The following is a 57,671-nucleotide window of genomic DNA, read 5'->3' as shown; positions in this document are numbered from 1 at the left end:
AAACAATAGATGGAGCGTGTCCATTTTTGGCTCTCGTCCAGCCAAAAATTCGCGGAGGGTTTGAATAAACATTTGATACTCCTGCTCCATTTTATATTCATCAATCGAAATTTCCACATAGCTTTCAAGCATTTGCAGGTAGGGACGCAGACGAAATTTTAGAAATGAATCGAATGAAAAAGAAATATTTTCTTGAAAAACCTGCTCAATGGCTTCTTTGACCTTCGGTTCTTCAACTGTTTCTTTTAATAAAACCGTTAAATCTTCCCGGTGACCTTCCTGAATCGAATAAATAATATCAATAATTTGCTGCTGCTCTTCCGGGTCCTCATAATAAAACCGTTCTTTAAGAATTTCCCGATACCAGTCTTCCGTCTTTATTTTTACAATAAAACCAAAAAAGGCTTCCTTTACTTTTTCAAACGTTAAAGCAGATAATCCGCCTTCAAGAATTTTTACTATATATCGATCTTCGTGTAGAAGAATATCATGTTCAGTTAAATAATCTTTTAAATATGTCAGCAAGTGGTTATAAAATCGATTTGCATCCATCTTGCCTTGGAAGATGATTTCCGCCAACCAAATCCCCCCTATGTTCCAATATCTGTTTGTAATATATATGGGGGACTTGGCCAATTTAGAATAAAGAAAAAGGACTGCTAATTATTATATTAGCAATCCTTTTTCCATCACCTTCATTTAATTTCGTCGATTTGGACCGTCTATCTGCACGGGTACACTCAAACTGCGGATTCTTTCCATAATCCGGCGGGCTTTCATTTTTTCTTCTTCTCCACGCTGGCTATAGGTTAAATGATGTTCCAACCCTTGATAATCAAAATTGGACGTAAAAAACGTCGGCAGATTTTCAAGCATCCGGAACTGCAAAATCGGCCCTATTATCTCATCCCTTGTCCAGCTGGATACAGCTTCCGCTCCAATATCATCCATCATTAGAATGGGTTCTTTTTTTAATGCTTCAATTTTTTCATTTAAGGTTGAATCCGCGATGGAGCTTTTCATTTCCCTTAACAGTTCAGGAACATAGACAATCATCGAAGAAATTTTCTTTTTCGCAAGCTCATTCGCAATTGCACCTAATAAATAGGATTTCCCTACCCCAAATTTCCCATAAAGATATAATCCTTTTTGCTTCTTATTCTGTTCGTAATTCATTAAAAAGTCGGCAGCTTTATCAATTGCATTAAGTCTGCCTGAATCTCCCTCATAATCCTCAAAGGTCGCTTCTAATATATCTCTTGGGACATAAAGGCTTTTAATTAGTTGTTCGTTTTTCCTTTTTTCATCAGCAATGACCTTCCGCGGGCACTTTTCATATACCACGTCAATCGAATTGCGCGTTAAGACGAGTGAAGGATGATAACCCTTCATCATATTGATACAGCTGTCAAGACTTTGGCAGCGGCTGCATTCCTTACTTTGGTTCGTATACTCGAAAAGTTTACTTAAACTTTTTTCAATCATCGCATCGTTTATTTGATCCCGATGCGCTGTAAGGAAAGCCTTAATATCCGGATGTTGAAGAAGATCTCTTCGCATCTTTTCATAGCGTTTTTGAAAGTTTTCATTTGAGGCTAACCGCTTCAAGGTATGGTTTATTCTTTCCAATATTCGTCACCCTCTATTTGCGAAATGCCTTTAATTTTTCCTCTATGGCACGTTTTTTTGCTTCTAGTTCCTTGTTAGTCTCTACGGCAGGATCTTTTGCTGCTGTTTCAGATTTATCTTCAAACCAATCTGGGAGTACTTCGGTCCGAATTGGCTTTTGCTTTGAAGATTTTCCCGTTTTCTTTGCTTCACTCCACCCAAGATAGGTGTTATGCTCCTTCTTTGCGAGATCCATCGCTTCTTTCACTGTTTTAACCTGTTTTCTTGCCCAGTGCCCGGCGATTTTTTCGACATACCCTTTTGTGAATTTCATATCCGTTTTTAATAAAACAAATTGAATGAGTACATTCATGACTCCTGGGAGAAGCTTTTGTTTAAACATCATCTCTTCAATAATTTCTAAGTCAGCTTTAGAGGGTTCGACACCGCCTGAGGAGTCTTTAAATACCTTCACTGGTGAAGTAGTTTCCAACGAACGAATTAATTGCTCCTCCTGTGTTTTTGGCTCCCCTACCTGAACGCGGTAAACGGGCGGCTGGGTTCGTTCAATTAAAGACGGAAGCTGATCATAATGAACATATTGATACCAATCACGGGCAGCCTTTCTTAATTCCTCGATGTCAATTTCATTTACCTCATTAATGGCCCCTAAGACGATATTTTTCATTTGAATCGGATCAATATCATAAAGAAATCCAAGATTACTGATAACCTCTTTCACTTTTGGAATGAGCGCCTTTTTAGGTACCAGTGAATCATTTAATCCCGCTTGTAATAAACCAAAATTAAAAGTATTCACATCAATTACTATTGGTTTTTGTTCATTCCTGCCGATAAACTGCTGATCATTGTCAGGCTCCAGTTCACTTTGTATGTTCTGCATATACTGCAGGCTGCCAGGGGTGGCTGAGGCAAAAACATCCTGGAATGCCTTTGTAACTTCAACGAATCCCTCTTCATTCGGCTTTTGCTGGTCACTAAAAAATCGCTTCAGCCGGGCAAAATGATTCTTGCCGATTTTTCGATATAAATAAATATTAAGCATTCCATCTAAAAAGAATTGCTCAGGCGAAAGCGGCGGGTGAAGCTCGTAAATAAATGATCGCTCTTCATCATCCGTTTTTACAAATGTCTTTAATAATCCAATTCCCTCCAGCTTTAATCGTGCCTCATAAATATCCTTTAGATTAAGCTCTAGTAAATTCATTAATAAATGATGGCTTGAAGATTCCGACCACAATCTGTTTTCTTCAAGCTCTGCCCATAGTGTCATATATAAACTAAAGCAGCTTGATCCAATTAATGGCTGATACAATAACGTCAGCACTTTTCGGTCATAGTCATGTAGTAACCCACTGGCCGCAACAATATAACGATCGATTGGAATAAGCTCCTGCCAATGCTGCGCCATATTTTTTTCAGATCCTTCCTTTAAAAATATTTCGTATGAAAAAATGAAGAGCCAAAGTCACTTTAGCTCCCTATGATTTCTCTTTTTTTATTAGTTCTGTTAATTCATTGATAAACACATTAATGTCTTTAAATTGACGGTAGACGGAAGCAAACCGGACATACGCAACTTCATCCACTTTTACAAGCCTGTCCATCACCATTTCGCCAATCATCTCACTTTTAATCTCGGAGATTCCTTGACTTCGCAGTTCCTTTTCAACCCCTTGCGTGATATCCTCTAATTCTTTCAACGCAACAGGGCGCTTCTCACAAGCTTTTATTAAGCCCCTTAAAATTTTATCCCGGCTGAATTCTTCCCGTGTACCTTCCTTTTTTACAACGATTAAAGGAATCTCCTCAATCTTCTCAAAGGTCGTAAACCGATAGCCGCATTCTTCACATTCTCGTCTGCGCCGTGTTGCCCGCCCCTCATCAACTGGCCGGGAATCAAGCACACGTGTACCGTAATTTTGACAAGATGGGCATTTCATTATTAATCAGCTCCAAATCTATGCGACAAAACCCGAACAATTGTCATCTTCTCACATGTATTCTACCTTTATCTTATAAAAAACAACCCTTTAAGACAAGTAGAACTATTAAGCGTTTTTTCCTGTTCCAATGTATGTATGTTGTTGTTTAAGCTTATCGTAATATGAAGCAATTCTCTTTCTTAGTGCAGGGTAGGTCCCGCCAATTGAAAAATGTTCGGTTGAAAGATTAAAATCCACAGCCGTTTCCATTGGTCTGATTGAAACAACCGTAGCAATTAAAAAACAAGGAAACGGTTTGTTTACCTCGACGGCAATTTCGCCCCGTTCTTTTGATACCGTCAAGATTCGGCAATCCGCATCCTGTCTAAATAAGTCCTCAATGGACCCGAATAACTGATTAAAATTGGCTTTATAGTAGTGTGTGTTTAACAGTTCATCTGAGTGCTTATCAGAGGTTTCAATTTGTTTACTAAACCTTAAAAATATATTCCCGAAAAGAGCCATACCTGTCCTCCTTTTAAAATTACTTTCTTCCTAGTGTACAATAAAATGAGAAGAAAATAAAAAGAGGTGTATCATCGGATACGCCTCTTTTTCGCCGTTTCACATTTATAATTTTATAGAACTTTGGCCTGTTTCACTTGAACAGGACCCATACCACGAGGTATTTCAATGTTTTCACGTGTTTCCGCATTTAAAGCTTCTGCAATATAATCGGCAGCAATATTTGGATTCAAATCGCCGCAAGTATACACATCAATGCTTGCATATCCGTGTTCAGGGAAGCTGTGAATGGTTAAATGTGATTCAGAAATAATCACGACACCGCTCACGCCTTGAGGAGCAAATTTATGGAAAGCTACTTCGCGAATTTCAGCACCTGACTTAAGAGCTGCCTCAACAAAAGTTTGTTCAATAAAATCCATATCATTCAATTTTTCAAAGTCGCATCCCCATAATTCTGAGATGACGTGTCTACCCATTGTTTCCATATTCAATTTCCCCCTCTAAGGATTTTTGCTTCATTCTTGAAATCCTGTTATTGACGGTAACAAAGTAATTACCACGGGGGAAAGTTAGTCCAGAGAGGTCCTAACCCTTTAAGTAATTGATCGTTACCTAATTTCAAGAAGTTCACGATGACTAGTATACTTTGTTTATATTTTTTTTGCAACCTATCAAAATAAAATTTTTTCAAGATTCTATTATAACCGGGATCTTACTGCCTTTCTTCCTCTAATACAGTCGAACGTAAAAAAATTGCTGCCAATTGACAGCAATTTTTTTCTGCAAACCTTATCCTACTTTGACCTGTTTGGTGTTCGCCAATTCTTGTGCGACAAATAGGGTTAAATCGACAACGCGTGATGAATAGCCCCACTCATTATCATACCAAGCAAGTACCTTTACTTTTCTTGTGCCCATTACCATGGTAGATAGACCATCAATGATGGCTGAATGTTGGTTGGTGTTAAAATCAACCGAAACAAGCGGCTCCATTGTAAAATCTAAAATTCCTTTTAATGGTCCATCTGCTGCTTCAATAAATGCATGATTAATGTCATCGACTGTAACATCTTGTTTCAAATCGACTACTAAATCAACTAAAGAAACATTTGGCGTTGGGACACGAAGTGCCATTCCATGCAATTTGCCCTTAAGCTGTGGCAGTACTAATGATAATGCTTTTGCAGCACCAGTTGTTGTTGGAATGATAGATTGTCCACATGCTCTAGCCCTGCGTAAATCTTTATGTGGGTTATCGATATTTTTTTGGTCATTTGTATAAGCATGAATCGTTGTCATTAAACCGGATTCAATTCCAAACTTTTCATCCAATACTTTTGCAACAGGTGCAAGGCAGTTTGTTGTACAAGATGCATTGGAAATGATGTCATGCATGTTAAGGTCGAGCATTTCGTCGTTTACTCCAACGACAATCGTAACATCCTCATTTTTACCTGGAGCGGTTAAAATGACCTTTTTAGCTCCTGCGTCCAAATGTAATGCTGCTTTTTCACGGGAATTAAACTTGCCCGTCGCTTCAATTACGATATCTATATTAAGCTCTTCCCAAGGAAGTTCCTCCGGATTTCTGCTACTTAATAATTTCACTCTTTTTCCATTTACGATTAACTCATCATCTAAGGCAATAACTTCCCCTTGAAAAGGTCCGTGATTTGTATCATATTTAATTAGATGAGCTAATGTCTCAGCCGGATAGCTCGCATTAATCGCTACAACTTCAAGCTTATTTTCAAGGATCGCTTTTCTAAAAACCATCCTTCCGATTCTCCCAAAACCGTTAATTGCAATTCTTGCTTTCATTTTACGGCCCCTTCCGCATAAGTGTTATACTGATAACTTGATTTCTTGTAATTAGTATAACATATTAATCGTTAATTGTGATAAATAATCTGCGGATTTTCTTAATGTTTTATTTTTCAGATAACTACGTTTAGCGGTCCCCCTTGATTTGACGCTAAAACTAGCGATTCCAAAAAAAAAAGAGAAGGTTAATCCCTTCTCAAATAGGTTATACACTATAGATTTACTTCCCATTTAGCTAAAACGTCAAGCAGCTGCGTTTTTGTTTCAAATGGCGTGCCATTATTGTTGAGTACTGCATCAGCCAGTGTCACCTTTTCTGCAAGCGGCATTTGTGAGTGGATTCTTGCCTCTGCCTCATCGATTGTAAGATGATTTCTCTCCATTAACCTCTGCAGCTGAACCTCTCGATCCACATAAACAAGAATTGTTTTTTCCACCATATAGGTTAGCTTGCTCTCAAATAATAATGGGATGTCGAGGACGACGATTTGTTCCTGTTTCGAAACAGCAGCTTCCATTTGCTGTCTCATCCGTTTTCGAACTTCAGGGTGTACAATCTCATTTAAGAGTTGTCGCTTTTCTTCATGGTGAAAAATAATTAAACCTAACTTTTGACGATCGATTTCTTTGTTTGAGAGTAAAATATCGCTCCCAAAAGATTCAATAATTTTATTATAGGCCGGTTCTCCTTTTTCCACCGCAAGGCGTGCTTCGATATCTGCATCAATAACGGTTATCCCCATTTCCTTGAACATATTGGATACCGTACTTTTTCCACTGGCAATTCCGCCCGTTAGTCCAATCACTAGTGACATACTCTTTTCCTTTCTAAGTTCATTAAAGTTTCCAAATTCCAATCAAGATTAACATGACTCCCGGTAAAAAAGTAAACTTTTGAATCCATTCATATTTATGAAAGAATGTTCCGATTTTAATTCCAAAAAGAACAAATGAGGGGCTCATGATGGCTACGGCTATTGCTAAATAATAAGGGGAAAAACCGAGCATGGCAGCCCCAATTCCTGCACCAAAAGAATCTAAGGACAAAGCAAATCCCAGTGCTAATGCTTCAATTCCCGTAATGGTACCGGATTGGTCAAAATCAGCAGACATTGGTTTTTTCAAAATATTAATGGCTAAACCGAGAGAGCGAATTTCAAAATTCACGATTGTTTTTTCTTGCTTTTGAACTTCTTTCTCTTTTTCCGGTCGAAAATATTGATAAATTACCCCTGCACCCAGAGCGATAAGAATGAATCCCCCAAGCCCTGCCGTTATGCTTGGTGATAATATTTTTGCCAGACCATGTCCGATTGACACAGCGAGTAATAAAGATAATCCCGCACAGCTAGCAATAATCAAAACCGATTTAATCGGCATGACCATTTTCCTTAATCCATAGGTAAATCCCACGCTAAAGCTGTCGAGACTGAGGGCAAGAGCTAGCAAGAGAAGTGAGAACAATTGAACCATTGATTTAGGGCTCCTTCCTGTCAATCACTACGATAGTATATGGAAGGAGCCTATCCTATGTGTGCCTTTAAACTGGCTTTTACATCGCAATTATATCTTTTGGCAGCTTGGGCAAAAATGTGTTCCGCGACCGCCGACCGTTATTTTTTCAAGCGGTGTACCGCATCTTTTGCAGGATTCGCCTTTTCGTCCATAAGCGTATAATTCAAGCTGAAACATGCCCATTTCGCCTTGCGAATTGATATATGAACGAATCGTACTTCCGCCCTTTTTCACTGCTTCACTTAACGTATTCACAATCTCTTGATGAAGAATTGTGATTTCTTCCTTCGTCAGCGTATTTGCAATCCGTTCCGGATGAATCCCGGCTCGGAAAAGGGCTTCATCTACATATATATTCCCAAGCCCAACGAGAACCTTTTGATCTAAGAGTGCCGGTTTTACTTTCCTTGTGGTCTTTTTTAACATCCCGCTTAAATAATCATTTGTAAAGGTGTCATCAAAAGGCTCAGGTCCAAGATCCAATAATGGAGGTTGGAGAAATTCTTCCCCTTTTCTATATAAATGCATCGTTCCAAATTTACGAACATCACGATACCTTAACTCGGTTTCATCGGTAAAGCGAAAAATTACATGGGTATGTTTATCGAACGGCTCATCTTTCGGATAAAGGCCGTATTTCCCTTCCATCCTTAGATGGGATACAAGTGCATAATGCTCGGTATAAAGAATTAAAAATTTCCCTCTTCTTCCCACATCCAAAATCGTTTCCCCTTTTAGGGCATCAATAAATTGTTCGATTTCTAGAGGTTTTTTAATAATTTTCGGCCAATGGACTATGATATCTTTAATTTCTTTATGAAGCACTAATTTTTTTAACGTTTTTCGCACCGTTTCGACTTCAGGAAGTTCAGGCATTCAAATTCACCTCATTTTACTTGGCATCAAACCAGGTTGCCCCATATGCATAATCCACTTTTAATGGCACCTTCAGTTCAAGTGCATGTTCCATTACTTCTGGTACCAATGTTTTTAACGTTTCAATCTCATCCTGTGGTGCCTCAAAGATTAATTCATCATGGACCTGAAGCAATAGCCTTGTTTTTAAGTTCTGCTCTTTCAATGCTGCAGCCATCTCAATCATGGCTTTTTTAATAATGTCAGCCGCACTTCCCTGAATCGGGGTATTCATCGCCGTTCTTTCCGCAAAGCTGCGAATATTAAAGTTACGGCTGGTGATCTCAGGGATATATCTTCTGCGCTGCAATAATGTTGTGACAAATCCCTTTTGTTTTGCCAATTTAATAATATCATCCATATATTCTTTCACACCCGGATAACTGTCAAGATAGCGTTCAATAAATTTACCGGCTTCTTTCCGTGTGATACCTAATCCCTGTGATAAACCGTAATCGCTGATTCCATAGACAATACCAAAGTTAACAGCCTTTGCTTGGCGTCTCATATTCGCCGTGACCTCATCCGCACTGACATGAAAAACTTCCATGGCCGTTTTCGTATGAATATCCAAGTCTTCCTTAAAGGCTTGAATCAGCTTGGCGTCGCCGGCAATATCCGCAAGGACTCGCAGTTCAATCTGCGAATAATCCGCGGCAAATATAACCCAGTCTTTTTCGGAAGGAACGAAGGCTTGGCGGATTTTTCGCCCTTCTTCCAGTCGAATTGGAATGTTTTGCAGGTTCGGGTCAATGGAACTTAATCTTCCCGTAGCGGTTAATGTTTGTTGAAATCTCGTATGAACCTTACTATTATCAGGATTAATAACCTTAAGTAACCCTTCAATATAGGTTGACTGCAGCTTACCTAATTGCCTGTATAGAAGAATATACTCGATGATTTCATGATCAGGTGCCAGTTTTTCTAAGACATCAGCAGAAGTTGAATATCCCGTCTTCGTTTTCTTGAATGAAGGCAGACCTAGTTTCTCAAATAGGATAATCCCTAATTGTTTAGGCGAATTTATGTTAAACTTCTCACCTGCTAATTCATGGATGACCTTCTCGATATCGATTAAACGGTCGTTAATCTCCTGCCCCATCAACCGAAGCCGCTCGCTGTCCACCTTGATCCCACATGCCTCCATATCTGCCAAAATAAGCGATAACGGCATTTCAAGATCCGTGAATAATTCATACTGCTCATTTTTTCTTAAATCATGTTCCAGCTTTTCCTTTAAAACAGACATGGCCAAGCTTTTTCTCACTAGATGGTCTGCAAGCGCCTTTGTTTCAGGAATTTTCCGTTTGGCACCTTTTCCATAAAACGCTTCATCGGATTGAATATTATGTACATCATTTCTTTTCGCTATCGATGCAAGATCTTCAATGTTTTCGGTCGGATTGATGATGTAAGAAGCAATCAAGGTATCAAATTCGGCCCCTTTTAGATGAATCCCATGCCTTCTCAACGAAACCTCTGAGCGCTTTGCATCATAAACGGTTTTCTTTTTCCCTTCATCTTCGGCCCATTTTTTAAAATCATCCGATTTTATTGCCATTTCCGTCGGAAAATAAAAATTCCCGTTTTCATTCACAAGTGAAAATCCGATAATATCCCCATAGTGGTAATTATCATCCAACATTTCCACATAGAAATAATTATGATCGGCAAATAATTCCGCAGTGATTTCTTCCGGGATGTGAAACTCAATCTCTTCTAAATCGTGCTGAACTTCATCTATTTCAGATTCTCCAAGCTTATCAAGGAGTGAATTAAAACCTAATTCCTTAAATAGTGCCACTAGATTTTCTCTCGTAAACCCTTCATATGAGATTTCATCTAATTTTATTTCAACCGGAGCCTTTCTTTCGATGGTCGCTAACTCTTTGCTCATTACTGCTTGGTTTTTATATTCCTCGAGCTTTTCCTGCAGTTTTTTTCCGCTTACTTGTTCTACTGAATCCAGCAGATTTTCAAGTGTTGAAAATTCCTTGAGTAATTTAATGGCCGTTTTTTCACCGACTCCCGGTACACCTGGGATATTGTCAGACGCATCTCCCATTAAGCCCTTCATATCGATGATTTGCAGAGGGGTAAGACCGTATTTTTCCTGGATATGCTCCGGAGTGTACTCTTCAATATCGGTGATTCCTTTACGGGTAATTCCAACGGTTGTGTTATTCGAAGAGAGCTGCGTTAAATCCTTATCTCCGGAAATCACCTTCACATCATAACCATCTTCTTCAGCAAGTAGAGAAAGCGTGCCGATAATATCATCTGCCTCATAATTATCGAGTTCATACCGTGAAATCCCGTAGGCATCCAACAGTTCGCGGATAAACGGAAATTGCTCGGATAATTCAGGAGGTGTTTTTTGCCTCCCCCCCTTATATTCCCCAAATGTCTTATGGCGGAAGGTAGTTTTTCCGGCATCAAAGGCAACAAGCATATGGGTCGGTTTTTCGTCTTCAATAATTTTCATTAGCATCATGGTAAAACCATACACTGCGTTAGTATGAATTCCTTTATCATTATTCAGCAGCGGCAGCGCAAAAAATGCCCGATAGGCAATGCTGTTTCCATCTATTAATACAAGCTTTTTCTGATCCATCAGGAAGCCTCCTCTTTTACTCTAAAACAATTATGTATATTACTTAATCGAAATGATCATATGTTCCTTTTTCTTATTTTATCATGAGTGGAAAAGGAAAAGAAAATAACGAGGTATCTTGCATAAAAACAAAAAGGTGAAAGCGGGGCAGCTTTCACCTTTCGATGGTTCCCTTGGATCAGGGGGCTTGTACTATTATCATATAACTCCAATGTTAACTAAATATATAGAAACTATTAAGTTTATGTAAATTTATCACGCCTACCCATCCAAGGTTACGATCACTATTTACTAAATTCGATTATAAATTCACTGCCTTCACCCACATTACTTCTTACACTAATCGTTCCATGATGCGCCTCAACTAAATGCTTCACGATGGCTAATCCTAGACCAGTTCCGCCAGAATTTCTGCTTCTGGCTCTGTCTACACGGTAAAAGCGCTCAAATATCCGAGGAATTTCGTCCTTTTCAATTCCAACTCCTGAATCTTTCACATGGATCCGAATACTCTTCTCCTGTTCCAGTAAAATGACCTTAACCTCGCCTTCAGCAGGTGTATAGGTAATTGAGTTAGCAATCAAATTGATAAATACTTGCTTTAATCGATTCACATCACCTTCAATAAATATCTGTTCCTGATTATGATAAAAGTCAATGTTAATCTTCTTTTCTTGAGCTTTTCCATTCAGCATGGTGATGATTTCTTTCAGTAATGGATTTAAATCCACCTGTTGCAGAGCTAATTTGAAGCCTTGCTGCTCGATTTTTGACAGGTCCAATAAATCTTGTATCAGCGTTTGAAGCCTGTCACTTTCTTTTAAAATAATAGAAAGGAATGATTCCAATGTTTCTTGATTGTTCATCGCCCCATCTAAAAGCGTTTCAGTGAATCCTTTGATTGATGTGACAGGTGTTTTTAATTCGTGCGAAACATTGGCAACAAAATCTTTGCGCATTTGCTCCAGTTTTTTTATTTCCGTAATATCATGAAAAGCTAGCAAAATGCCTTTCCAAGCATTATTTTTTCCAATGATAGGTACCCCGTAGACATCAAAGTACTTTCTTTCAATAAATAATGGAAGAAGCATTTGTTTTCTAATCTTTTGCTCAGTTCTAAAAACCTCTGTAACTAGATTGCAGATCTCTTCATATCCAACTACTTCATAAAACTGTTTAAATAAATAATCTGCTGGATTAACATGGAATATTTCACTATAACCTCGATTAATCAAATTAACATAGCCGCGGCTATCAATTAGCATTAACCCTGCCCCAATATTTTCAATTAAAGCAGTCAAACGATCCTGCTGCATTTCCTGGGCTTTCACCATTTCTTCAATGTTTTTTGCCAGAATGTTAATTGATTCATTAAGCATTCCGGTATCGTTAAATCCATCCACAGTAGTTCTTGCCCGATAGTTTCCTTTTGCAAGTTCCATTGCGACTTGTGTTGCAGATTCAATCGGTTTCGTGTATCTTGCCGTAATCAAGTAACCGAGAAAAAGAATAACGAGTAAGGCGATTCCCAGGCAAAATAATAAAATCCACCCAATTTGACCATATTCCTGTTTTAGCTGATAAAAGGAATGAGAATAATACCCTTTCAATAACTGACTAACCAATATTCCTAATCCAGTCAAGACCATAACAATGATAGTAACTAGTGCAATTAGGAGCCTTTTACGAAAATTTGTCATTCTCCTTTTGGCCCCTCCATTTTATACCCCAGCCCGCGAATAGTTTTGATATAGATTGGTTTCTTCGTATCCTCTTCAATTTTTTCTCTTAAATGTGATATATGGACATCGACAATCCTTGTATCTCCGGCAAAATCATAATTCCAGACAGCACTCAATAATTGGTCCCGAGTTAGAACCCTTCCATTATTTTGTGCAAGATGCAACAAAAGTTCAAATTCTTTTAAAGTAAGCTCTAATCGTTCCCCCCGAAAATAAGCTTCATGTTTTTCCGAATAAATTTTTAAATCCCCAATTACGATTTGCTCGACATCTTTTGTATTTTCAGTATATTCGAGCTGCACCTGAGTTCTTCTCAGAATTGCTTTCACTCTTGCAATTACTTCTCTGGGGCTGAATGGCTTAATCATATAGTCATCTGCACCCAATTCAAGTCCCAATATTTTATCAAATTCATCGTCTTTTGCTGTTAACATTAGAATAGGGATCATGATTTTGTTTTGGCGAAGTTGTTTGCAAACATCTATTCCATCTAGTTTGGGTAGCATAAGATCTAAAACGATGATGTCAGGCGACTCCGTTTCAGCCAATCTTTTTCCCTCTTCACCATCCATTGCTGTAAGACAATCAAATCCAGCCTGCTCAAAATTATATTGCAGCAAGGTTACAATTGATTGCTCATCATCTACAACAAGTACTTTATTTTTCATAGAATCCTCCGCTTTTATATATAAATTTGCCCCTATTTTATTTTTTAATCCAAGATCCCAAATTTCATTATAATATAAACGATAAAGAAATACCCTTAATAACCTTTAACTGGTAAAAAAAAAGGAATGTGCTGAGCACATTCCCAGGCTGTTCAATCTTTCGGTAGCCTTTTATTTTCCTTTTTAACAATTCACCGCATAAATTTATTGCGATATTATTAAAGTTCAGTTTGTGCAACAAGTCTGTTGATTTCCGCTCCAGGCACTTCGCTTTCCGCGGGCGTGCGCCGGGGAGCCTCCTCAGCGCTTTAGCGCTTCCGGGGTCTCCCCTGCCCCGTACTCCCACAGGAGTCTTCGTGCCTTCCGCTCCAATCAACAGGTGCATTCAATAAAAATTTCAACTCCATAACTATTTAAAATAAGTGGTGAATTTAATGTTTAAGCAAAAATAGGTTACTTAAAGTGAGTATGAATTTGTTTCTATTGATGAATAGGTCCAGATGACCAACCTCTAGGCTTAATTGCAAATATTATTGATTTTTCGTTTCTTCTTGAAAAAGTTCATACTTATTATAATGAGGTTAATGACCGCTCAACTGATCCGCTTATTCTTTTTAGCAGTGATGTTTATTGAGTAACTTTTTGGAATGCATTCTGATAGACAATGTGGTTGGGGGACGTGCTTTATTTACGGATTCAACCCATTAAAAGGCAAGCGCAAATAAATATAAGTATACAAAGAAGTAGAGGTAGATACTGGCGAATATTTGAGGAATTAAATAATTGATTTGCCCCCTGTTGATTGGAGCGGAGGGCACTCGACTCCTGCGGGATAGAGAGGTCACTGGAGACCCCACAGGCGCAAGCGCCGAGGAGGCTCCAGGACCTCCCCGCGGAAAGCGAGTGACCGGAGCGGAAATCAACAGGCCCTTTTGCAGGGACTATCAATAAAATTGGTATTTAGATTTGACAAAGCAAAAAATTGCCGAGAAAAATACCCTTTCTCGACAACAAAGGAATGTGCTGAGCACATTCCCTTAACTGATCCTATTAAAAGTTTTCTAATGCCTGTCCATCCAAACCCTCGAGCGGATATGGCGGACATACCTTTACTTTTCCTTGGATGACTATTTCGTTTTTTTCGTTGTGCCCCGATACTTGAATCATAACAAAGTGATTGGGTTGATCTACTTCAATTACCTCAAATAAAAAATGAATGGTACCATAATGATAAACCGGTTTCGAAAACTCAAGTTCTTGACTTAAAATATGACTTCCCGGACCCGGCAAATACTTCGAAATAGCAGAAGTGAGGATTCCTGTCAGCATAATGGCCGGGACAATTGGTTTTTTAAATGGAGTCTGTGATGCATAGTCATGTTGAATATAAAGGGGATTGGCATCATCTGTTAATCCTAAATAGAGTAAAAGGTCTTTATCTTCAATTTTTTCCGTTATCGATAATTTTTCTCCTACGGTCATTTCTTTAATTTTTCGGCCCAGTTTTCTCTTTTTTCCTAAAAGCATTCAATCTCCCCCAATATGTAAACGGTTTCAATACAATTCGAAAAAAATTCGGGGCGCACTCCCCCGAATTTCAATTATATTATGCTAAAACTCCCATAACATTGCGGACAGATTCAGCGGATTTGTCTAATGCTGCTTTTTCTTCAGCAGTTAATTCAAGTTCGATTATTTTTTCAATTCCATTTGCACCAAGGATAGTTGGTACGCCAAGGTAAATACCTTCATAACCAAATTCACCTTCAAGGTATGCGATGGAAGGAATTACGCGGCGTTGGTCCTTCAGAATTGTCTCACACATTTCCACTAATGAAGCTGCTGGAGCATAGTATGCGCTGCCGTTCCCAAGAAGGTTAACGATTTCACCGCCGCCTTTTCTTGTACGTTCAACAATTGCTTCTAAACGATCTTTAGGAATTAAGGTTTCAAGAGGAATACCGCCGGCATAGGAATAACGAACAAGTGGAACCATGTCATCCCCGTGTCCTCCTAAAACAAAACCTGTAATATCTTTTACAGAAAGGTTTAATTCTTGAGCAACGAATGTGCGGAAACGAGCAGAATCCAGAACACCTGATTGACCGATTACGCGATTTTTAGGAAAACCTGATTCTTTGAAAACAGTATAAGTCATTGCATCAACAGGGTTTGTTAAAACAACGATTGTACAGTTTGGTGAATATTTTACGATCTCTTGTGTTACACTTTTCATTACCTTTTGGTTTGTTTGCACTAAGTCATCACGGCTCATGCCTGGTTTACGGGCAATACCTGCTGTAATAACGACGATATCAGAATCTGCAGTATCTTCGTAATTAGAAGTACCGGTGATATTTGCATCAAAGCCTTGAACAGGGCTGGCTTCAAGCATATCTAATGCTTTTCCCTTTGTTGGATTTTCCATTTGTGGAATATCAACTAAAACAACATCTCCAAGTTCTTTTTGAGCAAGTAAGAATGCAGTAGTTGCACCAGTGAAACCGCCGCCGATTACAGAAACCTTTTTACGTTTTAATGACATTTGACTCTCCCCTTTTATTTAAAAGTAGTAAATCTAAATGCATAACCAACAGGGGGCTGTTTAAAAAACAGCCCTTAATTGAAGGTAATAAACTTATTCCATATTTTTGATTAGTTCATCGGCAAACTCAGAAGTTTTTACTTCTGTTGCTCCGTCCATTAAACGGGCGAAGTCATATGTTACAACTTTAGAATCAATGGATTTTTCCATTGATTTCGTAATCATGTTTGCTGCTTCATTCCAGCCTAAATGCTCTAACAGAAGAACACCTGATAAGATAACAGATGAAGGATTTACTTTATCAAGACCTGCATACTTTGGTGCAGTTCCGTGAGTTGCTTCGAAGATAGCGTGTCCTGTTACATAGTTAATATTTGCTCCTGGTGCAATACCAATACCGCCGACTTGTGCTGCAAGGGCATCGGAGATATAATCACCATTTAAGTTCATTGTAGCAACAACATCAAATTCTTTAGGGCGGGTAAGGATCTGTTGTAAGAAGATGTCAGCAATTGCATCTTTCACAATAATTTTACCTGCAGCTTCCGCATCAGCCTGTGCTTTATTCGCAGCATCAGTGCCTTGCTCAGCTTTAATGCGGTCATACTGATTCCAAGTGAAGACTTTATCGCCAAACTCGGTTTCAGCAACTTCATAGCCCCAGTTTTTAAATGCACCTTCAGTAAATTTCATGATATTCCCTTTGTGCACAATTGTAAGAGATTTACGTCCCTCTTTAATGGTATAGTTAAGGGCTGCGCGGACAAGACGTTTTGTTCCTTCTTCAGAAATCGGCTTAATTCCGATTCCTGAAGTTTCAGGGAATCTGATTTTCTTAACGCCCATTTCATTTTGAAGGAATTCAAGCACTTTCTTAACTGCATCTGAACCTTTTTCATATTCAATACCAGCATAGATATCTTCAGTATTTTCACGAAAAATAACCATGTCTGTATCTTGAGGACGTTTAACTGGAGAAGGAACCCCTTCAAACCATCTTACTGGACGTAAACATACAAATAAATCTAATTCTTGGCGAAGTGCAACGTTTAATGAACGAATTCCGCCGCCAACAGGCGTTGTTAATGGACCTTTAATAGCAATTAAGTATTCATTGATTACATCAAGAGTTTCTGAAGGCAGCCATTCCCCTGTTTGATTGAATGCTTTCTCTCCTGCTAAAACTTCTTTCCAGACAAGTTTGCGTTCACCCTTATAGGCTTTTTCTACCGCTGCATCTAATACACGATAGGAAGCTGCCCAAATATCAGGACCGGTACCGTCTCCTTCAATAAATGGAATAATTGGATTGTTTGGAACATTTAATACGCCATCTTTTACTGTGATTTTTTCGCCTTGCATAGATGTTCTACCTCCTATTATGTATAACTATCGGGTAAAGACTGCAATTACCCGTTTTCCTGGACTGAATCAAAGGTTAGAGAGTACCCCTAACCTTTTTCATACAATCCTATTACATCAATTTTTGAGCAAAAAGTAAAATAAAATTTATCCTCTTTGTTCAATTGGAATGTATTTTTGCATTCCAGGACCAGTATATTCTGCACGCGGACGGATTAAGCGGTTATTCTCATATTGTTCTAGAATATGAGCAAGCCATCCGGAAACACGGCTGACAGCAAAAATTGGTGTGAATAAATCATGATCAATGCCAAGGCTGTGATATACAGATGCTGAATAGAAGTCAACATTTGGTGGTAGTTTCTTTTCGCCGGTAACAATGCCTTCAATTTTAACAGACATATCATACCAGAATGGTTCGCCGGTAAGTTCTGTTAATTTTTTTGACATTTCCCTTAAGTGCTTTGCACGCGGATCTCCTTGGCGGTAAACTCTGTGACCAAAACCCATGATTTTTTCTTTTTTCTCCAGCTTGCCGCGAATATATGGTTCAACATTTTCAATTGTACCAATATCAGAAAGCATCTTCATAACAGCTTCATTTGCTCCACCGTGAAGCGGACCTTTTAATGCTCCGATTGCAGCTGTAACCCCGGAGTACACATCTGATAATGTAGCCACACAAACACGCGCAGTAAAGGTAGAAGCATTTAATTCATGGTCTGCATGTAATACCAGCGCTTTATCAATCGCTTCAATTGCAATCGGTTGAGGCTCTTTTCCCGTTAACATGTAAAGGAAATTAGCTGCGAAGCTTAAATCGGTTCTTGGAGCAACAGGCTCTAAACCTTTTCGAACCCGCGCGAATGTTGCGACAATCGTTGGCATCTTAGCTTGCAGACGAATCGCTTTTCGGTAATTCGCATCTTCATTCATTACATCGGCTTCATCATCGTATAATCCCAATAGTGAAACGGCTGAGCGGAGCGCTGCCATCGGATGAACCTTTTGAATCGGATACATTTTGAAGTGTTCAATTACTTCCTGTGGAAGTGCTGAATTCTCAGAAAGTTCTTTTTTAAGCTCTTCCAATTGTTCTGTTGTTGGCAGTTGACGATGCCACAGCAAATAAATAACTTCTTCAAAACTGGCATTTTTCGCTAAATCATCAATGTCATAACCAACATATGTTAGCGTGTCATCAATGATTGAGCTGATGGAGGACGTTGTTGCCACAATCCCCTCAAGTCCACGTGTTACTGTCATCGTAAATCTCTCCTTTGCTTTCTAAAATTCCCCATTGCCCATTTGTTTATTATGTCTTTCAAAAAAGTTAGCAAAAGCTATCCCGGATGGAAAATATTAATGTTTGTGCTTTTCTCCTATTTACTATTTACCCATCTCTTTAATTTCCAACAGAGTGAGCGCTTGCTCGGAAAAAGCTAAGACTTCCCTTATAATAATTTGATTATTATAAAAGTATTTTATCATATGTTAGTGAGTTATGTAAAAAAGGATACGCTTACATAAACTATTATACACAATTATCAGAGTTTTGTGAATGAGAAGGACACGAAAAAGTAAAAAAATATTATTTTTACAAAACATCTAAGTAAAAAAATCAACAACTTTCATAACAGTATAAGCTATACCTGCCCCAATAAGCGGTCCAACTGCCACACCTTTAAAAATTGAAACGGATAAAATAGTGCCTAAAACCAATGCAGTCGTAATTTGAGGATCATCCGCAAGTAATGAAACTCCTCCTTTGGCTAATAAGGCAACAGCCATTCCGGAGATAAGGGCAATCCAAGCAAAGGATGATTTAAATGCACCTGTTAAATCCTTAAAACCAATTTCTCCACTTGCAATCGGAGCTAAAACAGCAATTGTAATTATCGTAACACCCCAATTGATTCCTTTTGATTGTAAAATGCTGAACGACTTGGTCCCTAATCCGCTAAACTTAAGTAAAAGCAATACTGCAATTGCAACCATTAAGGAGTTATTTTTAGCAATAAAACCAATGCCGAGTAATAACAATAAAAACAATAATGACTGATTTATCATTTGTTAAGCCTCCCGAAAATTAATATATCAGTATAACTTCATAAAAGAGGTACTTAAAAAACCGAATGGAAAAATATGCAGGTTCCTTCAAAAATGTTAAAATATATCTAATCGTATTAGGTCATTTTGGAAAGGAGGTTAAGGCTTGGATCTAAAATATTTATATAGAACGCTAAGATTCCTTTTAGTAGCGGGAATTGTTGTTCTTGGATTATTATCTTTTTATTATGTATCAAAAGTGACCTATCCATTTCTAATCGGTCTTGTTATTGCCTTTTTGATTAATCCTTTGGTTAATATATTAGAGAAAAAAGCAAAAATGCCGCGGGTACTTGCTGTTTTCGTGGCTCTCATCTTTATTTTTGCTTTATTTGTAGGATTGATTACGTTATTAGTTGCAGAAATTGTTTCTGGGGCAAATTACCTCGCCAAGGTAGTACCGGAACACCTTGATACATTAATTGATTATATTGAAAAAGTCGTTACTGCCCAGATTATTCCGTTCTATAATCAATTAACGAGTGTATTTAATAAGCTTGATGTCGGCCAGCAGGATACCATTATCGGAAATATCCAAAATGTTGGGAAGAATATCGGCACCACTGTCGGTTCTTTCATCCAAAACCTTTTCGGGGTTATTCCAAACATTCTATCATGGTTTCCAACTGCTGCTACCGTTTTAATCTTCTCTTTATTGGCAACCTTCTTTATCAGTAAAGATTGGTATCGATTGTCAGCCCTCTGTGGAAAATTATTACCTGAAAAAGCAAAGTCCAGTGGACGAACTGTTTTTGTTGATTTGAAAAAAGCATTATTTGGGTTTATTAAAGCACAATTGACCCTTATTTCCATCACTACTGTTATTATTTTAATCGGATTGCTTATCCTTCGTGTTGATTATGCAATCACGATTGCACTCGTGACAGGGATTGTCGATGTGCTTCCTTATCTAGGTACAGGGGCTGTTTTTGTTCCATGGATTATTTATGAGGTTATTTCCGGAGATACTGGGCTTGCGATTGGGTTAGGAGTCCTATATGTGATTGTATTGGTTCAAAGACAGATTATGGAGCCAAAAATTCTTTCTTCCAATATTGGTCTTGACCCATTAGCTACTCTTATTTCCTTATTTGTAGGGTTTAAATTAATCGGATTTTTAGGTTTAATTCTCGGTCCGGTTACCCTTGTCATTATTAGTACACTTTACCGCGCAAATGTCTTCCATGATTTATGGTCATTCATCATGGGAAAAAAAGTATAGAAAAACGTCAGCAAAGCTGACGACCGGCTGTCGAAAAACTTTCGATAGCCTTTTATTTCATTTACTTTCTCTAGCAATTCACTGCGTTAATTAATGCAAATCGGGCAATGAAACCACTTTTCTTTTTCCTTTTAACTGTAATACCAGTCAAGTCCATTTAGTTGTGTAAATGTGTAAGCAATAATTCAATACTATTAAAAGAATTTGTATATGCTACCGTGGACGGGATTCTTTCCTTGATTCGGTCGCATAGAACCAGGCTACGCTACCGTGGATGGGATTCTTCTCTTGATTCGGTCGCATAGAACCAGGCTTCGCTACCGTGGATGGGATTCTTCTCTTGATTCGGTCGCATAGAACCCGGCTACGCTACCGTGGACGGGATTCTTTCCTTGATTCGGTCGCATAAAACCAGGCTACGCTTCCGTGGATGGGATTCTTCTCTTGATTCGGTCGCATAGAACCAGGCTACGCTATCGTGGACGGGATTCTTCCCTTGATTCGGTCGCATAGAACCAGGCTACGCTTCCGTGGACGGGATTCTTCCCTTGATTCGGTCGCATAGAACCAGGCTACGCTTCCGTGGACGGGATTCTTCCCTTGATTCGGTCGCATAAAACCAGGCTACGCTTCCGTGGACGGGATTCTTCCCTTGATTCGGTCGCATAGAACACGGAGATTCTTCCCTTGATTCGGTCGCATAGAACACGGCTTTGCTACCGTGGACGGGATTCTTCCCTTGATTCGGTCGCATAGACCCCCGCTAAACCAGCTCGTTCGGGCAATGAAACCACTTTTCTTTTCCCTTTTAACTGTAATACCAGCTCGATTGTACAATGATAGACAAAATGAGAAATTGCCGAGAAAAATAACCTTTCTCGACAATCTGACGTCAGACAAATAGCTGATTTAATGGTTTTGTGAAGCATGTTTATTGAAACACATAGCCTACTTAATTATTTTTATATTTCCTTTGTTAATCCATTTGCGGAATGTATTTTTAATTAAAAATTTAAAGGGTTTTCTGGTTGGAGGGAAAAGCATGAGAAATCCAAGGATATCTGTAATAAACCCTGGTGTAATAAGGAGTGTTCCTCCAATCAATATACATACACCATCTAGAACCGATTCACCGGGAATCTGTCCGTATCGCAGCTGCTCCTGTGCTTTTCGAATGGTCTGTAATCCTTCTTTTTTTGCTAAATAAGCACCAAGGACCCCTGTCAAAAGGATAAAGAGAAGTGTTGGCAATACGCCAATGGTTTTGCCGGAAAAAAGGAGTACCCCAATATCGGCAGCTGGAATGATAATAATCATTAAAAATAAATAACGCATCATACTCTCCCCCAAATGCTTGTTTTGACAATCATACCACTGAAAAAGAAAAAAAGAAGAGCAAAGCCCTTCTTTTTAATTATAAAACACTCGCGTGTCCGTTATAAATAACTCCTCTTGCTGCATCCACTGTGATTTCTTGGCCATCTTTAAAAAGGTTTAAGGCGTTTCCCACACCTACGATTACCGGAATCCCTAAATTTAAGCCTACAACAGCGCCATGGCTAGTTAAGCCGCCCTCTTCAGTAATAAGTGCGGCACATTTTTCAATCGCAGGCATCATATCGCGATCGGAGCCAATTGTAACTAAAATGGATCCAGGTTTTACTTTTTCCTTGGCTTCCTGTGCATTATGTGCAATTACTACTTTACCAAAAGCAGATCTCCGTCCTATACCTTGTGCCTTTGTGATAATATCGCCAACAACATGAATCTTCATTAAGTTCGTCGTACCAGCTTCACCAACAGGAACGCCGGCTGTAATAACCACTAAATCTCCATGTTTGACAATGCCGCTGTTGAGACTCTCTTCTACAGCAATTTCAAGCATTTCATCCGTAGTTTTACAAATTCTGCCCAATTGAGGATAAACCCCCCAAACAAGGGATAAGCGGCGGCAGACAGAATCATTCGCTGTTACGGCAACAATTGGTGCTTTCGGGCGATATTTTGATATCATTCTTGCCGTATGCCCGCTCTCTGTTGGAGTAATGATTGAACTAACATCAAGATTAAGTGCCGTATGGGCAACAGATTGCCCAATCGCATCTGTAAGATTGTGTTCCGTATCCTTGCTGCGAGTTGATAAAATTTCTTTGTGGTCTAGTGCCTGTTCAGCTCTTGAGGCAATATTATGCATGGTCTGTACGGCCTCTACAGGGTACGTACCAGCAGCTGTTTCCCCTGAAAGCATAATAGCATCAGTTCCGTCAAAAATAGCATTCGCAACATCACTAGCTTCTGCACGTGTCGGTCTTGGATTTCGCTGCATGGAATCCAACATTTGCGTTGCGGTAATAACCGGTTTACCCAGTGCATTACATTTTTTAATTAACATTTTTTGTACTAGCGGAACTTCTTCTGCAGGAATTTCGACCCCAAGGTCACCCCGTGCAACCATCAGGCCATCGGAAACCTCTAGGATTTCATCAATATTATCAACGCCTTCTTGGTTTTCAATCTTAGGGATAATTTGAATATGGGCTGCATTATTTTCTTCTAAAAGCTGGCGGATTTCCAAAACATCTTTGGCACGTCGAACAAATGAAGCAGCGATAAAGTCGACTTCTTGCTCAATCCCAAAAAGGATATCCTTTGTATCTTTTTCAGTAATCCCCGGTAAATTAACAGAAACTCCCGGTACATTTACACCCTTTTTATTTTTTAATGTACCACTATTTAAAATTTTTGTATGGATTTCATTTGCAGCTTGATCAATTTTGGTTACTTCAAGACCAATTAAACCGTCATCCAATAAAATTTTCGAACCTACGTGGACATCTTCAATTAACCCGGCATATGTAACAGAAAATTTCTGCGGTGTTCCTTCCACTTCTGTCATGGATACAATTACATTTTCCCCGGACTTAAGCTCAATTGCACCATTTTCCATATTATTCGTACGGATTTCAGGACCCTTGGTATCAAGCAAAATAGCGACTGTATTTTTCGTTTCTTTTGCCGCTTCACGAATATTCTTAATCCGTGCTCCGTGTTCTTCAAAATTTCCATGGGAAAAATTCAATCTTGCTACATTCATTCCCGATTCAATTAATTGTGTTAATTTTTCAACCGACTCGCTTGCGGGACCGATTGTACAAACTATTTTTGTTTTCCGTAACATCCTTTATTTCCTCCTAAATCGAGCAATATTAAATGGACAGTTCTTTTGAAAGGTTATAAAGCTGCAGGTCTAATGTATGTTTCTTCCCTAACGCTTCGATGATGTCGTAATCGACAAGCCGGTTATTTTCGATTCCGACTGCACGTCCACCTTTCCCATCAAGTAGAAGCTCTACAGCTCTTGCTCCTAATCGGCTGGCAAGAACACGATCGGCAGCACTTGGCGAGCCGCCCCGTTGAATATGTCCTAAAACAGAAACCCTGGTATCAAAGCCGGTTGCTTCCTCCAGTTTTTTAGAAAACTCAATGCCGCTGCATACCCCTTCGGCCACGATAATAATACTATGTTTTTTACCGCGCTCCTGACCTTTGCGAAGACGGTCAGCAATTTCATCCATATCAAAATTTTCTTCAGGAATTAAAATAGTTTCTGCTCCACCAGCAAGACCAGCCCAGAGCGCAATATCCCCTGCATTGCGTCCCATTACTTCGATGACAAACGTTCTTTCATGAGACGTAGCTGTGTCACGGATTTTATCCAAGGCATCAATAACGGTATTGAGCGCCGTATCGAATCCAATGGTAAGCTCTGTTCCCGGAATATCATTATCAATGGTTCCCGGCACTCCTACACATGGAAAGCCTTGTTCAGTCAAAGCTTTTGCTCCGCGGTACGAACCATCTCCACCGATCACTACAAGTCCTTCAATTCCATGGGCCTTTAATTGCTCAATTCCTTTAAGCTGACCTTCTTTTGTTTTAAATTCCAAACAGCGGGCAGAATGAAGCATGGTTCCGCCACGATGAATAATATCTCCAACCGAACCTAGTTCAAGCTTTTTTATATTTCCGGAAATCAATCCTGAATAACCACCATAAATACCGTAAACTTCAACATTATGATAAATTGCTTTTCTAACAACTGCTCGAATTGCCGGATTCATACCTGGTGAGTCTCCACCACTCGTAAGTACCCCAATTTTTTTCATGGTAATCACCCCATTATTATTAAACAACCAAATTTATGTACTTCAAAAAAATTAGATAATCAGCCTATGCTATTGACAACTGCTTTTAGTATTCGCATAAAACACTTGAATATTTATAAAATAACATGAAGAAATAGCGATAACAACTGATTCATAACGACAATAAAAATAGACGGAATAGTCCGTGAACTGCAAGCGTTTTAAGTAGAAATGCAATCGTTATCATTGTCTTTTTCAAGAATTTTTATTGAATATTATGTTTCAAAAAAAAACTGATAGAAAAAACGTGCCTAAGAATGGCACGTTTTACTGAACGCCGATATAATCCTTTGCAAGTGAAAACTCACCAATGGTCCTGAATCGTTTATACCGGTCTTCAATCAATTCGTCCTCTGAAAGTTTTAGAAGCTCTTGTAAGGAATCCTTTAATGCGTTTTTGATTTCCTCTGCCTGCTTTTTAACATCCTTATGCGCTCCACCCTTAATTTCAGGGATAATATCATCGATTACCCCCAGTCCTTTTAGGTCTGGAGCAGTGATTTTCATCGTTTCTGCAGCCTGCTTTGCAAGAGCGGAGTCTTTCCATAGAATAGCTGCTGCCCCTTCAGGTGAAATGACCGAGTAGGTAGAGTTTTCCAACATATAAATCCGATTTCCGACACCAAGTGCAAGGGCTCCGCCGCTGCCGCCTTCTCCAATGACAATACAAATTACAGGTACCCGCAGGCCAGCCATTTCAAAAAGGTTTTTCGCAATGGCTTCACTTTGTCCCCGTTCTTCTGCTGCTTTCCCGGGATAGGCACCTTTTGTATCAATAAAACAAATAATCGGGCGTTTAAATTTATCTGCCTGCTTCATTAAACGAAGTGCTTTTCTGTAACCCTCCGGATGTGGCATTCCAAAATTCCTGCGGATATTTTCCTTCGTATCTTTACCCCTTTGATGACCAATGATGGTAACCGGTAATCCGTTAAATTTTGCAATCCCACCAACAATCGCCTCATCATCCGAAAAGGTCCGATCGCCGTGGCATTCAAAAAAGCCTTCAAAGATTTCAGCAATATAATCCAGTGTCGTCGGTCTGTTTGGATGGCGGGCAATTTGCACGCGATCCCACGGCTTAATATTTTCATAAATATCTTTTTCAAGTTTCTCTAAACGTGTTTCCAATTTTTCAATTTCCGAGCTTAGGTCGACATCAGCGGTTTTGGTAAATTCCCTTATTTCGCTGATTTTCTTTCTTAACTCAATAATGGGACGTTCAAATTCTAGTTCCCCTACCATTCAAGCTCACCTCCAGGTTGATGGATTTCAAGAATGTTAGTAATTTGATCTACTAAATCCAAACGAGAAATAATCGCGTCAAGCTGCCCGTGTTTTAGAAGAAATTCCGAGGTTTGAAAATCCTCCGGCAATTCTTCACGGATGGATTGTTCAATTACCCTTCGACCTGCAAAGCCAATCAATGCTTTCGGTTCTGCAAAATTATAATCACCTAATGAAGCAAAGCTTGCGGAAACACCACCTGTAGTTGGATGTGTCATCATTGAAATAATTAATCCGCCATTATCACTAAACCTTTTCAAAGCAACACTAGTTTTTGCCATCTGCATAAGACTTAATGCTCCCTCTTGCATTCTGGCGCCTCCGGATGCTGTAAAAATAATAAAAGGCACGGATAGTTCATCGGCTTTCTCGATTGCAAGTGTTATTTTTTCACCAACAACTGAACCCATACTTCCCATTCGGAAGGAGGCATCCATAATGGCGACAACAATTTTATGACCATTCACCGTTCCAATTCCGGTTACAACTGCTTCATTCAGTTTACTTTTTTCCCGGTCTTTTTCAAGCTTTTCCAGATAATCAGGAAAGTTTAAGGGATTTTTTGAAAGCATATTTTCATTTAGTTCTTCAAAACTACCTTCATCTATAAAACTTTCAATCCGTTCTCGTGAATTCATTTGGAAATGATGGCCGCAATGGATACAAACCTTTAGGTTTTTATTTAGTTCCTTCGTATACATGATTTTTTTACAGGAAGGACACTTGGTCATAATTCCCTCTGGAACATCATTTTTTACCGTTTCAGTTGGAATCGTTGCATATTTTCTCTTCTTCGTATTGTTTTTTGTAAAAAGGTCTTTAAGCAAAAAATAACCTCCCTCGTTGGTAGTTCTAAGGCCAGCCGGCAAGTTCTACATCCTTCTAATCAAAAGTCTTTCTATTCTTCAATTACTTCATACCTTTGTGGGTTCTTAAAAGTGGTCAGACCACCCACCCAACAAAAATCCTCTTTTTCCGGGCGTTGTTTGTCTGTATTCACTATAAATGATTTGGGATTCAAATTTTGTTAGTATTTGTCGCTTAAGAAGACAACTTTCGCAGATTCCGGTAGGCAGTAAGCGTTTTTTGCTCATCTTTTTCCGCTAACGCTTCGAGTAAAAAAAGATAATCATCCTGTTCATATTCAGCTTTACTTAAATGAAGTGAGTTATAATAATCCTTTAAAATTAGCCACATTCTTAAAAATAAATGGTTATCAGCATTTTCAATGATTCGGTAAAAAAACTCATCATCACTCAATCGACTTGCTTTAACCTTTTCAATGAGTTTTAAAATACTTTCTTTACCCATTCGCTGAATGGCTAATCGAAGACAATCCATTTCAATCAGATTTTTCGTTTCAAAAACATCTTGTTTCGCTTTTTCGTCCTGTAAAATAAAGGTGCTAAGAAGCTGTACCAGCTGATTCCCTCGGAAATCTCTGATAAAGGTTCCTTCCCCGCGTCTTGTTTCAATTAACCCTAGCAATTCTAATGCTCGAAGGGCCTCTCGAACGGAAGAGCGCCCGACATTCAGGCGCTCTGACAATTCCCGTTCAGATGGAATTTTATCACCAGACTTAAGTCCATCAGCAGTGATCATTTCTCTTAACTGCTTAACAATTTCCAGATAAACTTTCGTATTTGACACTTACCATATCACTCACTTTTGCCAATTGTAGCAAGTCTCATCGTTTTTTCTTTAATTTCTTCAGGGTCTACTTTTATACGGGCGACTCCTGTTTCCATTGCAGCTTTTGCAACAGCTGCTGCTACAGCTGGTGCAACCCGGACATCAAATGGTCCCGGAATGACATAATCTGCATTTAGCTCAGCTTCAGTGATTAAACCTGCAATTGCCTCAACGGCAGCCACTTTCATTTTTTCGTTGATATGTGTGGCACGAACATCAAGTGCTCCGCGGAAAATTCCAGGGAATGCAAGAACATTATTTACTTGATTTGGGAAATCTGATCTTCCTGTTCCAACAACCCTTGCCCCGGCTTCTTTTGCTACATCAGGCATAATTTCCGGATCTGGGTTAGCCATAGCAAAAATAATCGCATCATCATTCATAGACGCAACCATTTCTTTTGTAAGGGCGCCAGCAACAGAAACCCCAATAAAGACATCTGCGCCTTTAATTACATCTTCAAGACTTCCAGCTAAATTATCACGATTGGTGAATTTCGCCACTTCATTCTTAACCGCATTCATTCCGGCAGGACGACCTTCATAGATGGCCCCCTTTGTATCACACATGATAATATCTCTTACACCATAATGATATAACAATTTAATGATTGCAATCCCGGCAGCACCCGCACCATTAGCAACCACCTTAATTTCAGTCATCTTTTTACCAATTAATTTTAAGGCATTGACTAGTCCAGCAGCCGTAACAATTGCTGTACCGTGCTGGTCATCATGGAAAATTGGAATATTAGCTTCTTTTTTTAATCTTTCCTCTATAACAAAACAATGAGGGGCAGCAATATCTTCCAAATTGACACCGCCAAAGGTTGGCTCCAACAGCTTAACGGTTTCAACGATTTTATCAACATCTGTTGTATTTAGACAGATTGGGAAAGCATCGACTCCGGCAAAGCTTTTAAATAGAACTGCTTTTCCCTCCATAACAGGCAATGCAGCTTCCGGCCCAATATTTCCAAGACCAAGGACAGCAGTCCCATCGGAAACTACTGCAACCATATTCCCCTTCATTGTATAATCGTACACAGTTTCGGGTTTTTCATAAATATCTTTACATGGCTCCGCTACACCAGGTGAATAGGCTAAACTCAAATCCTTAGCATTTCGAACTTGAACTTTTGATTTCGATTCTAATTTCCCCTTATTAATGCGATGCATATGTAATGCTTCTTCACGTAAAGTCAAGCTAAGTCACCCCTTAAATTTTCACCAAAAATTTTTATTATTTTTCTTTACTATGAGTGGTCTGACCACACCCGTCTCATTATCACTATAACATATCTGCGATAGTTGTAAAGAATTATTCTTTCAACACTATGTTATCTGGACCAAGAAAGTCCATCAAAATTCTCAATAGTTTAGAAGTAGGTTCAACATTATATTCACTTGCTAATCGTACCGTTTTTCGGGTGGATTCATAATGTAATACCACACTAGTATCCCCCTTTTCTTCCTTTAAAAAATAATATAACTGCCTTAAAGAATGGTCATCCTGCTTTTCCTTGACAATTTTGATGTATAACACAGAGGCATTTTTTTTATTTTCCTGAAGCCAGTGCTGCATTTCTGCTGCCTGCTGGATAATAAATTGACGTTTTCCTTCCCTTTCCTCTACTTTTCCCTCGATGACGGCAAATTTTCCTTGGTCTAAAATGGCTGAATAGCGTTTATAAACATTAGGGAAAACCACTGCCTCCATTTCACCACTTGAATCACTAATGGTTAGAAAGGACATCGATTCACCTTTTTTTGTTCGGATTTTTTTTGATACGGTAATATAAATTCCCGATATTGTCCTGTTCCTGTTCACAGTTAGCTCAAATAAAGCCTGAGCCCCTTTTTGTTTTAACTCCTTTTCATAAATGGAAACAGGATGGTTGGAAAGGTAAAATCCAAGTGCTTCTTTTTCAAAGGATAGCTTGTCCTCAAGCCTGATGGAATCAACCAGTACATACATTGGTTTCGGGAAATATTCTTCACCGGAAAAAAAGTCAATTTGGCTAGTGTCATCCGGGTTCACCAGCTGGGCATGTTCAATTGCGACATCTAAACTGGCAAGCAGAATGGCACGGTCTTCACCAAATTCATCAAAACTTCCAGAATGGATAAGGATTTCCAGCGTTCTACGGTTGATTGCTTTCGATGAAATACGGCTGCAAAAATCAAATAAATCTTCAAATTTTTTCTTTTTCCTTGCTCCAAAGATTTCCTTTAGAGCAGCTGCTCCGACACCCTTAATTGCCGCTAAGCTATAGCGAATTCCTTCTGGTTCAACCTGAAAGGAATACCCGCTGTAATTAATGGAGGGAGGAAGGACATTGATATCCTTTTGCCTTGATTCCATGATGTATTGCGAAATTTTTGATTCATTTCCAATTGATGCAGTTAATAATCCCGCCATAAAATACAACGGATAATGCGCTTTTAAATATGCAAGCTGATAGGCAATCATGCTATAAGCAACTGCATGGCTTCGATTAAATCCATAATTGGCAAAGCGGACAATTAAATCATATATTTCATTCGCCAAGGTTTGTTCATATCCCTTTTTTTTAGCCCCTTGAACAAAGTGGTTTCGCTCACGGTCAAGTGTCTCCTTTTGTTTTTTCCCAACAGCCCTTCTCAATAAATCGGCCTCTCCTAGAGAGAATCCAGCCATTGTCGAGGCAATCTGCATGATTTGTTCTTGGTAGACAATTACCCCATATGTATTCTCAAGGATATTTTTTAAATCCGGATGGGGATAACTAACTGGCTTCCGTCCGTGCTTACGATCAATAAACAATGGAATGTTTTCCATTGGTCCTGGCCGGTACAAGGCATTAACCGCCACAATATCTTCGAATCGTGAAGGCTTTAGACGGACTAAAACTTTTCGCATCCCTTCAGACTCAAGCTGGAAAATCCCAGTGGTTTCCCCTCTGGCTAACAGTTCAAACGTTGCGGGATCGTTTAGTGAAATGGAACCGATATCTACTTTTTTTCCGGTTTTTCTCTTAATAGAAGTTAATATCGATTCTATCAGCGATAAATTCCTTAACCCAAGAAAGTCCATTTTTAATAGACCAATTTCTTCAAGGTATTCCATTGAGTACTGCGTTAAATACACATTGCCGCTTCCTTGCTGAATAGGGATTAGCTCAACAAGCTGCTTTTCACTGATCACCACTCCCGCCGCATGGGTGGATGTATGCCGAGGCAACCCCTCAAGCTTCAATGCCGTCTCATAGAGCCGCCGATTTAATTGACTTTCGTGAAGAAACTTCCTCAATTCCTCTGATTCGTTATATGCCTCTTTTAGGTTAATTCCTAATCGTGAGGGAATAAGCCTTGATAGATGATCCAATTCCTTTGAATTGAATCCAAATGCTCTGCCGACATCCCGCAATGCTGCTTTTGCAGCCATTGTTCCGAACGTGACAATCTGAGCAACATGCAAGTTCCCATATTTACCTGCAACATATTCAATAACTTCATCGCGGCGCTGGTCTGGAAAATCGATATCAATATCGGGCATTGAGATTCGCTCCGGATTCAAAAACCGTTCAAATAATAACTGATGCTTAAGCGGATCTACATCGGTAATATATAGCACATAGGCAACAAGCGAACCTGCTGCCGATCCTCTTCCCGGACCTGTCAAAATCCCATTTTTACGGGAATATCTCATAAAATCCCAAACAATTAAAAAATAATTGCTAAACTTCATTCGTTTGATGACAGATAATTCGTAAGCAAGCCTTTTCTGATATTCATCGGAAGGGTCTGTAATTCGCTCAGCCAATCCTTTTTTACAAAGCATATCCAGATAGTCTCCTGCTGGCATACCATTTTCTGTTGGGTAGACAGGTAAAAAGGTTTTATTTAACTCAATATTTACCTGACAGCGCTTTTCAATTTCGATTGTATTTTCTAAAGCTTCCGGTGTTTCAGAAAAAGCCTCAACCATTTCTCCGGGTGTTTTTAAATAAAACTGGTCACTCCCCAATTTTTCATGATGCTCATCGTTTAATTTATCACCATTTTTAATGGCCAGCATGCATTCATGTGCAAACGTATCTTCTTTCTCTAAATAATGAACCGTATTTGTTGCAACGATGGGTATATTTAATTTTTTAGAAAGCGATAGAATTCCATTTCTTATCAATCTTTCTTTCTCTAAATGATGATCTTGAATCGAGAGAAAAAAATGATCCTTACCGAAAATCGCCCTTAACTTACCGGCTGCAGTTCCCGCCAGCTCTTCTTTCCCTTCTAATAGATATTGTTCAACTTCCCCCTCGATTCCCGGGGTGATAGCAATTAACCCTTTTGAATAATGTTTTAACCACTTAAAAGGAATGCCGTTCGGTGATTTCGTTTGTACCGCACTTGATATTTTTAACAGGTTTTTAAAGCCTTGATCATTTTCTGCAAGTAAGACAAGCGGAAAGGACTCCGCTTCTGATTCTTCATTTTGAACATCTACCGTTAAACCGATGATGGGTTTTATATCGAATTTTTTACATAATTTATAAAACTCGATTGTTCCGTACATGACATTTCGGTCTGTTATGGCTATAGCGGAAAACCCCATTTTCTTTGCATTTTCAACCAAATCCGGAACAGATGCCGTACTTGTTAATAAGCTGTACGCGCTATATACATGCAGGTGAATAAAAGACATTTGTCACATCACACCCTTAAAACGTTTATCTATCTATTATTATAAATCTTCAGGTAAAAAAAGAAAATATGTTCCCCTACAGAAAAGCGGAAGCGCCTTGGTCAGGGGCGATATAGGGCGACTTTTCACTGGCAAAGCGGAGCGAAGCCAGTGATTAGCCGCCCTTAATGCGTACAAAAAGCGTTAGCTTTTTGTAGCCAAGCATAAGACGAGCCGGCGAGAAGGTTGTTCTTTGACCTTCTTGACGGCTTGGCTGTAGACCATAGAGCCCCTAGGCGCTGGAGCTAGTCATTACTCATATTTCAGTGAAAAAACATATTCAGTAGGCTTTGTCCATATAAATGAGTAAGGGATAACTGATATTGTGTAAGGGCGGTTGAAAACATGAAAGAGATAGGCTTTTTTCCTACTTTTATCGAAAGTTACTTTATTGCATTAGGCGTTTTACTTGGCGGGTCATTGATTGGGGGAATTGCCTCTTTCCTAACTGGACAGCCTCCGCTGACAGCCGTTGCCCGTTTGTCTTCTGCCCTTAGAATTTGGGCAATTGTAGCAGCGATTGGCGGAACCTTTGATGCCGTGTATAGCTTTGAGAGAGGAATTTTTAATGCTGAGACAAAAGACGTATTTAAACAGATACTCTTAATTCTCTCCGCACTTGGCGGTGCCCAAACAGGAGCGCTCTTGATCAATTGGTTAACACAGGAGTATTTATCATGAGAATTCCCCCTTATTATAGAAATTCCACGTGGCAGCGATTTTTTTCCGGAATGGCTGTTGGGGGGGCCATCAGCTGGGTTATTTTTTTATATATTTTCGGGGTATGGCAGGAAAAGCACACACAAAAAATTCGAAAGCAGGAAGATGATATTCAGGAATTAAAAAAAGATATCAATATTTGGCAGCAGGAATATAAAGAGAGTAATAAGCGCAATATTGAACAAATTACGGTACAAAAAATAAATGTTCGAATTACAAACTGGGAAAAATTCAAGCTTGACCAACTAAGTACTTTTGAGACAGAGGAATCCACCAAGGATGATATCAGCATGATGCTGGCCAAGGACTTAGAAACCGTTTATAAAAGTAAGGATTTGATTAAAAAAATCATTGAAAATAAAAGAGTGAAAATCAACAATAAAAGATACAAACTGCAAGTGAAAGAAATGATTATTTATACCACTCTTTCCATTGAACTTGAAATCAATTTTGATGAATAATATTGGGTCCTAAATAAAGGGCCCAATATTATTATCCTCTCGGTTAAGTATGTGCTTCACAAACCTTACGAAGTTCATTCAAAACCAAGTCTACCTCATCCCATGAATGAATCGATGCACCTGCAGCAAGTGGATGACCGCCGCCTTTAAACTTGCGTGCCACTCCATTAATTACCGGTCCTTTCGAGCGGAGACGCACCCTAATTTGGTCATCTTCTTCAATGAAAAAGACCCAGGCTGTAATTCCTTTAACATCCCCTAATGTACTAACCAATAGAGAAGCCTCCGGCGGTTTCGCTCCAAATTCCTTTAAAAGCTCCTTTGAAAGAATAACCGAGGCTACCCCATGTTCCTGCAATTCAAAGTTTTGCAGAATATAGCCATTTAACTTAATGATATTTAAATCCAACTCATACATTTTGTCATAGAGCTCTGTTCGTGAAAAATGATATTGGATCAATTCTCCTGCATACGAAAAAGTCTTTTCCGTTGTACTTGGATAAAGAAATCTTCCGGTGTCTCCAACAATTCCTCCATATAACAGTCTTGCGGTTTTGTCGTTCATTTTTAGACCTTGGTCTTTCCCAAATAAATAGAAATCATAAATCATTTCACTGCATGAGCTTGCGCTCGTATCCACCCATAAAAAGTCTCCATACTGGTCCTCGTTAGGATGGTGATCAATTTTTATCAGCATATCACCTAATGTATACCGGCTGTCGCAAATTCTTTCTGTGTTCGCCGTATCGCACACAATCACTAGCGCACCGTTATAAACCTCATCCTCAATTGAATCCAGCCGCTGCATAAAATTGAGGGAAAGTTCTTCCTTCCCCACAGCATATACCTTTTTCTCCGGAAAGGATGCTCTCAGCATTTCGACAAGTCCGCATTGGGACCCGTATGCATCGGGATCCGGACGAACGTGGCGGTGAACAATAATGGTTTCATATTTTTTAATTGTTTCTAAAATTTTTTCCTGCATGGCGTCTCCTTTTTCTGTTCAGTTTGAACCGATTCTGGCATTTTTTGATGATAACCTGTACAATAGTAGATGATTTTTTAAAAGTTCGGAGGAGCAAAAAATGTCAGTACTCGTTATTTTAATTGTCTTATTATTTGTACTATATTTATTTTATAAAACAAAGTACTTTAGAAGCAACCGTCCTGCTGAAAAGAAATGGCTTTCGGCTAAATCGAGTATCGCTCTTGGTCTTTTTGTCTTCTTTTTTGGGATTAACACCGTGTATTTATCACAAACAACTGTGACCATTATTGTTGCAGCTATTTTTATTATCCTTGGTGGTCTAAGCTCCTGGACGGGGTATAAAGCCTATAAACATTACCTGCCATTTGCTGTTAAAGAAGCCGAGACACTCAAAGAGAGTAAATAATGGAAAGGCCGCTCCATTGATTGGGAGCGGCTTTATTTATTGTTTTAGGTTCGATCAATCAACTGGCACATCATCATCGCTTTTCCGACCAATATGCCGTCATTAAAAACCTCTACGTCTACCTTACCAAACTTCCGCCCTACTTCAAGCACTTTTGGATAAATTTCTAATGTACTTTCCATTTGAACGGGTTTAAGAAAATAGATGGTCATATTTTCAACAACAAGATCACCTTTTTTATAGCTGCGTAAAATTCGATTCGCCGCATCTGAGACGATGGTTGTAAAAACTCCATATGAAATGGTTCCTAGATGATTCGTCATTTGGGGGCTGACTTGACATGAATAGACCTCTTCGCCTTTTGGTCTTCCAGACATTAACTCAATCTGATTTGTGACGATATCATCAATTGTTTCACCGACCTGGGGCTGTCGCTGATTCATTTGCAACGCCTTTAACACATCCTGCCGGCTGATAATACCCTCTAAACGGTTCGAATCATCTGCCACTGGAAGAACCTCTATGCCCTCCCAGACCATCATATGGGCTGTGGAAGCAACACTTGTTTTTCCGCTTACATTCATCGGATTTTTTGTCATAATCTTATCAATTGTTGTTTCATAATCCTGTCCTAAAATATCCTTGGAGGTAACCATCCCTTGAACCTTCATATTATGGTCTACTACCGGATAACGGCTATGGGTTGTTTGTTGATTTAATTCGTGCCATCTCCCAACCGTATCTGATGTATTTAGGAAAAATGTTTCCGATAAGGGGGTTAAAATATCTTCTACCAATATGATTTCTTTTTTAATTAATTGGTCGTATATTGCACGGTTAATCATTGTTGCCACTGTAAAAGTATCATAGCTGGTTGAGATGACTGGCAATTCAAGTTGATCTGCAAGCTTTTTGATTGGGTCCTCCGCATCAAATCCTCCGGTAATCAGGACTGCCGCTCCAGCTTTTAAGGCAAGTTCATGTGCCTGTGTCCGGTTACCGACAATTAACAGGTTGCCCGCTTCCGTATAGCGCATCATTGCCTCTAATTTCATTGCCCCAATAACGAATTTATTCAGTGTTTTATGGAGTCCTGTTCTTCCCCCTAAAACTTGACCATCTACAATATTTACGATCTCGGCGAAGGTGAGCTTTTCGATATTTTCTTTTTTCTTTCGTTCAATTCTAATCGTCCCTACACGTTCGATTGTGCTGACGTATCCTTTATTTTCTGCTTCCTTGATGGCTCGATAGGCTGTACCTTCACTTACATTCATCGCTTTTGCGATTTGGCGGACAGAGATTTTTTCGCCAACAGGAAGGTCATCAATATATTGTAAAATTTGTTCATGCTTTGTAGCCAAGACCGTCACCCTTTATTTTAAATTCCCATTCATCCAGCAATGACTTTCCCGGATTCCGTGTAAATTTAATTATAAAGTTAAAAAAGCCTTGATACAATAAGAAAAGCGGAAGCGCCTTGGTTAGCCCCGAAGCGAATCGAGGGGCTAGGCGCTGGAGCTAGACAATGCGGATTGTTACTTTTATAAGAAGAGCTCCGGCATTTGATTGTACCGGAGCTCTTCTTATAATTTTAATGAAACATGCGGGATTTTCGTTTGCTGCGATTCGGCTGCAGTTTTTGAACGGCTTTTTTCGGACTATAGAGAATTCCCGTTAAATTTCCGGCAATCACCATCAGCGCTAAGGCAAGCCACGCTAGTGAAAAAATCCCTTCCAGTCCGGATGCAGTTACCGATAATTGAGGCACCGCGTAATAAAGCATAGCCCCGCAAAGCAAAAGGCATAATAAATATCTGTGTTTCTTCACAATTTCCCCTCCCTTAAATATATGCTTGTTTCATTTTTATGCTAAAAGGAGGAAAAAAAGTAGACGAAACCCTTAATTCCTTATAATTCTATTGCCTCACCAGGCTGCAAGACTTTACCGTTTTGATTCTCAAGAAGCTCGATAAATTTGTTTGGATCCTGTTTAATTGGCGGGAAGGTGTTGAAATGAATCGGCACAACTGTTTTTGCGTTTAATAGTTTGGCAGCATAGGCTGCATCCTCAGGCCCCATCGTAAAATTATCTCCAATTGGTAGGAATGCCACATCGATCGGATGGCGCTCACCAATTAACTTCATATCGGAGAATAATCCGGTATCACCGGCATGGTAAATTGTTTTACCCTCATTGCTAAACAAAATTCCAGTTGGCATACCACAGTAAATGATCTCGTTGTTCACTGTCGCATAACCTGACCCGTGAAAAGCTTGCGTCAGCTTGACCTTTCCAAAGTCAAATTGGTTGGCACCGCCAATATTCATCCCATGGGTTTGAACACCTTGCCAGCTAAGATAAGTGGTTAGGTCAGCGTTGGCAACGACAAGGGCACCAGTTCTCTTAGCAATCTCAACTGTATCCCCAACGTGGTCGTTATGGCCGTGAGTTAAGAGAATGACATCAGGATTTACCTCTTCGACGTTTAAATCTGTTAATGAGTTTCCATGAATAAACGGGTCAATTAAAATCGTTTTGCCTTCAGTTTGAATTTGGACAATTGAATGGCCATGGTAAGAAATTTTCATTATTTTTTACTCCTCTCAATACTGGTTTGTATAAATACTTCCATACAAAAATTAGAATTTCCTTCCTCATGAATTAACTTTACCCAAAGGATAGAGCTTTTAGCAAAAATATGCTCTTTTTGAATATTGATTCCAGGCTTCATAGTTCCCGCATGCTTCGCTTTTTTACTTGCACGGGCACTATCAGCACTTCATAGTTCCCGCATGCTTCGCTTTTTTACTTGCACAGGCACTATCAGACCTCCATGATTCCCACATGCTTCGTTTTTTTACTTGCACGGGCACTATCCGCACTTCATAGTTCCCACATGCTTCGTTTTTTACTTGCACGGGCACTATCAGCAATTCATAGTTCCCGCATGCTTCGCTTTTTTACTTGCACGGGCACTATCAGACCTCCATGATTCCCGCAAGCTTCGCTTTTTTGCTTGCACGGGCACTATCCGCACTTCATAGTTCCCGCATGCTTCGCTTTATTACTTGCACAGGCACTATCAGACCTCCATGATTCCCACATGCTTCGCTTTTTTACTTGCACGGGCACTATCCGCACTTCATAGTTCCCACATGCTTCGCTTTTTTGCTTGCACGGGCACTATCCGCACTTCATAGTTCCCGCATGCTTCGCTTTTTTACTTGCACGGGCACTATCAGACCTCCATGATTCCCGCAAGCTTCGCTTTTTTACTTGCACGGGCACTATCAGACCTCCATGATTCCCACAAGCTTCGCTTTTTTACTTGCACGGGCACTATCCGCACTTCATAGTTCCCACATGCTTCGTTTTTTAACTTGCACGGGCACTATCCGCACTTCATAGTTCCCGCATGCTTCGTTTTTTAACTTGCACGGGCACTATCCGCACTTCATAGTTCCCACATGCTTCGCTTTTTTACTTGCACGGGCACTATCCGCACTTCATAGTTCCCACATGCTTCGTTTTTTTACTTGCACGGGCACTATCCGCACTTCATAGTTCCCACATGCTTTATTTTTAATATCCACGGGCACTATCCGCACTTGATACTTCCCGCAAACCTTAATTTCTAACTCAAAAAGGAACTATTAAAAGAACTGGGATCAAACCAAGTTCTCTACTCAAGTAAGCACAGTTTGTTTACATTTAGACCTTAAATTGATAATCTCAAAAGTGGAAATGATTTTAAGGGGGATCTATCATGAATCAACGTGTCGAAAAGCTCCAATCTTGGATGAAAGAAAATGAAGTTGAAGTAAGCTTCATTACCTCTTCTGAAAATGTTTTTTATTTAAGTGGATATTTTACAAACCCGCATGAACGCCTGCTGGCGCTCGTTGTTTTTCAACAGGAAGAACCATTCCTTGTATGCCCGTCCATGGAAGTTCATGACGCAAGACGCTCCGGCTGGGAACATGAAATCATTGGATATAGCGATATCCAAAACCCTTGGGAAATGATTCAAAGCGCTATTCAAAAACGGATTAATACCGTATCAAAAACAGCGATTGAAAAAGAACATATGAATGTGGAACGGTATGAACAGCTTTCGAATCTTTTCCCAAAAGCTGCTTTTATTTCTGCAGAAGAAAAATTACGTATACTTCGGATGATTAAGGATGCAAAAGAATTAAAGATTATTGAGGAGGCTTGTGCACTTGCGGACTATGCTGTTGAATTCGGCGCAAGCGAAATCAAAGAAGGCAAAACAGAATTAGATGTGCTTAATGCAGTTGAATATGCATTAAAACAAAAGGGCGTAACGGAAATGTCCTTTGCAACAATGGTTCTAACAGGAGCAAATGCTGCTTCACCGCACGGCACCCCAGGATTAACAAAGATTCAAAAAGGCGATCTAGTCTTATTTGACCTCGGTGTTATCGTTGACCGGTACTGTTCTGATATTACCAGAACCGTTGCCTACGGCGACATCAATGATAAGCAAAAAGAAATTTACGACACAGTCTTAAAAGCGCAGCTTGCCGCAATTGAGGCTAGTAAGCCTGGAATAACGGCTGCAGAGGTTGACTTAACCGCTCGCAGGATCATTGCCGATGCAGGATATGGTGAGTATTTCCCGCACCGTTTAGGACATGGACTCGGAATTAGCGTTCATGAATACCCTTCCATGACTGAAACGAATCAATTAGTCATCGAAGAAGGCATGGTATACACAATTGAACCAGGGATTTATGTCCCTGAAGTAGCCGGGGTCCGAATTGAGGATGATATTTTTATTACGGCAGACGGTGCCAAGGTATTAACGAAATTCCCAAAAGAATTACAAATTATTAAATAGCTATTTGTCATTTTTAACCATTGAATAATAAAATAATCTGCAGTAAAATACTAATACAAGCTGCATTGTACGTAATGATAATAAAGTTTTAACCTTTAAGCTGTAAAAGGGAGTTTTAACATCGAAACTGAAATGACACGCCTCTGTCTATAAGACATGGAGGACAGGCAGGAAGGTTTCTGCGAACACCCACTTTGAGGAGTGGTGGTTTAAAACTTTCTTATATGAATACGGCAATTGCGGCTACATATTAGTAATGATAAAACCAGCTTCCAATCGAAGCTGGTTTTTTTATACCTTATTCTTTTTCTAGTAATGTCTTTGTATCTTGAAATTCAAGACCATGTGCTTCTGCCACCGCCTCGTAGGTTACATAACCGCCAAGTGTATTAATTCCTTTTAACAATGCTTCATTTTTAAGACAAGCCCCTTTATACCCCTTATTCGCAATTTCCAATGCATAAGGAACCGTAACATTTGTTAAAGCAATGGTGGAAGTACGCGGAACTGCCCCCGGCATGTTCGCAACCGCATAATGGACCACTCCATGCTTTACATATGTTGGATTATCATGTGTCGTAATCCGGTCTGTTGTTTCAAAAATACCCCCCTGATCAATCGCGATATCCACGACTACACCGCCCGGTTTCATCGATTGAATCATTTCTTCCGTTACAAGCTTCGGTGCTTTTGCTCCCGGAATTAAGACCGCACCAATCACAAGGTCTGATTCCTTAACAGCTTCCGCAATATTATAATGGTTGGACATCAATGTGGTCACGTCAGAACCAAAAATGTCATCCAATTGACGAAGCCTGTCAGGATTCAAATCAATAATCGTAACCTTTGCACCTAAACCAATTGCCATTTTTGCTGCATTTGTACCAGCAACACCACCGCCGATAATTGTCACATTTCCTCGATGGACCCCCGGAACTCCTGAAAGCAAAATTCCTTTACCACCATATACCTTTTCAAGGAACTGAGCACCAATTTGTGCTGCCATTCTCCCGGCCACTTCGCTCATAGGTGTTAATAATGGTAAACTTCTATTTGCCAATTGCACGGTTTCATAGGCAATTCCAACCACTTTGTTATCGATGAGAGCTTTTGTTAATTCCGGTTCCGGGGCTAAATGTAAATATGTAAATAATATTAGCCCTTCACGGAAGTAGGAGTATTCACTTGGCAGTGGTTCTTTCACCTTCATCACCATTTCCATGGACCAAGCCTCTGCCGCCGACTCTACTAACTTTGCACCAGCAGATGTATAATCTTCATCAGAAAAACCGGAACCAAGCCCCGCTCCTTTTTCAATATATACATCATGACTGAATTTTAATAGGTTCACTACTCCTGCAGGTGTCATCGCTACCCGATTTTCGTTATTTTTTATCTCTTTAGGTACTCCGATCCGCATATCCTTAACCTCCAATATTTATCATACATATTTACTATTATATCCATAAGTAAGCTTTATGATGTTAAAACTTGTCATGATTTTAGTCCGCATTGATTTATTGAAAATGGAGTATAAAATTCAGAATTGGCTTTGTCAATATGACAAAGCCCTACGATTTGAATTAATACCAAGGCTAATAAGGATATGGATAGTTTTAAACCCTCAAATTTTATTAAATAAAGAATGGGAATCCTCCCAAGAAGGGATATCCAAATCCAAATGGCATTCCAAATCCAAAGGGCATGAACAGACTGCCCTAAAGCAGACAGCCACCCTACGCAATAAATATGCCTAACCTTCTGTACTGCTAAATTGATTACTTTCAGCCTGATCGGATCCCTCTCCGATGAATCCGCTATTATACGAATTCAAGATTTGCTCGCTTACCTCATTTGTCCCCTGTTCATCAAACTCAAAAATATTTTGCTTATTCGGATCACGCTTGGTCATGTGACTGCCCCCTTCTATCTATTATCAATACCTTATTATTGTTCGAAAAATTGGCACAACTATGCATTTTTATATGTTGTATAATTTAGGTAAGGAGATGATGAATCATGGGACTTAAATATCAAACTATTTTGGTCGCTATTGATGGGTCAAAAGAAGCAGAATGGGCTTTTAAAAAAGGGATTGAAATTGCCAAGCGAAACAATTCCTGCCTTCTCTTAACTCATGTCATCGACACGAGAACCTTCGCAATGGTTGAAGCTTATGATCGCTCAATAGCCGAGAAAGCTGACACTTTGGCATCGGAACTTCTTCAGGAATATCAAAAGATTGCTTTAGCTGCTGGCGTAACCAAGGTTGATTATGAAATTGAGTTTGGTTCACCTAAAATACTCATTCCAAAAGAGATGGCAAAAAAACACAAAGTAGATTTAATCATTTGCGGTGCTACAGGTATGAATGCAGTAGAACGTTTCTTTATCGGCAGTGTTTCGGAACATATAACCCGCTATGCTCCATGTGATGTCCTGGTTGTTCGCACCGAAAAGGAATCCTAATAAAAATTTAACGTACACGGATAATATCGTTTATATTTTTTTTTCAACATAACTTGAAGATTAATAGTTTTCCAGTGAAAGCTCTGATAATGTGTAGTAAAATTAAAAAAACTATACATGTGGAGGCAAATGTATGGAAGAACATTTTTCTTTCGATCAACGGCTGGGAATTCAACTCCCTGATATTCAATTAGACTGGGAACACTATTCCCGAAAGACCCAGGCAGCTATTTTGTTGTATTGGGAACAAATTCGCGGCACCATTCCTGACCGAATTGCAGAACTTGAAAATACGATTAATCGAAAACAAGCGCAGCTTTCAGATGAAAGCGACTTCCCTCGTTCCTGTGAACTAAACAGTGAGATCGCGGAACTCGCTTCCATTATCAATGATTTATGGATTTGGTATCGTGCGAACCAAGAAGTTTCTATTAAAATGCACCATTAGAAAAGCTCCCGATTTGGGAGCTTTTTATTGTAAATCTTTCTTCAATTCTCTCACCACATGTCCAAGTTCAGGGAGAATAAGTTTTTCCATTGCCAATTTCACAGCACCCGATGAGCCTGGGGTAGAAAAAACGGCTTTATCTTTCACCACCCCTGCAATAGCTCGTGATAATATGGCTGCAGAGCCGATATCCTCCTGATAGCTTAACATTCTGAACAATTCACCAAAACCGACAATTTCTTTTTCAACTAGCCCTTGAACGGTCTCAATCGTTACATCGCGTTTGGCAATTCCTGTGCCTCCATTTGTGAGAATAATATCGATATCTTCCCGTCCACAGCCCTTTAAAATTTCTTCTTGAATAAGGGATTTTTCATCTTTTACAATACAATAATCAAGGACCTTATGACCTGCTTTTTCAAGGAGGTCAATCATTAGTCTCCCGCTTTTATCACTTTCTTCATTTCGTGTATCACTAACGGTTATCACTTTACAATGAACGGTTTTCGGCGCTTCTTTTTTATGTTCTTTCGTACTCATCCGGATACTCCTCTTTTTCTTTTAAATAACGAAGTTGATAATATTTGTGGGCAACCTCAGTTACTTTCCTGGTCAACTGATAATTTGCCCCTGCTCCAATCGCCATGCTGACGAGCGGAATGTCCTGAATCAATTTTTTTCGAAATATAGCGATTACCATTGCCTTTAAAAGTTGTTGGATAGGCTGCTCCAGCCAGGTAATATCAGTTATTTCCTCTTTCCCTTGATAAAAATAAAAATCATCGTGCCCGTCTAATTCATTCATGAGCGCTGCCCATCCGTCCTTCTGAATTCTAGGAGGAAGTGTTGCTGTATGGAAAACCTTCAATGAGGTCATCATTTCAAAAGGGGTATTGACCTCAAATCCATAGGTCATCGCAATTAATTGTACAGCCCGTAAATTTATTACGGCCATTGCCGGAATATCCATTCCCAAAAGCAAGGTACCGCCTGTCCCCGAGAGTCCCCCTTGTACAAAGGAATACATCCGATGTTTAGCGATTTGCTGATGGGCTATGTAATGTAGTTGGTTGATTTCTAATTTTTTTAGATCATCTATTTTTTCTAAATCCTTGTAAAAAATTCTTCCGGATGAAAGAATTCGTTCCTTTGCATCCATCTGAAGCTGTGACCCTTGAATCATGCCATGTAAATGAAACAGCCAGTTGTCGATTAACAGAAAAAACTTTTTTTGAACCGTTTCGGGTAAAAGTAAAAAGGAACGTTCAAGGTATTTTTCATAGGTCAATTGAAAGTCATTTGCCTCATAGCTTAACAAACGGTTCTCCCATTCCCTTATTTCCTTCAAGACATTTTTCTCCCTGTCTGAGAGCGGCATGAAAACATTCCTCCTGTTTCCAATTCTTTCTTTTAGTATAACATAAAGAAACGGAAGGATTAAAAAAAGGCAAAATCCCTTTTTTAAGCGACTTTGCCTTTTTCAATTCATTAATTTGCCAAACGAACGACGTCGCGGGCAATCATTACTTCTTCATTTGTTGGGACGATTATTACCTTAACAGGTGAGTGAGGATAGTTAATGAAAGCTTCTTCCCCTCTTACCTTATTAAGGGCAGGATCCCAGTAAACTCCCATGAATTCAAGTCCTTTAAGGACATTTTCTCTTATCACATCACTGTTTTCGCCGATTCCCGCTGTAAAAATAATCGCATCAACACCGTACATACGGGAAGCATAAGAACCGATATATTTATGAATCCGGTTTGCGAATACGTCGAGTGCAAGCTTCGCACGTTCATTGCCTTGTTTTGCCTGAATTTCAATATCCCGCAGGTCACTTGAAAAACCGGAAACAGCGAGCATTCCACTCTTTTTATTTAGTATATCAAGAACTTCCTCAGCTGTTTTATTTGTTTTTTCCATGATATATGGAATCAAGGCCGGGTCAATATTTCCTGAACGTGTTCCCATCGTAACCCCTGCAAGCGGCGTAAAGCCCATTGAAGTATCGATGGATTTTCCGCCTTCAATAGCTGCAATACTTACTCCATTCCCCAAGTGGCAGGAAATAAGACGCAGTTGTTCAACTGGACGACCTAATAGCTCAGCAGCACGCTGTGACACATATTTATGGGACGTACCATGGAAACCATATTTCCGAATTCCATAGTCTTTGTAGTATTCATATGGAAGACTGTATAAAAAAGAGCTTTCCGGCATCGTTTGATGAAAGGCTGTGTCAAAGACAGCAACTGCCAGAACGTTTGGCAATACCGATTTGAATGCATTAATACCAGTAATATTTGCCGGGTTGTGCAACGGTGCCAATTCAGATAACTCTTCTATTTTTGCCAAAACTTCATCGTTTATCAGAACAGAATCATTAAATTCTTCACCGCCGTGTACTACGCGATGCCCGATTCCTTCAATTTCATCTAACGATTGGATGATTCCAAGCGTCGTAAGTTTATCCAAAAGCATCTTAACGGCTACGTCATGATTCGGAATATCAATAATTTCTTGAATTTTTTCACCATGCGCAGTGATATTAAAAATAGAATCTTTTAAACCGATTCTTTCAATTAATCCCTTTGTAATAACCTCTTCACTTGGCATTTCAAATAATTGAAACTTTAAGGAAGAACTGCCGGCATTGATTGCAATAATTTTAGACATTTTGCTACCGCTCCTTTATATATAACAACATCAGTTTGCAAAGGCTCTGTTTCGCACACCTTTAGCTTGTGCAAACTAACACGGAATATTTCTCTCAAATACTCATTTAAACACTGGATCTGTCATATTTCAAGGAGTAATTTAAGTGTCAGCGGTTACATTCAAAATATAATTTTATTCAAATTTTTTGTACTATTAGTAAAAAAACAAAAAAACCGATGTTTTATCGGTTTTTTGGCTTGTTCTCTTGGAACCATTTGTCCATTTTTAATAAGATTTTGTCCATTTCTGCAGCATTTGATAGACTTGGCAGGTTAACAAGTAAAGCCTGCTTTGGAGGCTTTACTTCTTCGCCTTTTTTCTGCAGAACTAAAATACTTTTTGCCGTACTCTTATTTTTAAACATACTATTTGGTAATTGAAGAAGCCCCTGAATGATGACATGTTCCTTTATAAATTCATGAAGACCTCCAGCCTGCTCACTTTCAAAGAGTGTATTCGGTATCAGGAAGAATAAATACCCTCCCGGTTTTGTGTGTCGGACACTTTGTTCAATAAAAAGATGGTGTGAATAGGAATGTCCTTCTTTGGCCTGTAATTGATAGTCGGCAGCCCGAACATCATTTGGATAGTAGCCAATAGGTAAATCTCCAATTACCACATCAACGGGATCAATAAATAATGGATCAAGACTATCCTGATTGAATAGCTCTACAGGATGCTTTTGTAAATTAGCATTTACGTAGGCAAGCTTTATTAAAAGATCATCAATCTCAACACCGATTGAATCCACGTTTTTTTGTAAATGATTTAATACAGTAGTTAATAAATTACCTGTTCCAATTGCCGGGTCAAGCAAACGCATTGATGGCGGTACGACAAATTTTTGTACTAAATACCCAACGAGCATGCCAACCGAATCCGGTGTCATTTGATGATTTGGCTGCACATTTTCCTGCATCCCTTTTAAAATCACAAGCTGATACGCTTTTCGAATTTCTTCATTCGAAAATTTATTAATCTGAATTTCTTCATAATGTTTTTTTAGCCTTTTAACGGTTAATTCACTTAACTCCTCTTGGAGAATAGAACCGTGGAACAGGTTCTCTCCTGTTTCAGCCAATGCTTCTAAAAAGCTGCATTCCAATTCTTCTTGGATCCCGAGGGCTGTTTGATTGAATACCGTAAAAAGCTCTTCAACTGGAGTAGTTTTCATCGTATGACCTCCATTTTCTAAAGAAAACTCGCTGACTGGCGAGCCCCTAAGGGCGTAGTTGCACTTATGCCTGATAGGAAAGTTATACTTTCCTATCGGCCAAAAAAAAGACCCCGCCATTGACGGAGGCCTCCTTCACGATTTAATTATTTTGCACTTTTTGCTGCTTCTAAAGCTGCTTCATAGTTAGGGTGGTTGGTTGCTTCACTTACATACTCAACATATGTAACAGTATCGCTTGAATCTACTACAAATACAGCACGAGTTAATAATCTTAATTCTTGAATTGCCACGCCATAAGCTTCCCCAAATGAAAGATCGCGGTGATCAGATAAAGTTTGCACGTTTTCAATGCCATTAGCACCGCACCAGCGTTTTTGCGCAAATGGAAGATCCACACTTACAGTAAGAATTTTAACATTTCCTAATTTATTAGCTTCTTCATTAAAACGGCGTGTTTCTGCATCACAAACACCTGTGTCCAAGGAAGGAACGGAAATGATTAAACGCACTTGTCCTTTCGTACTATCTAAAGTAACCTCTGATAAATCATTTGCCAATACAGTGAAGTTAGGAGCTTTATCTCCTACTTTTACTTCATTACCTAATAAAGTGACCGGTCCACTCTTAAATGTTACGTTTGCCATTATTAACATCCTCCTTTTGATATCAAGCTTAAGCACATTCTGTTTTTAAATACGCTTAACGCATGTAATATGTACAGTGTAAATATATCTTTTCAGAATCTTTTTTGCAATTATTTCAACCTGAAACTAAGCCAAGAAAAAAGTTAATCCTCCTATTTGGGAAGATTAACCTTTTCATTATAAATCAAGATCGTGTTTTACATGGATCTGCTGGCTAGTTTGCTGATTGACTGGTTGCTGTTGTTGATCTTTTTTCGAAAACATTTGCTGGATTTTATCCACTGCCTGTGGTGCCAGTTCTAAAATTTTCTCGTACAAATGAGTACTCTCGTCTAAATGGAGCATTTTCACACCTTGGGAATTCACAATCAAAAATGCTATAGGAGTAATCGAAACCCCGGCTCCACTCCCTCCGCCAAATGGGAGGTTTGACTGATTTTGACCCTGCCCCTGATTTTGTCCCTGATTCTGCCCCTGGCCCTGTTGACCTGCGCTGGCTCCTTTAAATTCACTTCCACCAGCCGCAAATCCAAAGCCAACCTTTGAAACTGTTAAAATGACACTTCCATCTGGGGTTTCAACGGGATCCCCGATAATTGTATTTACATCAATCATTTCTTTTAAACTTTCCATTGCAGTTGTCATCAAACCTTGAATTGGATGGTCAGACATGGTAGTTTCCTCCTCTTTCAAACGGATTTAGTTTTTTCCTTTGAAAAATTAGTGTTTGATTTTGATTTCGGGCTTCCGCCCTTCCAGAATTTAATTAGTTTTAATCCTGCTAAAATAGCTTGCCCGATTCGAAACTCAAACATACATGAAACTTGAGTTTGGATAACTATTGCTTGAAAGTGCGGTGTAACAGTTAAAATCGGCATTTCCTTTAACTTAAAATAGTTACTGAGTAAACCGACGATGCCTCCTTTAATGGTCCAAAGTCCGCCACACAATACTCCTGTATGTGCCGCATCGCCCACCCCAAACATCGTATGCCATTCAAACTGTTTTATAGAGATTTTTTTAAAAAACTTACGGATGATAACATGCATATGAATTACATGCTGCAGAATTTCTTTTGTATTTTTTAAATTCGTAATCATATCTTTAGGAGTAATTTGATGTACTTCATCGTTTGAAGATTTATCAGAAGTTTGATCTTTTTTCTTTTTACTTTTTACAACAATACTAGGTGAATTATCATCAATTTTAATTAATGGAATATGTTTCTTGAATTTAATCAGACCAAACCAAATCCTAAACTCAATCTTTAGGTCATCATTGTCATTATGGTGATAATAATTCACTTTAATGGTCAGCTTTGTAAAAATAATCAGCAAGAATAAGAGCAAAAGAATAACAAAGATTAAAAGGAACCAGATCAATTTCGTTCACATCCTTTCAGCCTTTTAGTATGGCTTTAAGAAAAAAAAATAAACCCATCAACATAAGTTGATAGGCTAAAAAATTATTTATCTACGTGGATAACCATGGTGTCTGAAAATAGATCGTGCAAACCTTGCTTTTTCGGGAGAAAAGCAGCAATTACATACCCGACAATGATTGTTGCGGATATAAAGCGGCCGATCCATTCCCGGAATAAAACCGTTCCCCATGTTAATTGTTCCCTATTCAAATCCACTACCTTTATTCCAAATACCATTTTTCCAAGTGTCTGCTGCAAATATTTCGTCATGAGGACAAAATATAAATAAAAGATAACCGCTGACGCAATAGAAATGGGAGCAAACATATTAAATTCAGCTATGGAAATGTCGAGTATTCGAAAGGCAGGCTTAATAATCAGCCTAACGAGACTCCCGACTACAATTAAGTCGAGCAGGTACGCCCAAAAACGCATCCAAAATCCGGCAAATCGAATCGGATATTCTGGTAATTCCGCTATCGTTCCCTTTTCAGGTTGAACCTTGTTTGCGCTGTCAGCCTTTTCTTCATGATGGTTCATCATTTCTTCGGAACTATGATCATCCATTTGGTTTTTGTTCTCTTGATTATGATTCATTTCCATCTTCCCCGCCCCTATTCCGCATAAAGATACATGAGTCTTGGTGAATTTGGCTTAGAGAGAACTTTTAACATTCCGGCCAATTCAGCATTTTCTCCCATCCATTTATGAACCTGCATGCTGAACAATGAAGCAATTCCAATGTCTTCTGAATAGCGAATAACCTTTGCTCCCTTCAAATTTTCATCCTTTTTCATTTTCTTGATTACATCATCCAAATATCCGTAGCCATCAATTAAATGCAATTCTTTCGCCTGCCGCCCGTCATAAACTCTTCCGTCCGCAATCTTTTTCACCTGGTCGATACTTAAATGGCGGCCCTCAGATATGACATTCACAAATCCCTCATACGAATTATTGATCATCCGTTGGAGAATTTGCCGCTCCTCTTCAGTCATTTTTCTTGTTGGGCTCATAATATCTTTATATTTTCCGCTTTTAATCGTGACAAAATCGACGCCGTACTTTTTCGCTAATCCTTCATAATTGATTCCTTCCATAATGACTCCAAGAGAACCCGTAAGTGTTTCCGGACTTGCATAAATCTTTTTGGCTGCTGTTGAAATGTAATATCCGCCTGACGCCGCCATTGACCCCATTGAAATATAGACCGGTTTTTTTGTATCCTTCTGGATTTCCACTAGTTTATCATGGATTTCAGCACTTTCGACGACTCCGCCACCAGGAGAATTGACCTTGATGATGATGCCCTTGATGGTATCATCATCCTTAACATAATTTAATTTTTTCATAAAATCCTGGTGGTTATAGCTGGCACTTTGTAATAAAGAGGTTGTTTCACCCGTATCTTGAATAACCCCATCTACATCCAGGACAGCAATTTTTTTTAATTCACTTCCGTCTTTCACCACTTCCTCCGTAAACGGCTGCTCACTTGTTGATAAAAATTCACCAATGTCCGTCTCAATGCCTTTAAAGGCAAAAGCAGATAAAAAGTTTATGACGACTGAGACAATAAATAGTGCAGCTGCAATCCCTAATGCGGCCCAGCGTTTTCCGTTCATATGGTATCCCCCCACCTGTATCAATCCAGTTAAATTTACGTTCGTATTTTCATATTGTTTCAAAAAAATGCTAAACTAAAATGAGATTATCAATATTTTATCAAAAGATTTTTAAAAAGGGTTAAAATATGGAAATTGATTCTTTATTTTACAGGAGGATTCAGTTATGGAAAGTCGCCGCAATATTTACTTTTATCACACACGAGATGCCGATATGCTTTCAAAAGCTTCGCATATTTATGAGTTAGCAAACCAATATGGCTTTACAATCGTAGATGACCAGCAGAAATCCAATATTATTGCCAGCATCGGGAATGACGGGACCTTCCTGCAGGCCGTTCGTAAAACCGGATTTAGAGAAGATTGTCTTTACGCGGGTATTTCGACTACTAAAAATTTAAGTATGTATTGTGATTTTCGGATTGATGATACTTCAAAAATGGTTGAAGCCTCAGCAAATGAACAATTCGAGGTCCGCCGTTATCCTTTACTTGAAGTAACAGTAGATGGACAGGGTGTGTTCCCTTGTTTGAACGAGTTCAGTATTCGTTCCTCCATTATAAAAACGCTGGTGATTGACGTTTTCATAGACCAGCTTCATTTTGAAACGTTCCGTGGAGACGGACTGGTAGTAGCTACACCTACAGGGAGCACCGCATATAATAAATCGCTTAATGGTTCTGTAGTTGACCCGCTGATTTCCTGTATGCAAATTAGTGAGTTAGCTTCGTTAAATAATAATCGCTACCGCACTCTGGGATCTTCTTTTATTTTAGGAGAGGATCGTACGCTGACACTTAAGGTGATTTCGGAAGGAAATGATCACCCCGTAATGGGCATGGACAATGAAGCATTAAGTATCCGCCATGTGGAAAAAATTCAAATAAAAATGAGCAATAAAAAAATTAAAACACTTAAATTAAAAGATAACTCCTACTGGAATAAAGTGAAGAGACAATTTCTTTAAGAAAAGCGCAAGCGCCCGTTTTGCGGCGTATGGCCTCCTCGAAAAAGCTAACGCTTTTCCTTCGTGCGATGCTGATGCTGTCGAAGCTTTCCTTGTGGAGCTCATCGACTGAGATAAAGGAAACACGAAGAGCGGAGCGAATCGATGTTGACTTATCGTAGGGAGATGAGCGAAGGACACTAGACGCAGGGCGCTGGAGCTGGACAATTCTCGAAGCAATTTATAAATTCTTATAGTATAAAAAAAGAGGCTTTTCGTTCGCCTCTTTTTTAGCTGTTCAATTTTTCTTTTTGGATTATTCCTTTTTCAGGAAATAGTCTTATTTTAGATAGAGAATAAATCGTTAAAGCAAACCAAATAAAGATAAAGGAAAGGAACTGCTCTTTTGAAAAATGTTCCTTATAGACAAACACTCCCAAAATTAATGTTAAAGTGGGCGCAATGTATTGTAAAAATCCTAGTAGAGATAACGGTATTTTTTGCGCTCCTTTTGCAAAATAAAGCAACGGCACAGCCGTAGCAGCTCCAGCACCTATTAACAATAAATCAGTCCCCGCACTTGCTGATAAAAATGAATTCGTGCCATTCATAAATAAGAAACACATATATAATGCTGCAATCGGTGCTAAAACAAGTGTTTCAAGCGTTAATCCGACGGATGACTCTACAATGATCAATTTTTTAGCGAGTCCGTATAAACCAAAAGAAAGTGCCAGACTTATGGCAATCCAAGGAAATTCCCCATGGGAAATCGAAATGATCAATACCCCAATAGTGGCTAGACCAAACGAAATATATTGTGGAATGGATAATTTTTCTTTTAGGACAATCATTCCTAATAAAACACTCACGAGCGGATTGATATAATAACCGAGACTTGCTTCAAGCATATGACCGCTATTAACTGCCCATATATAGACGAACCAATTAATACTTATTAATAACGAGGCAATAGCCAGGGCATAAAGCTGTTTTTTGTTTTGTGCAAATCCTTTAAGGGTTTGAAGAAATAATCCCCATTTTTTTGTTACTAAAAGGATTAGCACCATAAAAATAAACGACCAAAAAACTCGGTTCGCAAGAATTTCAGTTGCGTTTACTTGATCGATAAGCTTCCAATAGATGGGCAGCAGCCCCCATAGGAAATAGGAAAAGCCAGCATGGAAGGTTCCCTTTTTTATCTCTGAATTTTTCATTTTCGTTCCATTCCCCAATCTTTCTAGTATCGAAATATTATTATAACGTGAAACGGTAGGAAAAGGGGAAAATTTAATTCACCAATTTTTGCCCAAAATAAATAAACAATTGGGATAACGATTGCCATATTGTCGAGAAAGGGTATTTTTCTCGGAAATTTTTTACTAACTGATTGTCTCTGCAAAAGGGCCTGTTGATTTCCACTCCGGTCACTCGCTTTCCGCGGGAAGCGCCTGGAGCGGAAATCAACAGACCAATTTAACTCAGAACCAAAAATAAAAATAAGAGGGGGCTACCAAAGGTCAGTTATCTGACTTTTTGGACAGCTCCTCTTATTTTTGCATTATTTTTTTACAGCTTCTATTTCTTTTTGTCGAAGTTCAATACGGCGGATTTTTCCAGAGGTAGTTTTCGGAAGATCCGATACATACTCAATCATTCTTGGGTACTTATATGGCGCTGTCAGTTCTTTTACATGCTCCTGAAGATTCTTTGTCAATTCTGGATGATTCGAATCAACGCCCTCTTGTAGAACAACAAATGCTTTCACAATAAACCCGCGAATTTCATCAGGGCTCGCCACTACGGCACATTCTTTGACAAATGGATGTTTGACAAGAGCATCCTCTACTTCGAATGGTCCAATTGTATAGCCGGAACTAATGATAATATCATCGCCGCGCCCTTCAAACCAGAAATAGCCTTCCTCATCCATTTTCGCTTTATCACCCGTTACGTAGTAATCACCGCGGAATTGCATCGCAGTTCGTTCCGGGTCTTTATAATATTTTTTGAATAGAGCAGGGGTTTCAACATGAATTGCAATATCCCCCACTTCACCAACTGCACAAACCTTTCCATCCTCATCAATGATTTCAACACGATTTCCAGGGGTTGGTTTGCCCATGGAGCCTGGTTTTAACTGCATTCCCTTTGTTACTCCAACGAGCAGGGTGTTTTCAGTTTGACCATAGCCGTCGCGAACCTCAACATGAAAATATTTTCTGAAAGTATCAATTACCTCTCGATTTAGCGGTTCTCCGGCGGATACTGCACTATGAAGGTTTGGCAATTTGTATTCTGCCAAATTATCTACTTTTGCCATTAATCGATATTCTGTTGGCGTACAGCAAAGAACATTTACATCATATTTTTGCAGCAGGCTTAAATATTTTTTCGGTTCAAATTTACCATTGTATACAAGACCTGTTGCGCCTGACCCAAGAACAGATAGGAATGGACTCCAAATCCATTTTTGCCAGCCCGGACCTGCCGTAGCCCAAACAGTATCCCCTTCTTCAATGGCCAGCCATTTAGGCGCGGCCGTTTTTAAATGAGCAAATGCCCAGCCGTGAGTATGCACAACCCCTTTAGGATTTCCGGTCGTACCCGATGTATAAGATAAAAAGGCCATGTCCTCTCTTTTTGTATCCGCAATGGCAAAATCCTTTGAAGCCGCTTTCATTTCTTCATCCAGATAGCACCAGCCTTCCACTTTTGCTCCTAGGGAAAATTTAACAAGGGATTGGACATCCGAAATGTTTTCAAACTGACCCACATATGGATAATAACTGATAACAGCCTTAACATCCCCATGCGTAATCCGGTATTGTAAATCCTTCTCCCTTAACATTTCAGAACTTGGAATTACGACCATCCCCGCTTTTAATGCAGCCAGATAGACAATATAGGCTTCAATCAGTCTTGGAACAATAATTAAAATGGTATCCCCCTTTTGTAATCCATTATTAATCAGCACATTCCCTGCCTGATTTACCTTTTTCAATAATTCCTCATATGTAACCTGTTTTGTTTCACCTGATTCGTTTTCCCATTTTAATGCTAATTTGTTCGGGTCTTTTGCAAAACGTTCTACTTCAGAAACAAGATTGTAATTTTCCGGTGCAATTAAATCCTCCCGTTTCATAACTCTCCCCCTCAGCAATAAAAATTTATATCCATCTTTATTATACGAAATTGTCCCAAAATTTTAAATTATTATTATCTGAAAAACATTTTTTAATAAAATAAAATAGAGAGCAGGAATAATTCCCGCTCTCTGTAGCCATATTATTTAATTGTTAACGAGCAAATCCGCCGCCTAGTTGAGACTCAGCCATTGCGACTAAACGCTTGGTGATTTCTCCTCCAACTGATCCGTTAGCACGAGAAGTAGTATCAGCACCAAGTTGTACACCAAATTCAGTAGCAATTTCGTATTTCATTTGGCCAAGAGCTTGTTCAACACCAGCAACTAGTAATTGATTAGAATTGTTGTTTGCCATTTGATATCACCTCCTTGTGAGTTTATAATGTGTAGAACTCACAAGGTTCATTCTTGATATCAATTGGTAATTGTTCACAGAAATTTCGTAAATTATTTATTAAAATAATTCATCCAATTCTGTTTGTGTGTTGCGATCTGGTTTGATTGTTATAGTCTCCGTTTCAGCAACTGCTTCTTCAATCAATGGATCAAAATCAAAATAGCTTTCATATTGACGGACTTTCTCTCGCCGTGGTTTTGTTTTTGGAGATGCAGGAACAAAAATCGTACAGCAATCTTCATAGGGTCTATTAGAAATCTCAAGTGTATCAATTTCTTGGGCAATTTTTATAATCTCCGTTTTGTCCATCGTTATAAGCGGTCTTATGATTGGTGTATTCGTTACCTCATTGATGGTAAACATACTTTCAAGTGTTTGACTCGCCACTTGGCCAAGGCTTTCCCCCGTAATAATAGCAAGCCCTTCCCGGCTTTCTCTAATTTTATCGGTAATTCTGAGCATGAATCTTCTTGTTGTAGTCATCGTATAGTTTTCAGGTACTTGTTCACGAATTGCCTGCTGAACATCTGTGAACGGGACGATGTGGAGGGTCATATGCCCATATACCTCAGCAAGCTTTTTAGCCAAGTCAATGACCTTTTCCTTTGACCGTTCGCTCGTGAATGGTGGGCTGAAGAAATGAACAGCTTCTATTTCCAGCCCTCTCCTCATGGCCATAAATCCGGCGACAGGACTATCGATTCCGCCTGAAAGCATTAACATCGCTTTACCGCTGGAACCTGCCGGATAGCCGCCAGCCCCTTTTATTGTTTCACAGGAAAGATAAACAGCCTCTTTTCGAACCTCAATCAATAAATTGATATCCGGCCTTTTTACATTTACCTTTAGACCCGGAATGTTTGTCAACAGATGAGCACCAAATAGTTGATTGATTCCATCCGTATCCAGTTCAAAGGTTTTATCAGACCTTTTCGCCGTAATTTTAAAAGTTTGACCTTCTTGATAAAGTGAATTTACTAATTCGAGAGCAGCTTCTTTCATTTTTTCCAAATCACGCTCGACCTTAACAGCCGGACTGAATGATTGAATCCCAAATATTTTTTTTAAAACCGTTTTAATTTCTTGTACATCTTCACCGTTTAACAAAACATACATTCTGTCACGTGATGCTTCCACTTTGATGTTCGGAAAAGCGGTAAGAGCAGATTTAACGCTTTTTCTTAATTTATCAACGAATTTATTACGGTTTCTGCCTTTCGTTGACATTTCGCCGTAGCGAATGACGATTCGATCATAATTCATATTATTTCATTACCTTTCGTATATGTTCAGATGCCTCTTTAATTGCAGCAAGAGCGGCAAGAGCCTCATTTTCTGTGTTGTTAAAGGAGAGACTGACGCGTATGGCACTTTCAGCCAGTTCATCCGTGACCCCCATAGCAAGCAACGTTGAACTTGGAGATTTCTTCTTTGAAGAGCATGCGCTTGTGGTTGAGACATAGACTCCTTTTTCCTCCAGCGCATGGATCAATACTTCAGATTTTATTCCTTTAATGGAAAAATTTAAAATATGTGGAGCAGAATTTAGAGTGGGAGTATGAATTTGAACCTCTTCTAATTCACTTAACCCATTTCTTAAGATTTCCCGGATTTTGCTCATTCTTTCAATTCCGTTTTTCCCTTCCGTCAATACCATTCGTAACGCCTTCGAAAGAGCAACAGCCCCTGCAACGTTTTCTGTGCCGCTGCGGAGCTTCCGTTCTTGTCCTCCTCCGGCTAATAAGGGGGACAACCGTACACCTTCACGAACGAATAAAACTCCGGTGCCTTTCAAGCCGTGAAATTTATGACCGGAAAATGAACATAGATCTACTCTGTATTCATTCAATGAAAGCGGTACTTTACCGACAGCCTGAACGGCGTCCACGTGGAACAAAATGTTAGGAAATTTCTTTAAATATTCTCCGATTTCCTTTATTGGCTGGATTGTCCCAATTTCATTATTGACCTGCATAACTGAAATGAGAATTGTATCATTCCTGATCGCCTTTTTTAAGTCGTCTATTTGAATTCTACCACTCGAATCAACTGGTAGATAGGTTACTTCAAATCCATCCTGTTCGAGCTGCTCAAAGGATTTTTTGACAGAGGCATGCTCAATGCTTGTCGTAATCAAATGGCGGCCTTTATTTTTATGAATGTATGCAGCACCTTTAATCGCTAAATTATTACTTTCGGTACCTCCAGATGTGAAAAAAATCTCCGTTTTTTTTACAGTTAAAAGATTTGCCACCTGTTCCCTGGCCTTTGTCAAAAGTTTTTCAGCCTGTCCTCCTAAGGCGTTTAGCGAGGACGGGTTTCCAAAGTATTCACTTGAAACCGTTACATATGACTCCAAAACCTCTTTATATGGTTTGGTTGTAGCACTATTATCAAAATAAATCATGATTTTCCCCCCTAATGAATCCGAAAAACCCCTATGCAAAAGATAATCTTATCATACATTGCTTCCATTTAGAAAGATGGTGCAAGTGAAATTCCAGATAAAGAAAACTCGCCGACTGGCAAGCCCCTAAGGGCGAAGACAGAGGCGTAGTTGCACTTATGCCTGAGAGGAAAGTTATACTTTCCTCTCGGCTGAAAATAAGCAAAAAACCGAACAGCCGGTGGGTGATATGCTCCCTCTAAAGTGGACAGATGAAAAAACAAAAATCTGTCGTTACTTTAGGGGGATTTTTTATGTCAAAGAGAAGTAAATATTCTGC

54 protein-coding genes and 1 other RNA gene (1 of these 55 running past the window's edge) are annotated in these 57,671 nt (G+C 39.2%); 9 read left to right on the top strand and 46 right to left on the bottom strand.

Annotation, left to right across the window (positions count from 1 at the left end):
* The 18 genes from J2Y67_RS16450 to J2Y67_RS16365 form a co-directional block, all read right to left on the bottom strand.
* Positions 1 to 579, bottom strand: partial view of a putative sporulation protein YtxC gene (locus tag J2Y67_RS16450; RefSeq protein ID WP_310175909.1) — the 5' portion only. The gene continues 303 nt to the left of window position 1, outside the view; the window shows 579 of its 882 coding nt (coding positions 1–579); its start codon is at positions 577 to 579; the stop codon falls past the left edge of the window.
* A gap of 120 nt (positions 580 to 699) precedes the next feature.
* The gene (gene dnaI, locus J2Y67_RS16445) at positions 700 to 1,629 is read right to left on the bottom strand and encodes a primosomal protein DnaI (RefSeq protein WP_310175908.1); all 930 of its coding nucleotides are present in this window, start codon (positions 1,627 to 1,629) and stop codon (positions 700 to 702) included.
* Positions 1,630 to 1,642: 13 nt separating this feature from the next.
* On the bottom strand, positions 1,643 to 3,040 hold the full coding sequence (locus J2Y67_RS16440) for a replication initiation and membrane attachment family protein (protein WP_310175907.1): 1,398 nt from the start codon (positions 3,038 to 3,040) through the stop codon (positions 1,643 to 1,645).
* A gap of 70 nt (positions 3,041 to 3,110) precedes the next feature.
* Entirely contained in the window at positions 3,111 to 3,572 is a 462-nt protein-coding gene (gene nrdR / locus J2Y67_RS16435; RefSeq protein ID WP_310175906.1) for a transcriptional regulator NrdR, read from the bottom strand.
* Between the two features lie 108 nt (positions 3,573 to 3,680).
* On the bottom strand, positions 3,681 to 4,079 hold the full coding sequence (locus J2Y67_RS16430; protein ID WP_310175905.1) for a hypothetical protein: 399 nt from the start codon (positions 4,077 to 4,079) through the stop codon (positions 3,681 to 3,683).
* 113 nt (positions 4,080 to 4,192) lie between these two features.
* Positions 4,193 to 4,567, bottom strand: a complete 375-nt coding sequence (speD, locus tag J2Y67_RS16425) for an adenosylmethionine decarboxylase (protein WP_026572226.1) — start codon at positions 4,565 to 4,567, stop codon at positions 4,193 to 4,195.
* Positions 4,568 to 4,871: 304 nt separating this feature from the next.
* Positions 4,872 to 5,903, bottom strand: a complete 1,032-nt coding sequence (locus J2Y67_RS16420) for a glyceraldehyde-3-phosphate dehydrogenase (protein WP_310175904.1) — start codon at positions 5,901 to 5,903, stop codon at positions 4,872 to 4,874.
* A gap of 215 nt (positions 5,904 to 6,118) precedes the next feature.
* Positions 6,119 to 6,721, bottom strand: coding sequence for a dephospho-CoA kinase (coaE, locus tag J2Y67_RS16415; protein ID WP_310175903.1), 603 nt, complete (start codon positions 6,719 to 6,721; stop codon positions 6,119 to 6,121).
* 22 nt (positions 6,722 to 6,743) lie between these two features.
* Positions 6,744 to 7,379 carry a sporulation membrane protein YtaF gene (gene ytaF / locus J2Y67_RS16410; RefSeq protein WP_310175902.1) on the bottom strand — a complete coding sequence of 212 codons (636 nt, stop codon included), beginning with the start codon at positions 7,377 to 7,379 and terminating at the stop codon, positions 6,744 to 6,746.
* Between the two features lie 90 nt (positions 7,380 to 7,469).
* The gene (mutM, locus tag J2Y67_RS16405; protein WP_310175901.1) at positions 7,470 to 8,297 is read right to left on the bottom strand and encodes a DNA-formamidopyrimidine glycosylase; all 828 of its coding nucleotides are present in this window, start codon (positions 8,295 to 8,297) and stop codon (positions 7,470 to 7,472) included.
* 16 nt (positions 8,298 to 8,313) lie between these two features.
* On the bottom strand, positions 8,314 to 10,953 hold the full coding sequence (gene polA / locus J2Y67_RS16400) for a DNA polymerase I (RefSeq protein ID WP_310175938.1): 2,640 nt from the start codon (positions 10,951 to 10,953) through the stop codon (positions 8,314 to 8,316).
* Between the two features lie 281 nt (positions 10,954 to 11,234).
* Positions 11,235 to 12,599 carry a two-component system histidine kinase PnpS gene (gene pnpS / locus J2Y67_RS16395; protein ID WP_463675864.1) on the bottom strand — a complete coding sequence of 455 codons (1,365 nt, stop codon included), beginning with the start codon at positions 12,597 to 12,599 and terminating at the stop codon, positions 11,235 to 11,237.
* A 47-nt stretch (positions 12,600 to 12,646) separates the two neighbouring features.
* Positions 12,647 to 13,360 (bottom strand): response regulator transcription factor, encoded by a 714-nt coding sequence (locus J2Y67_RS16390; RefSeq protein ID WP_310175899.1) that lies wholly within the window; start codon positions 13,358 to 13,360, stop codon positions 12,647 to 12,649.
* 1,050 nt (positions 13,361 to 14,410) lie between these two features.
* Entirely contained in the window at positions 14,411 to 14,887 is a 477-nt protein-coding gene (locus J2Y67_RS16385) for a MaoC/PaaZ C-terminal domain-containing protein (RefSeq protein ID WP_310175898.1), read from the bottom strand.
* Between the two features lie 79 nt (positions 14,888 to 14,966).
* The gene (mdh, locus tag J2Y67_RS16380) at positions 14,967 to 15,905 is read right to left on the bottom strand and encodes a malate dehydrogenase (RefSeq protein ID WP_310175897.1); all 939 of its coding nucleotides are present in this window, start codon (positions 15,903 to 15,905) and stop codon (positions 14,967 to 14,969) included.
* A gap of 93 nt (positions 15,906 to 15,998) precedes the next feature.
* Positions 15,999 to 17,267 carry an NADP-dependent isocitrate dehydrogenase gene (gene icd / locus J2Y67_RS16375; RefSeq protein ID WP_310175896.1) on the bottom strand — a complete coding sequence of 423 codons (1,269 nt, stop codon included), beginning with the start codon at positions 17,265 to 17,267 and terminating at the stop codon, positions 15,999 to 16,001.
* Positions 17,268 to 17,414: 147 nt separating this feature from the next.
* Positions 17,415 to 18,533 carry a citrate synthase gene (gene citZ, locus J2Y67_RS16370; RefSeq protein ID WP_310175895.1) on the bottom strand — a complete coding sequence of 373 codons (1,119 nt, stop codon included), beginning with the start codon at positions 18,531 to 18,533 and terminating at the stop codon, positions 17,415 to 17,417.
* A gap of 342 nt (positions 18,534 to 18,875) precedes the next feature.
* A complete protein-coding gene (locus J2Y67_RS16365) occupies positions 18,876 to 19,337 on the bottom strand; it encodes a DUF441 domain-containing protein (RefSeq protein WP_310175894.1) in 462 nt (153 codons plus the stop codon).
* A 145-nt stretch (positions 19,338 to 19,482) separates the two neighbouring features.
* On the opposite strand from J2Y67_RS16365, the gene ytvI reads away from it, so the two are divergent.
* On the top strand, positions 19,483 to 20,598 hold the full coding sequence (ytvI, locus tag J2Y67_RS16360; RefSeq protein WP_310175893.1) for a sporulation integral membrane protein YtvI: 1,116 nt from the start codon (positions 19,483 to 19,485) through the stop codon (positions 20,596 to 20,598).
* A gap of 948 nt (positions 20,599 to 21,546) precedes the next feature.
* Here the strand turns inward: ytvI and J2Y67_RS16355 are convergent.
* The 8 genes from J2Y67_RS16355 to dnaE form a co-directional block, all read right to left on the bottom strand.
* Complete coding sequence (locus J2Y67_RS16355; protein ID WP_310175891.1) at positions 21,547 to 21,933, bottom strand: FxsA family protein; 387 nt, start codon at positions 21,931 to 21,933, stop codon at positions 21,547 to 21,549.
* A gap of 79 nt (positions 21,934 to 22,012) precedes the next feature.
* Positions 22,013 to 23,776 carry a pyruvate kinase gene (pyk, locus tag J2Y67_RS16350; protein WP_310175889.1) on the bottom strand — a complete coding sequence of 588 codons (1,764 nt, stop codon included), beginning with the start codon at positions 23,774 to 23,776 and terminating at the stop codon, positions 22,013 to 22,015.
* Between the two features lie 28 nt (positions 23,777 to 23,804).
* Positions 23,805 to 24,764, bottom strand: a complete 960-nt coding sequence (pfkA, locus tag J2Y67_RS16345; RefSeq protein WP_310175887.1) for a 6-phosphofructokinase — start codon at positions 24,762 to 24,764, stop codon at positions 23,805 to 23,807.
* A gap of 306 nt (positions 24,765 to 25,070) precedes the next feature.
* On the bottom strand, positions 25,071 to 26,048 hold the full coding sequence (gene accA, locus J2Y67_RS16340) for an acetyl-CoA carboxylase carboxyl transferase subunit alpha (RefSeq protein ID WP_310175885.1): 978 nt from the start codon (positions 26,046 to 26,048) through the stop codon (positions 25,071 to 25,073).
* Positions 26,042 to 26,917, bottom strand: a complete 876-nt coding sequence (accD, locus tag J2Y67_RS16335) for an acetyl-CoA carboxylase, carboxyltransferase subunit beta (RefSeq protein WP_310175882.1) — start codon at positions 26,915 to 26,917, stop codon at positions 26,042 to 26,044. Before accD ends, accA begins: the two co-directional genes overlap by 7 nt.
* Before the next feature lie 214 nt (positions 26,918 to 27,131).
* Positions 27,132 to 27,740 (bottom strand): FadR/GntR family transcriptional regulator, encoded by a 609-nt coding sequence (locus tag J2Y67_RS16330; protein ID WP_310175880.1) that lies wholly within the window; start codon positions 27,738 to 27,740, stop codon positions 27,132 to 27,134.
* 8 nt (positions 27,741 to 27,748) lie between these two features.
* A complete protein-coding gene (gene ystJ / locus J2Y67_RS16325) occupies positions 27,749 to 28,987 on the bottom strand; it encodes an NADP-dependent malic enzyme (protein ID WP_310175878.1) in 1,239 nt (412 codons plus the stop codon).
* A 115-nt stretch (positions 28,988 to 29,102) separates the two neighbouring features.
* Positions 29,103 to 32,468: a DNA polymerase III subunit alpha gene (gene dnaE, locus J2Y67_RS16320; RefSeq protein ID WP_310175876.1), complete on the bottom strand. Its 3,366-nt coding sequence runs from the start codon at positions 32,466 to 32,468 to the stop codon at positions 29,103 to 29,105.
* 384 nt (positions 32,469 to 32,852) lie between these two features.
* On the opposite strand from dnaE, the gene ytrH reads away from it, so the two are divergent.
* Complete coding sequence (ytrH, locus tag J2Y67_RS16315; protein ID WP_310175874.1) at positions 32,853 to 33,188, top strand: sporulation membrane protein YtrH; 336 nt, start codon at positions 32,853 to 32,855, stop codon at positions 33,186 to 33,188.
* Positions 33,185 to 33,688 carry a sporulation membrane protein YtrI gene (ytrI, locus tag J2Y67_RS16310; RefSeq protein WP_310175873.1) on the top strand — a complete coding sequence of 168 codons (504 nt, stop codon included), beginning with the start codon at positions 33,185 to 33,187 and terminating at the stop codon, positions 33,686 to 33,688. The genes ytrH and ytrI overlap by 4 nt, the downstream gene beginning before the upstream one ends.
* A 43-nt stretch (positions 33,689 to 33,731) precedes the next feature.
* Here ytrI and J2Y67_RS16305 read toward each other — a convergent pair whose 3' ends face one another.
* Positions 33,732 to 34,673, bottom strand: coding sequence for a DHH family phosphoesterase (locus J2Y67_RS16305; protein WP_310175871.1), 942 nt, complete (start codon positions 34,671 to 34,673; stop codon positions 33,732 to 33,734).
* 100 nt (positions 34,674 to 34,773) lie between these two features.
* Between J2Y67_RS16305 and J2Y67_RS16300 the strand changes: the two genes are divergently transcribed.
* On the top strand, positions 34,774 to 35,082 hold the full coding sequence (locus J2Y67_RS16300; protein ID WP_310175869.1) for a YtpI family protein: 309 nt from the start codon (positions 34,774 to 34,776) through the stop codon (positions 35,080 to 35,082).
* 44 nt (positions 35,083 to 35,126) lie between these two features.
* Here the strand turns inward: J2Y67_RS16300 and J2Y67_RS16295 are convergent, their stop codons facing one another.
* The 3 genes from J2Y67_RS16295 to J2Y67_RS16285 all read right to left on the bottom strand — a co-directional run bounded on the left by J2Y67_RS16295 (position 35,127) and on the right by J2Y67_RS16285 (position 37,674).
* Positions 35,127 to 36,446 (bottom strand): CBS domain-containing protein, encoded by a 1,320-nt coding sequence (locus J2Y67_RS16295; RefSeq protein WP_310175867.1) that lies wholly within the window; start codon positions 36,444 to 36,446, stop codon positions 35,127 to 35,129.
* A gap of 230 nt (positions 36,447 to 36,676) precedes the next feature.
* Entirely contained in the window at positions 36,677 to 36,913 is a 237-nt protein-coding gene (locus tag J2Y67_RS16290) for a hypothetical protein (protein ID WP_310175865.1), read from the bottom strand.
* A gap of 80 nt (positions 36,914 to 36,993) precedes the next feature.
* Positions 36,994 to 37,674: a metal-dependent hydrolase gene (locus J2Y67_RS16285; protein WP_310175864.1), complete on the bottom strand. Its 681-nt coding sequence runs from the start codon at positions 37,672 to 37,674 to the stop codon at positions 36,994 to 36,996.
* Positions 37,675 to 38,852: 1,178 nt separating this feature from the next.
* Here J2Y67_RS16285 and J2Y67_RS16280 point away from each other — a divergent pair.
* Together J2Y67_RS16280 and ssrS are read left to right on the top strand one after the other, a co-directional pair.
* Positions 38,853 to 39,950 (top strand): M24 family metallopeptidase, encoded by a 1,098-nt coding sequence (locus J2Y67_RS16280; protein ID WP_310175862.1) that lies wholly within the window; start codon positions 38,853 to 38,855, stop codon positions 39,948 to 39,950.
* A gap of 54 nt (positions 39,951 to 40,004) precedes the next feature.
* Positions 40,005 to 40,200: non-coding RNA, 6S RNA (ssrS, locus tag J2Y67_RS16275), on the top strand.
* A gap of 48 nt (positions 40,201 to 40,248) precedes the next feature.
* Here ssrS and ald read toward each other — a convergent pair.
* Positions 40,249 to 41,370, bottom strand: a complete 1,122-nt coding sequence (ald, locus tag J2Y67_RS16270; RefSeq protein ID WP_310175859.1) for an alanine dehydrogenase — start codon at positions 41,368 to 41,370, stop codon at positions 40,249 to 40,251.
* A 333-nt stretch (positions 41,371 to 41,703) separates the two neighbouring features.
* Positions 41,704 to 41,862, bottom strand: coding sequence for a hypothetical protein (locus J2Y67_RS16265; protein ID WP_310175858.1), 159 nt, complete (start codon positions 41,860 to 41,862; stop codon positions 41,704 to 41,706).
* A gap of 107 nt (positions 41,863 to 41,969) precedes the next feature.
* On the opposite strand from J2Y67_RS16265, the gene J2Y67_RS16260 reads away from it, so the two are divergent.
* Together J2Y67_RS16260 and J2Y67_RS16255 are read left to right on the top strand one after the other, a co-directional pair.
* Positions 41,970 to 42,419 (top strand): universal stress protein, encoded by a 450-nt coding sequence (locus J2Y67_RS16260; RefSeq protein ID WP_310175856.1) that lies wholly within the window; start codon positions 41,970 to 41,972, stop codon positions 42,417 to 42,419.
* A 133-nt stretch (positions 42,420 to 42,552) separates the two neighbouring features.
* Entirely contained in the window at positions 42,553 to 42,867 is a 315-nt protein-coding gene (locus J2Y67_RS16255; RefSeq protein WP_310175854.1) for a hypothetical protein, read from the top strand.
* A 24-nt stretch (positions 42,868 to 42,891) separates the two neighbouring features.
* Here J2Y67_RS16255 and J2Y67_RS16250 read toward each other — a convergent pair whose 3' ends face one another.
* The 9 genes from J2Y67_RS16250 to sppA all read right to left on the bottom strand — a co-directional run bounded on the left by J2Y67_RS16250 (position 42,892) and on the right by sppA (position 50,454).
* Positions 42,892 to 43,407: a MogA/MoaB family molybdenum cofactor biosynthesis protein gene (locus tag J2Y67_RS16250; RefSeq protein WP_310175853.1), complete on the bottom strand. Its 516-nt coding sequence runs from the start codon at positions 43,405 to 43,407 to the stop codon at positions 42,892 to 42,894.
* Entirely contained in the window at positions 43,388 to 44,245 is an 858-nt protein-coding gene (locus tag J2Y67_RS16245) for an EcsC family protein (protein WP_310175851.1), read from the bottom strand. The genes J2Y67_RS16250 and J2Y67_RS16245 overlap by 20 nt, the downstream gene beginning before the upstream one ends.
* Before the next feature lie 110 nt (positions 44,246 to 44,355).
* Positions 44,356 to 45,543 carry an acetate kinase gene (locus tag J2Y67_RS16240; RefSeq protein WP_310175849.1) on the bottom strand — a complete coding sequence of 396 codons (1,188 nt, stop codon included), beginning with the start codon at positions 45,541 to 45,543 and terminating at the stop codon, positions 44,356 to 44,358.
* 223 nt (positions 45,544 to 45,766) lie between these two features.
* Positions 45,767 to 46,759 (bottom strand): class I SAM-dependent methyltransferase, encoded by a 993-nt coding sequence (locus J2Y67_RS16235; protein WP_310175848.1) that lies wholly within the window; start codon positions 46,757 to 46,759, stop codon positions 45,767 to 45,769.
* A gap of 146 nt (positions 46,760 to 46,905) precedes the next feature.
* Entirely contained in the window at positions 46,906 to 47,406 is a 501-nt protein-coding gene (tpx, locus tag J2Y67_RS16230; protein ID WP_310175846.1) for a thiol peroxidase, read from the bottom strand.
* 177 nt (positions 47,407 to 47,583) lie between these two features.
* Positions 47,584 to 48,078 carry a GerW family sporulation protein gene (gene ytfJ, locus J2Y67_RS16225; protein WP_310175844.1) on the bottom strand — a complete coding sequence of 165 codons (495 nt, stop codon included), beginning with the start codon at positions 48,076 to 48,078 and terminating at the stop codon, positions 47,584 to 47,586.
* Positions 48,079 to 48,095: 17 nt separating this feature from the next.
* Positions 48,096 to 48,788, bottom strand: a complete 693-nt coding sequence (locus tag J2Y67_RS16220; protein ID WP_310175842.1) for a DUF2953 domain-containing protein — start codon at positions 48,786 to 48,788, stop codon at positions 48,096 to 48,098.
* Between the two features lie 83 nt (positions 48,789 to 48,871).
* Positions 48,872 to 49,369 carry an RDD family protein gene (locus J2Y67_RS16215; RefSeq protein WP_396954093.1) on the bottom strand — a complete coding sequence of 166 codons (498 nt, stop codon included), beginning with the start codon at positions 49,367 to 49,369 and terminating at the stop codon, positions 48,872 to 48,874.
* A gap of 74 nt (positions 49,370 to 49,443) precedes the next feature.
* Positions 49,444 to 50,454 (bottom strand): signal peptide peptidase SppA, encoded by a 1,011-nt coding sequence (gene sppA / locus J2Y67_RS16210; protein ID WP_310175837.1) that lies wholly within the window; start codon positions 50,452 to 50,454, stop codon positions 49,444 to 49,446.
* A 166-nt stretch (positions 50,455 to 50,620) separates the two neighbouring features.
* Between sppA and J2Y67_RS16205 the strand changes: the two genes are divergently transcribed.
* Positions 50,621 to 51,421, top strand: coding sequence for an NAD kinase (locus J2Y67_RS16205; protein ID WP_310175835.1), 801 nt, complete (start codon positions 50,621 to 50,623; stop codon positions 51,419 to 51,421).
* Between the two features lie 269 nt (positions 51,422 to 51,690).
* On the opposite strand, the gene rarD is transcribed toward J2Y67_RS16205, so the two are convergent.
* The 5 genes from rarD to J2Y67_RS16180 all read right to left on the bottom strand — a co-directional run bounded on the left by rarD (position 51,691) and on the right by J2Y67_RS16180 (position 57,352).
* On the bottom strand, positions 51,691 to 52,617 hold the full coding sequence (gene rarD / locus J2Y67_RS16200) for an EamA family transporter RarD (RefSeq protein ID WP_310175833.1): 927 nt from the start codon (positions 52,615 to 52,617) through the stop codon (positions 51,691 to 51,693).
* A gap of 344 nt (positions 52,618 to 52,961) precedes the next feature.
* A complete protein-coding gene (mbcS, locus tag J2Y67_RS16195; protein WP_310175831.1) occupies positions 52,962 to 54,545 on the bottom strand; it encodes an acyl-CoA synthetase MbcS in 1,584 nt (527 codons plus the stop codon).
* A gap of 154 nt (positions 54,546 to 54,699) precedes the next feature.
* Positions 54,700 to 54,903 (bottom strand): alpha/beta-type small acid-soluble spore protein, encoded by a 204-nt coding sequence (locus tag J2Y67_RS16190; protein ID WP_310175829.1) that lies wholly within the window; start codon positions 54,901 to 54,903, stop codon positions 54,700 to 54,702.
* A 99-nt stretch (positions 54,904 to 55,002) separates the two neighbouring features.
* Complete coding sequence (thiI, locus tag J2Y67_RS16185; RefSeq protein ID WP_310175827.1) at positions 55,003 to 56,208, bottom strand: tRNA uracil 4-sulfurtransferase ThiI; 1,206 nt, start codon at positions 56,206 to 56,208, stop codon at positions 55,003 to 55,005.
* A 1-nt stretch (position 56,209) separates the two neighbouring features.
* A complete protein-coding gene (locus J2Y67_RS16180) occupies positions 56,210 to 57,352 on the bottom strand; it encodes a cysteine desulfurase family protein (RefSeq protein WP_310175825.1) in 1,143 nt (380 codons plus the stop codon).
* Positions 57,353 to 57,671 lie beyond the last annotated feature (319 nt).

Origin of the sequence: Neobacillus niacini (genome assembly GCF_031456445.1) — a bacterium.
Classification (GTDB): Bacteria; Bacillota; Bacilli; order Bacillales; family Cytobacillaceae; genus Neobacillus; species Neobacillus niacini_I.
The sequence above is the reverse complement of the archived record's forward strand: the minus strand, read 5'-3'. Positions and strand labels throughout refer to the sequence as shown.

Excerpts from the sequence above, each read along its gene's own strand:
- J2Y67_RS16440 (WP_310175907.1), bottom strand. The coding sequence starts at position 3,040 with ATGGCGCAGCATTGGCAGGAGCTTATTCCAATCGATCGTTATATTGTT.
- nrdR (WP_310175906.1), bottom strand. The coding sequence starts at position 3,572 with ATGAAATGCCCATCTTGTCAAAATTACGGTACACGTGTGCTTGATTCC.
- J2Y67_RS16430 (WP_310175905.1), bottom strand. The coding sequence starts at position 4,079 with ATGGCTCTTTTCGGGAATATATTTTTAAGGTTTAGTAAACAAATTGAA.
- speD (WP_026572226.1), bottom strand. The coding sequence starts at position 4,567 with ATGGAAACAATGGGTAGACACGTCATCTCAGAATTATGGGGATGCGAC.
- J2Y67_RS16420 (WP_310175904.1), bottom strand. The coding sequence starts at position 5,903 with ATGAAAGCAAGAATTGCAATTAACGGTTTTGGGAGAATCGGAAGGATG.
- coaE (WP_310175903.1), bottom strand. The coding sequence starts at position 6,721 with ATGTCACTAGTGATTGGACTAACGGGCGGAATTGCCAGTGGAAAAAGT.
- ytaF (WP_310175902.1), bottom strand. The coding sequence starts at position 7,379 with ATGGTTCAATTGTTCTCACTTCTCTTGCTAGCTCTTGCCCTCAGTCTC.
- mutM (WP_310175901.1), bottom strand. The coding sequence starts at position 8,297 with ATGCCTGAACTTCCTGAAGTCGAAACGGTGCGAAAAACGTTAAAAAAA.
- pnpS (WP_463675864.1), bottom strand. The coding sequence starts at position 12,599 with ATGGTCTTGACTGGATTAGGAATATTGGTTAGTCAGTTATTGAAAGGG.
- J2Y67_RS16390 (WP_310175899.1), bottom strand. The coding sequence starts at position 13,360 with ATGAAAAATAAAGTACTTGTTGTAGATGATGAGCAATCAATTGTAACC.
- J2Y67_RS16385 (WP_310175898.1), bottom strand. The coding sequence starts at position 14,887 with ATGCTTTTAGGAAAAAAGAGAAAACTGGGCCGAAAAATTAAAGAAATG.
- mdh (WP_310175897.1), bottom strand. The coding sequence starts at position 15,905 with ATGTCATTAAAACGTAAAAAGGTTTCTGTAATCGGCGGCGGTTTCACT.
- icd (WP_310175896.1), bottom strand. The coding sequence starts at position 17,267 with ATGCAAGGCGAAAAAATCACAGTAAAAGATGGCGTATTAAATGTTCCA.
- citZ (WP_310175895.1), bottom strand. The coding sequence starts at position 18,533 with ATGACAGTAACACGTGGACTTGAGGGGATTGTGGCAACAACGTCCTCC.
- J2Y67_RS16365 (WP_310175894.1), bottom strand. The coding sequence starts at position 19,337 with ATGATAAATCAGTCATTATTGTTTTTATTGTTATTACTCGGCATTGGT.
- J2Y67_RS16355 (WP_310175891.1), bottom strand. The coding sequence starts at position 21,933 with ATGCGTTATTTATTTTTAATGATTATTATCATTCCAGCTGCCGATATT.
- pyk (WP_310175889.1), bottom strand. The coding sequence starts at position 23,776 with ATGTTACGGAAAACAAAAATAGTTTGTACAATCGGTCCCGCAAGCGAG.
- pfkA (WP_310175887.1), bottom strand. The coding sequence starts at position 24,764 with ATGAAAAAAATTGGGGTACTTACGAGTGGTGGAGACTCACCAGGTATG.
- accA (WP_310175885.1), bottom strand. The coding sequence starts at position 26,048 with ATGGTAGGGGAACTAGAATTTGAACGTCCCATTATTGAGTTAAGAAAG.
- dnaE (WP_310175876.1), bottom strand. The coding sequence starts at position 32,468 with ATGTCTTTTATTCACCTGCATGTATATAGCGCGTACAGCTTATTAACA.
- ytrH (WP_310175874.1), top strand. The coding sequence starts at position 32,853 with ATGAAAGAGATAGGCTTTTTTCCTACTTTTATCGAAAGTTACTTTATT.
- ytrI (WP_310175873.1), top strand. The coding sequence starts at position 33,185 with ATGAGAATTCCCCCTTATTATAGAAATTCCACGTGGCAGCGATTTTTT.
- J2Y67_RS16305 (WP_310175871.1), bottom strand. The coding sequence starts at position 34,673 with ATGCAGGAAAAAATTTTAGAAACAATTAAAAAATATGAAACCATTATT.
- J2Y67_RS16300 (WP_310175869.1), top strand. The coding sequence starts at position 34,774 with ATGTCAGTACTCGTTATTTTAATTGTCTTATTATTTGTACTATATTTA.
- J2Y67_RS16285 (WP_310175864.1), bottom strand. The coding sequence starts at position 37,674 with ATGAAAATTTCTTACCATGGCCATTCAATTGTCCAAATTCAAACTGAA.
- J2Y67_RS16280 (WP_310175862.1), top strand. The coding sequence starts at position 38,853 with ATGAATCAACGTGTCGAAAAGCTCCAATCTTGGATGAAAGAAAATGAA.
- ald (WP_310175859.1), bottom strand. The coding sequence starts at position 41,370 with ATGCGGATCGGAGTACCTAAAGAGATAAAAAATAACGAAAATCGGGTA.
- J2Y67_RS16265 (WP_310175858.1), bottom strand. The coding sequence starts at position 41,862 with ATGACCAAGCGTGATCCGAATAAGCAAAATATTTTTGAGTTTGATGAA.
- J2Y67_RS16260 (WP_310175856.1), top strand. The coding sequence starts at position 41,970 with ATGGGACTTAAATATCAAACTATTTTGGTCGCTATTGATGGGTCAAAA.
- J2Y67_RS16255 (WP_310175854.1), top strand. The coding sequence starts at position 42,553 with ATGGAAGAACATTTTTCTTTCGATCAACGGCTGGGAATTCAACTCCCT.
- J2Y67_RS16250 (WP_310175853.1), bottom strand. The coding sequence starts at position 43,407 with ATGAGTACGAAAGAACATAAAAAAGAAGCGCCGAAAACCGTTCATTGT.
- J2Y67_RS16245 (WP_310175851.1), bottom strand. The coding sequence starts at position 44,245 with ATGCCGCTCTCAGACAGGGAGAAAAATGTCTTGAAGGAAATAAGGGAA.
- J2Y67_RS16240 (WP_310175849.1), bottom strand. The coding sequence starts at position 45,543 with ATGTCTAAAATTATTGCAATCAATGCCGGCAGTTCTTCCTTAAAGTTT.
- J2Y67_RS16235 (WP_310175848.1), bottom strand. The coding sequence starts at position 46,759 with ATGAAAACTACTCCAGTTGAAGAGCTTTTTACGGTATTCAATCAAACA.
- tpx (WP_310175846.1), bottom strand. The coding sequence starts at position 47,406 with ATGGCAAACGTAACATTTAAGAGTGGACCGGTCACTTTATTAGGTAAT.
- ytfJ (WP_310175844.1), bottom strand. The coding sequence starts at position 48,078 with ATGTCTGACCATCCAATTCAAGGTTTGATGACAACTGCAATGGAAAGT.
- J2Y67_RS16215 (WP_396954093.1), bottom strand. The coding sequence starts at position 49,369 with ATGAACCATCATGAAGAAAAGGCTGACAGCGCAAACAAGGTTCAACCT.
- sppA (WP_310175837.1), bottom strand. The coding sequence starts at position 50,454 with ATGAACGGAAAACGCTGGGCCGCATTAGGGATTGCAGCTGCACTATTT.
- J2Y67_RS16205 (WP_310175835.1), top strand. The coding sequence starts at position 50,621 with ATGGAAAGTCGCCGCAATATTTACTTTTATCACACACGAGATGCCGAT.
- rarD (WP_310175833.1), bottom strand. The coding sequence starts at position 52,617 with ATGAAAAATTCAGAGATAAAAAAGGGAACCTTCCATGCTGGCTTTTCC.
- mbcS (WP_310175831.1), bottom strand. The coding sequence starts at position 54,545 with ATGAAACGGGAGGATTTAATTGCACCGGAAAATTACAATCTTGTTTCT.
- J2Y67_RS16190 (WP_310175829.1), bottom strand. The coding sequence starts at position 54,903 with ATGGCAAACAACAATTCTAATCAATTACTAGTTGCTGGTGTTGAACAA.
- thiI (WP_310175827.1), bottom strand. The coding sequence starts at position 56,208 with ATGAATTATGATCGAATCGTCATTCGCTACGGCGAAATGTCAACGAAA.
- J2Y67_RS16180 (WP_310175825.1), bottom strand. The coding sequence starts at position 57,352 with ATGATTTATTTTGATAATAGTGCTACAACCAAACCATATAAAGAGGTT.